Annotated in this window: 52 protein-coding genes, 1 tRNA gene, 1 pseudogene and 2 riboswitches (2 of these 56 cut by a window edge); of the genes and pseudogenes, 21 read left to right on the forward strand and 33 right to left on the reverse strand. The window is 63.6% G+C overall.

The window, feature by feature from the left end; translation table 11 throughout:
* The 5 genes from DXH78_RS02255 to DXH78_RS02275 all read left to right on the forward strand — a co-directional run.
* Nucleotides 1-1,842, forward strand: the 3' portion of a protein-coding gene (locus tag DXH78_RS02255) for a M23 family metallopeptidase (protein ID WP_245416705.1). 141 nt of this gene lie to the left of the window's left edge; the window shows 1,842 of its 1,983 coding nt (coding positions 142-1,983); the start codon falls outside the window, past its left edge; its stop codon occupies nucleotides 1,840-1,842.
* A 150-nt stretch (nucleotides 1,843-1,992) separates the two neighbouring features.
* Nucleotides 1,993-2,892 carry a helix-turn-helix domain-containing protein gene (locus DXH78_RS02260; protein WP_115515535.1) on the forward strand — a complete coding sequence of 300 codons (900 nt, stop codon included), beginning with the start codon at nucleotides 1,993-1,995 and terminating at the stop codon, nucleotides 2,890-2,892.
* 161 nt (nucleotides 2,893-3,053) lie between these two features.
* A complete protein-coding gene (locus DXH78_RS02265) occupies nucleotides 3,054-3,536 on the forward strand; it encodes a nuclear transport factor 2 family protein (RefSeq protein ID WP_115515536.1) in 483 nt (160 codons plus the stop codon).
* Between the two features lie 32 nt (nucleotides 3,537-3,568).
* A complete protein-coding gene (locus DXH78_RS02270; RefSeq protein ID WP_115515537.1) occupies nucleotides 3,569-4,288 on the forward strand; it encodes an NIPSNAP family protein in 720 nt (239 codons plus the stop codon).
* Nucleotides 4,289-4,350: 62 nt separating this feature from the next.
* Nucleotides 4,351-5,217, forward strand: coding sequence for an NmrA family NAD(P)-binding protein (locus DXH78_RS02275; RefSeq protein WP_115515538.1), 867 nt, complete (start codon nucleotides 4,351-4,353; stop codon nucleotides 5,215-5,217).
* Between the two features lie 79 nt (nucleotides 5,218-5,296).
* Here DXH78_RS02275 and clpB read toward each other — a convergent pair whose 3' ends face one another.
* Complete coding sequence (clpB, locus tag DXH78_RS02280; protein WP_115515539.1) at nucleotides 5,297-7,891, reverse strand: ATP-dependent chaperone ClpB; 2,595 nt, start codon at nucleotides 7,889-7,891, stop codon at nucleotides 5,297-5,299.
* Between the two features lie 168 nt (nucleotides 7,892-8,059).
* On the opposite strand from clpB, the gene DXH78_RS02285 reads away from it, so the two are divergent.
* Nucleotides 8,060-8,851: an MOSC domain-containing protein gene (locus DXH78_RS02285; protein WP_115515540.1), complete on the forward strand. Its 792-nt coding sequence runs from the start codon at nucleotides 8,060-8,062 to the stop codon at nucleotides 8,849-8,851.
* Between the two features lie 375 nt (nucleotides 8,852-9,226).
* On the opposite strand, the pseudogene DXH78_RS20040 reads toward DXH78_RS02285, so the two are convergent.
* The 3 genes and pseudogenes from DXH78_RS20040 to metX all read right to left on the reverse strand — a co-directional run.
* Nucleotides 9,227-9,793 (reverse strand): annotated as a pseudogene (locus DXH78_RS20040) (TIGR02594 family protein); the annotation flags it as partial.
* Between the two features lie 170 nt (nucleotides 9,794-9,963).
* Entirely contained in the window at nucleotides 9,964-10,611 is a 648-nt protein-coding gene (metW, locus tag DXH78_RS02295; protein WP_115515542.1) for a methionine biosynthesis protein MetW, read from the reverse strand.
* A gap of 23 nt (nucleotides 10,612-10,634) precedes the next feature.
* A complete protein-coding gene (metX, locus tag DXH78_RS02300) occupies nucleotides 10,635-11,840 on the reverse strand; it encodes a homoserine O-acetyltransferase MetX (RefSeq protein ID WP_115515543.1) in 1,206 nt (401 codons plus the stop codon).
* A gap of 84 nt (nucleotides 11,841-11,924) precedes the next feature.
* Nucleotides 11,925-12,004: riboswitch (SAM riboswitch) on the reverse strand.
* A gap of 130 nt (nucleotides 12,005-12,134) precedes the next feature.
* Between metX and DXH78_RS02305 the strand changes: the two genes are divergently transcribed.
* From DXH78_RS02305 to DXH78_RS02315, 3 genes are read left to right on the forward strand one after another with little or no spacing between them, the layout of a single operon-like run.
* Complete coding sequence (locus DXH78_RS02305) at nucleotides 12,135-12,980, forward strand: chorismate mutase (protein WP_115515544.1); 846 nt, start codon at nucleotides 12,135-12,137, stop codon at nucleotides 12,978-12,980.
* A 43-nt stretch (nucleotides 12,981-13,023) separates the two neighbouring features.
* On the forward strand, nucleotides 13,024-14,127 hold the full coding sequence (gene hisC, locus DXH78_RS02310) for a histidinol-phosphate transaminase (protein WP_115515545.1): 1,104 nt from the start codon (nucleotides 13,024-13,026) through the stop codon (nucleotides 14,125-14,127).
* Nucleotides 14,124-15,092: a prephenate/arogenate dehydrogenase family protein gene (locus DXH78_RS02315; RefSeq protein ID WP_115515546.1), complete on the forward strand. Its 969-nt coding sequence runs from the start codon at nucleotides 14,124-14,126 to the stop codon at nucleotides 15,090-15,092. The genes hisC and DXH78_RS02315 overlap by 4 nt, the downstream gene beginning before the upstream one ends.
* Here DXH78_RS02315 and DXH78_RS02320 read toward each other — a convergent pair whose 3' ends face one another.
* Together DXH78_RS02320 and DXH78_RS02325 are read right to left on the reverse strand one after the other, a co-directional pair.
* Complete coding sequence (locus DXH78_RS02320) at nucleotides 15,093-15,704, reverse strand: LysE family translocator (protein WP_115515547.1); 612 nt, start codon at nucleotides 15,702-15,704, stop codon at nucleotides 15,093-15,095.
* A gap of 69 nt (nucleotides 15,705-15,773) precedes the next feature.
* A complete protein-coding gene (locus tag DXH78_RS02325) occupies nucleotides 15,774-16,901 on the reverse strand; it encodes a DUF2125 domain-containing protein (protein WP_115515548.1) in 1,128 nt (375 codons plus the stop codon).
* Between the two features lie 226 nt (nucleotides 16,902-17,127).
* Between DXH78_RS02325 and DXH78_RS02330 the strand changes: the two genes are divergently transcribed.
* Nucleotides 17,128-17,676 (forward strand): gamma-glutamylcyclotransferase, encoded by a 549-nt coding sequence (locus DXH78_RS02330; protein WP_115515549.1) that lies wholly within the window; start codon nucleotides 17,128-17,130, stop codon nucleotides 17,674-17,676.
* Nucleotides 17,677-17,679: 3 nt separating this feature from the next.
* On the opposite strand, the gene DXH78_RS02335 is transcribed toward DXH78_RS02330, so the two are convergent.
* From DXH78_RS02335 to ftsE, 4 genes are all read right to left on the reverse strand, one after another.
* On the reverse strand, nucleotides 17,680-18,414 hold the full coding sequence (locus DXH78_RS02335; protein ID WP_245416706.1) for a lysophospholipid acyltransferase family protein: 735 nt from the start codon (nucleotides 18,412-18,414) through the stop codon (nucleotides 17,680-17,682).
* 12 nt (nucleotides 18,415-18,426) lie between these two features.
* Nucleotides 18,427-19,038, reverse strand: a complete 612-nt coding sequence (locus DXH78_RS02340) for a YdcF family protein (RefSeq protein WP_115515550.1) — start codon at nucleotides 19,036-19,038, stop codon at nucleotides 18,427-18,429.
* A 93-nt stretch (nucleotides 19,039-19,131) separates the two neighbouring features.
* Nucleotides 19,132-20,097: a cell division protein FtsX gene (locus DXH78_RS02345; RefSeq protein WP_115515551.1), complete on the reverse strand. Its 966-nt coding sequence runs from the start codon at nucleotides 20,095-20,097 to the stop codon at nucleotides 19,132-19,134.
* A gap of 5 nt (nucleotides 20,098-20,102) precedes the next feature.
* Nucleotides 20,103-20,762 (reverse strand): cell division ATP-binding protein FtsE, encoded by a 660-nt coding sequence (ftsE, locus tag DXH78_RS02350; RefSeq protein ID WP_115515552.1) that lies wholly within the window; start codon nucleotides 20,760-20,762, stop codon nucleotides 20,103-20,105.
* A gap of 222 nt (nucleotides 20,763-20,984) precedes the next feature.
* Between ftsE and DXH78_RS02355 the strand changes: the two genes are divergently transcribed.
* Nucleotides 20,985-21,959 (forward strand): MJ0042-type zinc finger domain-containing protein, encoded by a 975-nt coding sequence (locus tag DXH78_RS02355; protein WP_115515553.1) that lies wholly within the window; start codon nucleotides 20,985-20,987, stop codon nucleotides 21,957-21,959.
* Between the two features lie 168 nt (nucleotides 21,960-22,127).
* On the opposite strand, the gene DXH78_RS02360 is transcribed toward DXH78_RS02355, so the two are convergent.
* From DXH78_RS02360 to argH, 4 genes are all read right to left on the reverse strand, one after another.
* Nucleotides 22,128-24,722, reverse strand: a complete 2,595-nt coding sequence (locus DXH78_RS02360; RefSeq protein WP_347337751.1) for a TIGR02302 family protein — start codon at nucleotides 24,720-24,722, stop codon at nucleotides 22,128-22,130.
* Nucleotides 24,723-24,861: 139 nt separating this feature from the next.
* Nucleotides 24,862-26,127, reverse strand: a complete 1,266-nt coding sequence (lysA, locus tag DXH78_RS02365; RefSeq protein WP_115515554.1) for a diaminopimelate decarboxylase — start codon at nucleotides 26,125-26,127, stop codon at nucleotides 24,862-24,864.
* A 22-nt stretch (nucleotides 26,128-26,149) separates the two neighbouring features.
* Nucleotides 26,150-26,422 carry an LPS translocon maturation chaperone LptM gene (gene lptM / locus DXH78_RS02370; protein WP_168192684.1) on the reverse strand — a complete coding sequence of 91 codons (273 nt, stop codon included), beginning with the start codon at nucleotides 26,420-26,422 and terminating at the stop codon, nucleotides 26,150-26,152.
* A 71-nt stretch (nucleotides 26,423-26,493) separates the two neighbouring features.
* On the reverse strand, nucleotides 26,494-27,885 hold the full coding sequence (gene argH / locus DXH78_RS02375) for an argininosuccinate lyase (RefSeq protein WP_115515556.1): 1,392 nt from the start codon (nucleotides 27,883-27,885) through the stop codon (nucleotides 26,494-26,496).
* Nucleotides 27,886-27,946: 61 nt separating this feature from the next.
* Between argH and tlpA the strand changes: the two genes are divergently transcribed.
* Nucleotides 27,947-28,627 (forward strand): thiol:disulfide interchange protein TlpA, encoded by a 681-nt coding sequence (gene tlpA / locus DXH78_RS02380; protein ID WP_115515557.1) that lies wholly within the window; start codon nucleotides 27,947-27,949, stop codon nucleotides 28,625-28,627.
* A gap of 40 nt (nucleotides 28,628-28,667) precedes the next feature.
* Here tlpA and DXH78_RS02385 read toward each other — a convergent pair whose 3' ends face one another.
* The 5 genes from DXH78_RS02385 to DXH78_RS02405 form a co-directional block, all read right to left on the reverse strand.
* Nucleotides 28,668-29,549 (reverse strand): 3-hydroxybutyryl-CoA dehydrogenase, encoded by an 882-nt coding sequence (locus tag DXH78_RS02385; protein ID WP_115515558.1) that lies wholly within the window; start codon nucleotides 29,547-29,549, stop codon nucleotides 28,668-28,670.
* 148 nt (nucleotides 29,550-29,697) lie between these two features.
* Nucleotides 29,698-30,642: an electron transfer flavoprotein subunit alpha/FixB family protein gene (locus DXH78_RS02390; protein ID WP_115515559.1), complete on the reverse strand. Its 945-nt coding sequence runs from the start codon at nucleotides 30,640-30,642 to the stop codon at nucleotides 29,698-29,700.
* Between the two features lie 2 nt (nucleotides 30,643-30,644).
* Complete coding sequence (locus DXH78_RS02395; protein ID WP_115515560.1) at nucleotides 30,645-31,406, reverse strand: electron transfer flavoprotein subunit beta/FixA family protein; 762 nt, start codon at nucleotides 31,404-31,406, stop codon at nucleotides 30,645-30,647.
* Between the two features lie 96 nt (nucleotides 31,407-31,502).
* The gene (locus tag DXH78_RS02400; protein WP_115515561.1) at nucleotides 31,503-32,075 is read right to left on the reverse strand and encodes a cob(I)yrinic acid a,c-diamide adenosyltransferase; all 573 of its coding nucleotides are present in this window, start codon (nucleotides 32,073-32,075) and stop codon (nucleotides 31,503-31,505) included.
* Between the two features lie 19 nt (nucleotides 32,076-32,094).
* The gene (locus tag DXH78_RS02405; protein ID WP_115515562.1) at nucleotides 32,095-32,289 is read right to left on the reverse strand and encodes a twin transmembrane helix small protein; all 195 of its coding nucleotides are present in this window, start codon (nucleotides 32,287-32,289) and stop codon (nucleotides 32,095-32,097) included.
* Between the two features lie 167 nt (nucleotides 32,290-32,456).
* Between DXH78_RS02405 and DXH78_RS02410 the strand changes: the two genes are divergently transcribed.
* Nucleotides 32,457-34,487 carry a glycosyltransferase family 2 protein gene (locus DXH78_RS02410; RefSeq protein WP_210209495.1) on the forward strand — a complete coding sequence of 677 codons (2,031 nt, stop codon included), beginning with the start codon at nucleotides 32,457-32,459 and terminating at the stop codon, nucleotides 34,485-34,487.
* Here the strand turns inward: DXH78_RS02410 and DXH78_RS02415 are convergent.
* Nucleotides 34,438-35,040, reverse strand: coding sequence for an SCO family protein (locus DXH78_RS02415; RefSeq protein WP_115515564.1), 603 nt, complete (start codon nucleotides 35,038-35,040; stop codon nucleotides 34,438-34,440). The genes DXH78_RS02410 and DXH78_RS02415 overlap by 50 nt on opposite strands.
* A 39-nt stretch (nucleotides 35,041-35,079) precedes the next feature.
* Complete coding sequence (locus DXH78_RS19580) at nucleotides 35,080-35,475, reverse strand: hypothetical protein (protein ID WP_147292560.1); 396 nt, start codon at nucleotides 35,473-35,475, stop codon at nucleotides 35,080-35,082.
* A gap of 33 nt (nucleotides 35,476-35,508) precedes the next feature.
* On the opposite strand from DXH78_RS19580, the gene DXH78_RS02420 reads away from it, so the two are divergent.
* The 3 genes from DXH78_RS02420 (at nucleotide 35,509) to DXH78_RS02430 (ending at nucleotide 37,952) form a co-directional block, all read left to right on the forward strand.
* The gene (locus tag DXH78_RS02420; protein ID WP_115517681.1) at nucleotides 35,509-36,387 is read left to right on the forward strand and encodes a polysaccharide deacetylase family protein; all 879 of its coding nucleotides are present in this window, start codon (nucleotides 35,509-35,511) and stop codon (nucleotides 36,385-36,387) included.
* A gap of 220 nt (nucleotides 36,388-36,607) precedes the next feature.
* Nucleotides 36,608-36,895 carry a hypothetical protein gene (locus DXH78_RS02425; RefSeq protein WP_115515565.1) on the forward strand — a complete coding sequence of 96 codons (288 nt, stop codon included), beginning with the start codon at nucleotides 36,608-36,610 and terminating at the stop codon, nucleotides 36,893-36,895.
* A 112-nt stretch (nucleotides 36,896-37,007) separates the two neighbouring features.
* Complete coding sequence (locus DXH78_RS02430; RefSeq protein ID WP_115515566.1) at nucleotides 37,008-37,952, forward strand: 1-phosphofructokinase family hexose kinase; 945 nt, start codon at nucleotides 37,008-37,010, stop codon at nucleotides 37,950-37,952.
* 9 nt (nucleotides 37,953-37,961) lie between these two features.
* Here the strand turns inward: DXH78_RS02430 and DXH78_RS02435 are convergent, their stop codons facing one another.
* Genes DXH78_RS02435 through DXH78_RS02450 form a run of 4 tightly spaced genes read right to left on the reverse strand, consistent with a single transcriptional unit; the run spans nucleotide 37,962 to nucleotide 45,824 of the window.
* Complete coding sequence (locus DXH78_RS02435) at nucleotides 37,962-40,172, reverse strand: CHASE2 domain-containing protein (RefSeq protein WP_115515567.1); 2,211 nt, start codon at nucleotides 40,170-40,172, stop codon at nucleotides 37,962-37,964.
* 1 nt (nucleotide 40,173) lies between these two features.
* Nucleotides 40,174-41,490, reverse strand: a complete 1,317-nt coding sequence (locus DXH78_RS02440) for an HlyD family type I secretion periplasmic adaptor subunit (protein WP_115515568.1) — start codon at nucleotides 41,488-41,490, stop codon at nucleotides 40,174-40,176.
* Nucleotides 41,487-43,244, reverse strand: a complete 1,758-nt coding sequence (locus DXH78_RS02445) for a type I secretion system permease/ATPase (protein ID WP_115515569.1) — start codon at nucleotides 43,242-43,244, stop codon at nucleotides 41,487-41,489. Before DXH78_RS02445 ends, DXH78_RS02440 begins: the two co-directional genes overlap by 4 nt.
* Nucleotides 43,245-43,253: 9 nt before the next feature.
* Complete coding sequence (locus DXH78_RS02450) at nucleotides 43,254-45,824, reverse strand: FecR domain-containing protein (protein WP_115515570.1); 2,571 nt, start codon at nucleotides 45,822-45,824, stop codon at nucleotides 43,254-43,256.
* Nucleotides 45,825-46,282: 458 nt separating this feature from the next.
* Here DXH78_RS02450 and DXH78_RS02455 point away from each other — a divergent pair, with 458 nt between their 5' ends.
* Together DXH78_RS02455 and DXH78_RS02460 are read left to right on the forward strand one after the other, a co-directional pair.
* Nucleotides 46,283-47,101 carry an MBL fold metallo-hydrolase gene (locus tag DXH78_RS02455; RefSeq protein WP_115515571.1) on the forward strand — a complete coding sequence of 273 codons (819 nt, stop codon included), beginning with the start codon at nucleotides 46,283-46,285 and terminating at the stop codon, nucleotides 47,099-47,101.
* Nucleotides 47,102-47,367: 266 nt separating this feature from the next.
* Entirely contained in the window at nucleotides 47,368-48,153 is a 786-nt protein-coding gene (locus DXH78_RS02460; protein WP_245416707.1) for a transglutaminase-like cysteine peptidase, read from the forward strand.
* 6 nt (nucleotides 48,154-48,159) lie between these two features.
* Here the strand turns inward: DXH78_RS02460 and DXH78_RS19755 are convergent, their stop codons facing one another.
* Nucleotides 48,160-48,426: a hypothetical protein gene (locus tag DXH78_RS19755; RefSeq protein WP_115515573.1), complete on the reverse strand. Its 267-nt coding sequence runs from the start codon at nucleotides 48,424-48,426 to the stop codon at nucleotides 48,160-48,162.
* 91 nt (nucleotides 48,427-48,517) lie between these two features.
* A complete protein-coding gene (locus DXH78_RS02470; protein ID WP_115517682.1) occupies nucleotides 48,518-48,829 on the reverse strand; it encodes a septal ring lytic transglycosylase RlpA family protein in 312 nt (103 codons plus the stop codon).
* Here DXH78_RS02470 and DXH78_RS02475 point away from each other — a divergent pair.
* On the forward strand, nucleotides 48,807-49,703 hold the full coding sequence (locus DXH78_RS02475; protein WP_115515574.1) for a PrpF domain-containing protein: 897 nt from the start codon (nucleotides 48,807-48,809) through the stop codon (nucleotides 49,701-49,703). The genes DXH78_RS02470 and DXH78_RS02475 overlap by 23 nt on opposite strands.
* Nucleotides 49,704-49,826: 123 nt before the next feature.
* Here the strand turns inward: DXH78_RS02475 and DXH78_RS02480 are convergent.
* Nucleotides 49,827-49,900, reverse strand: a tRNA-Gly gene (locus DXH78_RS02480).
* A 49-nt stretch (nucleotides 49,901-49,949) separates the two neighbouring features.
* Nucleotides 49,950-51,065: a 2'-deoxycytidine 5'-triphosphate deaminase gene (locus DXH78_RS02485; protein WP_115515575.1), complete on the reverse strand. Its 1,116-nt coding sequence runs from the start codon at nucleotides 51,063-51,065 to the stop codon at nucleotides 49,950-49,952.
* A gap of 76 nt (nucleotides 51,066-51,141) precedes the next feature.
* Nucleotides 51,142-51,220, forward strand: a riboswitch (SAM riboswitch).
* Between the two features lie 107 nt (nucleotides 51,221-51,327).
* Here DXH78_RS02485 and DXH78_RS02490 point away from each other — a divergent pair.
* On the forward strand, nucleotides 51,328-52,521 hold the full coding sequence (locus tag DXH78_RS02490) for an O-succinylhomoserine sulfhydrylase (protein WP_115515576.1): 1,194 nt from the start codon (nucleotides 51,328-51,330) through the stop codon (nucleotides 52,519-52,521).
* Nucleotides 52,522-52,537: 16 nt separating this feature from the next.
* Here DXH78_RS02490 and DXH78_RS02495 read toward each other — a convergent pair whose 3' ends face one another.
* From DXH78_RS02495 to DXH78_RS02505, 3 genes are read right to left on the reverse strand one after another with little or no spacing between them, the layout of a single operon-like run.
* Nucleotides 52,538-53,353 carry an SGNH/GDSL hydrolase family protein gene (locus DXH78_RS02495; protein WP_115515577.1) on the reverse strand — a complete coding sequence of 272 codons (816 nt, stop codon included), beginning with the start codon at nucleotides 53,351-53,353 and terminating at the stop codon, nucleotides 52,538-52,540.
* A 27-nt stretch (nucleotides 53,354-53,380) separates the two neighbouring features.
* A complete protein-coding gene (locus tag DXH78_RS02500) occupies nucleotides 53,381-54,166 on the reverse strand; it encodes a GDSL-type esterase/lipase family protein (protein ID WP_115515578.1) in 786 nt (261 codons plus the stop codon).
* Nucleotides 54,166-55,317, reverse strand: coding sequence for an OpgC domain-containing protein (locus DXH78_RS02505; RefSeq protein ID WP_245416708.1), 1,152 nt, complete (start codon nucleotides 55,315-55,317; stop codon nucleotides 54,166-54,168). Before DXH78_RS02505 ends, DXH78_RS02500 begins: the two co-directional genes overlap by 1 nt.
* Nucleotides 55,318-55,410: 93 nt before the next feature.
* On the opposite strand from DXH78_RS02505, the gene apaG reads away from it, so the two are divergent.
* Nucleotides 55,411-55,806, forward strand: a complete 396-nt coding sequence (gene apaG, locus DXH78_RS02510) for a Co2+/Mg2+ efflux protein ApaG (RefSeq protein WP_115515580.1) — start codon at nucleotides 55,411-55,413, stop codon at nucleotides 55,804-55,806.
* Here apaG and DXH78_RS02515 read toward each other — a convergent pair.
* Nucleotides 55,803-56,290, reverse strand: partial view of a hypothetical protein gene (locus tag DXH78_RS02515; RefSeq protein ID WP_147292561.1) — the 3' portion only. 220 nt of this gene lie beyond the right edge of the window; only the last 488 of its 708 coding nucleotides appear in the window; the start codon falls outside the window, past its right edge; its stop codon occupies nucleotides 55,803-55,805. The genes apaG and DXH78_RS02515 overlap by 4 nt on opposite strands.

Genomic DNA, 56,290 nt, shown 5'->3' on the forward strand with positions numbered 1-56,290 from the left:
GGCACGATTCTGACCGCATTGTGCGGCGCTGCCCTTATGGGCGGCGCCGTTTTCACATCTCTCGACGGCGAGACCAATTTCGCGACCCTGCCCGAGCGCGTCGAAGTCGCACTGCGCGGCGCGCTGACCCCTTCCACCGAACGCCTGGGCGCCCGCAAGGGCGACCGCCTACAGAGCGCCGAAGAGCCGTCCTTCGCCAAGCAGGTGATCCGCGTTTCGACCACAAGCCGTGTCGGCAACCACGAAGTCGTGCGCGTGCGCCCCTTCGTTCGTGTCGCCGGCAATCTGGCACTGTCCGTGAGCAGTCTGTCCGCCGACATTCCGCCGTTCAATCCGCAAGCCATGCTCGCCGAGAATTCTCCGAGTGGCACGTCGATCCCCGAAGATGCACCGGCCGCCGAGCCTGACGCCGAAGTCTCCTTCGTCATGCGCGATCTCGAGCCGATGATGCCGCGCCTGAAGATCGCGCTGCAGACCCCGACCGACGACGTGATGACGCGCGTCAAGGAAGCGGCGGAGTGGAGCGAAAAATCGGCCAGCCATCTCGCCGGCGCCAACAATATCACCGGCATCAAGCTCGCTTATGCGGGGCCTGCAGCGCCCGATCCCTATGCCGGCTTCGAAGCCCGTATCGTCCCGGAAAACATCACGCTGCTGCCAAAAACCGCCAACCAGACCACCGGCGGCAATGCCTTCAACGAAAAGATTGTCATTGCCAAGAAAGGCGACACCGTCAGCTCGATCCTCAAGGAACTCGGCGCCGCCGCCGCCGATATCGGCGCTGTCACCTCGACCCTTGGCGCCAAAGGCCGTGATCCGCTGAAGGACGGCCAAAAGCTGCGGGTGCTAATGTCGCCGGCGCCGGGCGCGCCGGCACAGCGTCCGGTCCGCGTCATCGTCGCCAACGAAAACACTGTTGAAGCGGTGGCCGCTTTGTCGGATGCCGGAAAATACGTTGCCGTCGACGTCCGCAACGTCGATAGCGAAGTGGCGCAAAATACCGATCAGAACGACGAGGAAAACGACGACGGCTCCGGTGTGCGGCTCTATCAGAGCGTCTACGAGACGGCGCTGCGCAACCAGATCCCGCGACCGCTCATCGACGAACTCATCAAGATCTATTCCTACGACGTCGACTTCCAACGCAAGGTGCAGCCGGGCGACTCGTTCGAAGTGCTCTATGCCGGCGAAGAAGAAACGCCAGGCGCAGATAACCGCAACGATGTGTTGTTCGCCGCGTTGACTGTGGGCGGCGAGGTCAAGAAATTCTATCGCTTCCAGTCGCCGGACGACGGCCTCGTCGATTATTATGACGAGAGCGGCAAGAGCGCGAAGAAGTTTCTGGTGCGCAAGCCCTTGGTTGCCGGCATCATGCGCTCGGGCTTCGGTATCCGCCGCCACCCGATCCTCGGCTACACAAAGATGCACACCGGCGTGGATTGGGCGGCACCGACCGGCACTCCAATCTACGCTGCGGGTAACGGTGTGGTTGAGAAAGAAGGCTGGGAATCCGGCTACGGCAAATTCATCCTGGTCAAGCACAACAACGGTTACGAGACGGCCTACGGCCACATGAGCGCCTTTGCGCGCGGCATGGAGGTCGGCAAGCGCGTACGTCAGGGGCAGGTGATCGGCTTCGTCGGTTCAACCGGCCTATCGACCGGCTCGCATGTTCACTACGAAATCCGCGTCAACGGCCGCTTCGTCGATCCAATGCGCATCAAACTGCCGCGCGGCCGCGAACTCACCGGCTCGATGATGGCCACATTCGAGCAGGAACGCGATCGGCTCGACGGCATTATGGCGCGCAAGCCAGCGCGCATGGCGTCGAGCGCGAAGTAAGCACCTCCCGCCGGCTCGCGACCCTAACAGCCAACGGTCCCCGCGACAGATGTGACCGGGGTGGTTGACAGGGTCTGCGCGTTATCAGCACAATAATTCCGCAACCGGGCGCCAAGGCTCGGGCATATGTCTTAATTCGTGGCCCAACGCATGCCGCGCTCGCGCTTCTCCTACCTGGAAACTCACCGGGTTGTGCATCAGCCGGGGAGCGTGGTGCATTGCTCGAGCGAAAATGTCGATTGGACATCGCTTTTCGCCTGCATCTGCTCGGAATCGCCGTTTGAAGGTTCTTTCGCCGCCGTGAAAGACCATCTCATCGTGATCCCTTTGGGCAAGCCTGTTCGCATCGCGCGCGACATCAATGGCGAGCGCCAAGAACAAATATTGTTGCCAGGCAGCGCGACGATCACGCCGGGCGGCGCCGATTTCAAAATGCGAACGTCGTCTGATGGTGGCGCCTATGACACGCTCCACATCTACATTCGCGACGAGACGATACGCGAAATCTCTGGCGAGATGTTCGGATCGCAAACCACGGTCGATCTGCCGCCACGCGTCGGCATCATGGACGACATTCTGCGGTCCATCGCGTACGAAATCAGAAAGATGCTGATGGCGCCCTCGCCCGCCGACCGGATTTACGCGGAAACATTGTCGCGGACGATTGCTGCTCATCTCGTTCGGCCCCTCATGTCCGGACGCTCTCTTAAATCCAACGAAACACACAAGCTGACGCCGCAACAATGCAAGCGCGCGGTCGATTACATCGAAGAACGTCTCGGCCAGAACCTGACTTTGGCCGCCATCGCCAAAGCCGCCGGCGTGAGCACCGGGCGTCTAAACAACGAGTTCAAGCGCAGCATGGCGGTCGCGCCTTATCAATATGTGATGAATGCGCGGGTCAGACGCGCCAATGCGCTGCTTACATCCTCGGACCTACCGCTGGCGGAAATCGCCCTGCATTGCGGGTTCAGCAACCAGCAACACATGACCCGCATGGTGCGGCGCGCAATGGGACGCACGCCAGGCGCCATCAGGCGCGACCGCTGATCCGGCGAGGACGACACCGCCCGCGCCGATCCTGCAAAAAAACAAGGCCGATCCTGCAATCGTGCCATGCCAGGTCCGCCGTACAATTCCCACCGTAAAACCGACGGGATTTAGCGTCACCCCGCCGGAGCCAACAGGCGCTCATAGGTGGGAAAACGCCGATGACTACGCTCGCCGACAAAGCAAAGCTAACCGTGGATGCCCTGATCGCAGGGCGTCGTGCGGTGCAGACCCATGCGGAAAAGGTTCAGCACGCCCTCGATCTCGTCGAGATGCACTTGCAGGAGGAGAACCCCGAGCGCATCGACGAATGTATCCGCCTTTACACTGCAGATGCCGTGTGGGAGGCGCCGGCGCGCAAGGTCGCTTATCAAGGTCGCGAACTGATCAAGAAAATGTATCTGCGCGTATTCAACGGCGTCGTCGACTTTGAATTCAAGCCTGTTGAACGCTGGGCAACGCCGGAGCGCGTATTCGACGACTCCTATGTCAATTTCAAGATTACCGGGGACGCCTTCGACAACTGCCCCTATCCGATTGGCACGCGGGTGCAGATGCGGCTCATTCATGCCTTCCACATTCGCGACGGACTGATCTCGCGTGAGATCGGTTACGAATTGTGGCGCCGCGCCGAAGACCAATAACAACCTGCACAGAACGCCGCACGGGAAAAGCGATGTTGTTTGAACGACGGGCCTATACGCTGCGCCCCGGATGCGAAGACGCCTATTGGGCGCTGCACCGCAAGTACAACAGGCCGGAATCGCTGCGCGTCCTGCTCGACCGCAACATCGGGTTCTTCGCGACGGCCGCCGGTGACAGCGACCGCATCGTGCACCTCTACCGCTGGGACAGTTACGACGACGCCAAGCAACGACTTGCGGCACTCATCACGCCGGAACGCGCCGATTATTTCGTCGCAGCGCGCAAGTTGCTGTTGCGTCAAGAAAATTCCTATCTCGACCACGCCCCGATCGCCGAACTGAGCCCGCTGTGGAACGACAAGCTCGACTGGCTGCCCGGAGAACCCGTTCTGGCCGGCGCCGGAAAGGCCGATGACCTCGCCATTTCCGAAAGCGTTCTCGATTTTCTCCCCGGCGGAGTGGCTGCCTACTGGGAGAGCTTTCGCAAGCTCAACACCGCGACGACTGACATCTTCCGCAGCCGCCTGATCGGCTGTTTCGTCGTCACGGTCGGCAGCCTGCACCGCATCTTCACCTATCATTGGCACACAAGCTGGCCGGACGCCGAAGCGCTGCGCCGCCAGCTCGCAGGACTGCCGGATTGGGATGCCCTCATGGAAGACAACCGACCGCGTATCGTCGGTGGCCAGGTCACGAATCTCAGGCCAAGCCCATTGCCTTGGATGCGCGCCTTGTTTGAGAGTTCTAATTAATCGTTGGCTAGCCCGCGCACAACAACAAGCGGGAACCGCCTTGAATAGCCTGGGAGGACACCATGATCGCCGTTGTTGGCGCGACCGGCAATACCGGCCGCGCTGTCGTCAAGGAACTGACCCAGCTCGGACAAGCACCGGTCTGCATCGTGCGCGACTTGAAAAAAGCCCATGAGGTTCTGGGTCCGGACGCCAACATCGCCGTTGCCGAGCTGACGGACCGGCTGGCACTGGCGCAAGCCTTCAAAGGCGTGACGACCGTCTTCGTGGTGACCGGGCATAACCCTGACATGGTCACGCAGCAGAACAATGTGCTCGACGTAGCGCTCGAGGCCGGCGTGCAATACCTGGTACGGGTGTCCGGCAGCCGCTTCTTTGTGCGGCCGGATTCACCGTCCGTAATTGGGCGCGGTCACTACGCCATCGAGGAACGGCTGCGCGCCAGCGGTATGAAATGGGTCATTTTGCGGCCCGGCTTCTTCATGCAGAACACTTTCGCGCAAGCTCCCCTGATCAGGAACGACAGCAAGATGGTTCTGCCATTTCCCGCCGATCTGCCCTTTTCTTTCATCGACGTTCGCGACACCGGTGCCGTTGGCGCGCGGGTCCTGCTCGATCCCGCGCCTCACATCGGTAAGATCTACGAATTCACCGGCGCTAAAACCAATTTCGCCGAATTCACGGATGTCTTCTCGGACGTGCTGGGTCGCAAGATTACTTATGTCGCCGTGCCGTTCGAACAGGCTGAACAGGTGATGAAGGCACGCGGCATGCCCGAATGGCTGATCGACCACCAGCGCACGGCGCGGCAGATCGCGATGGACGGCGGGCTCTCCAGCGAAGCGACCGAGACGATCAGCGGCATTGTCGGTCGAGCTCCGATCACGACGCGGCAATTCGTGGAAGATCACGAGGCGGTGTTCGCCTGACATAGACGCAGGTCGTTTCCCGCCGCGCCGCATGGTCGGGCATAGCCCGGCCATGCAAGGCTGATGCTTTACGGCGCCCTTAAGCCGCCTTGGCGAGCCGGCCGTTGAAGCTCAGTCCCAGCGGGCCGCCCGAGACGTTGACCGTCTCGCCATCCTTCACGATGCCGGACAGGATCATCTCGGCGAGCGGATCCTGCACTGACTTCTGGATCACGCGCTTCAAGGGGCGCGCACCGTAAGCCGGATCCCAGCCTTTGTTCGCCAGCCATTCGCGGGCCGACGACTCCAGCGTGATGATGATCTTGCGGTCGTCGAGCAGCTTCTGCAGCCGCTTCATCTGGATGTCGACGATCGACGTCATTTCCGACTTCTGCAGACGGTGGAACAGGATGATCTCGTCGACGCGGTTCAGGAACTCCGGCCGGAACATTGCGCGCACCACGCCCATCACCTGATCGCGCACCTTGTCGGTGTCCTCGCCTTCCGGCTGGTTGACCAGATAGTCGGCGCCGAGATTCGACGTCATCACGATCAACGTGTTGCGGAAGTCGACGGTGTGGCCCTGGCCATCAGTCAGACGGCCATCGTCGAGCACCTGCAACAGAACGTTGAACACATCCGGATGCGCCTTCTCGATCTCGTCGAACAGCACGACCTGATAGGGCCGACGCCGCACCGCTTCGGTGAGCGCGCCGCCTTCGTCGTAGCCGACATAACCCGGAGGCGCGCCGATGAGGCGCGACACCGCATGCTTCTCCATGTACTCCGACATGTCGATGCGCAGCAGCGCGTTCTCGTCGTCGAACAGATATTCGGCGAGCGCTTTGGTCAATTCGGTCTTGCCGACGCCGGTGGGCCCGAGGAACATGAACGAGCCGATGGGCCGGTTCGGGTCTTGCAGACCGGCGCGCGCACGACGCACCGCGGTCGACACGGCTGCCACGGCCTCCTTCTGACCGATGACGCGCTTGCCGATCGCTTCTTCCATGCGCAGCAGCTTGTCTTTCTCGCCTTCGAGCATCTTGTCGACCGGCACGCCGGTCCAGCGCGACACGACGCCGGCGACGTGATCGGCGGTGACGGTTTCTTCGACCATGGCGCCTTGATTGCCGCGCGCCTCGACGTCCTTCAGCTTCTTCTCGAGCTCCGGAATGCGGCCATAGGCAAGCTCACCCGCCTTCTGGTACTCACCCTTGCGCTGGGCAATGGCGAGTTCGTTGCGGGCGTCGTCGAGTTGCTTCTTGAATTCGGTCGCCGAGCCGAGCTTTTCCTTTTCCGCCTTCCAGCGACTGGTGAGATCGGCCGACTGCTTCTCCAGCGCGACCAGCTCGGCTTCGATGTTCTTCAAGCGATCCTTCGAGCCCGGGTCGGTTTCCTTCTTCAGTGCTTCCTGCTCGATCTTGCGCCGCACGATTTCGCGGTCGATCGAGTCGAGCTCCTCGGGCTTGGAATCGACCTGCATCTTCAGGCGGGCACCGGCCTCGTCGACAAGGTCAATGGCCTTGTCGGGCAGGAAACGATCGGTGATGTAGCGGTTCGAAAGCGTCGCGGCCGCGACAATCGCCGAATCGGCGATACGCACGCCGTGGTGCTGCTCGTACTTGTCCTTGAGGCCGCGCAGGATCGAAATCGTGTCCTCGACCGTCGGCTCCGACACGAACACCGGCTGGAAGCGCCGCGCCAAGGCGGCGTCCTTCTCGACGTGCTTCTTGTATTCGTCGAGCGTGGTCGCGCCGATGCAGTGCAGTTCGCCACGCGCCAGCGCCGGCTTCAAGAGGTTGGAGGCGTCCATCGCGCCATCCGCCTTGCCGGCGCCGATCAGCGTATGCATCTCGTCGATGAACAGAATGATGCCGCCCTCGGCCGAGGTAACCTCGTTGAGCACAGCCTTGAGACGCTCCTCGAATTCGCCGCGATACTTCGCGCCGGCAATGAGCGCGCCCATATCCAGCGACAGCAGCTTCTTGTCGTGCAAGCTCTCGGGCACATCGCCATTGACGATGCGCTGGGCCAGGCCCTCGACAATGGCCGTCTTGCCGACACCGGGCTCACCGATCAGCACCGGGTTGTTCTTGGTTCGGCGCGACAGAACCTGAATCGTGCGACGGATTTCCTCGTCGCGGCCGATGACCGGATCGATCTTGCCTTCCCGTGCCGCCTGCGTGAGATCGCGCGCGTACTTCTTCAAGGCGTCATAGGCGTTTTCAGCCGAAGCCGAGTCAGCGGTGCGGCCTTTGCGCAAGGCTTCGATTGCGGCATTGAGATTCTGCGGCGTAACACCGGCGCGCGACAATGCCTTGCCGGCTTCGCTGTCCTTCTCGACGGCCAGGGCCAGCAGAAGGCGCTCGACGGTCACGAAACTATCGCCGGCTTTCTCGCCTGCTTTTTCGGCGGCGTCGAAGACACGCGCCAGAGCGGGATCGAGATAGACCTGCCCCGCCCCACCGCCGGAAACCTTCGGGCGTTTGGCCAGCGCGGCCTCGGTCTGCTGCAACGCCTGACGGGAATTGCCGCCGGAACGGTCGATCAGGCCCGCCGCCAACCCCTCCGGGTCGTCGAGCAGGACTTTCAGAAGATGTTCGGGGGCGAACTGCTGGTGGCCCTCACGCAGGGCCAGCGACTGGGCGGATTGCACAAACCCGCGGGCGCGGTCGGTGTATTTCTCGAAGTTCATGGTCTCAACTCCCTCGGCCCTTCATAGGCACCGGTCGAATTCAGGCCCCAGATTGGCGGCCCGTTGGTCCTTATGTGGTGGCCAATTTGCCCGTGTGAAGAGCCGGGCGGGTTGATATAGGTCAGGCCTGAACCCCTTCTGCAGCACCAGATCGTCGAGCCGATTTCCATGTCCGATCAGGCCATTATTCAATCGATATACCGTTATCCTGTGAAGGGCCTGTCGCCCGACAGGCTGCCGCAGGTCCGGCTCGCGGCCGGGGCGCCCCTGCCGGCCGACCGGCTATACGCCGTCGAGAACGGCCCGACCGGCTTTGACCCGGCGCAGCCGGCCTATTTCCCCAAGACGCGCTTCCTGATGCTGATGCGGAACGAGCGCCTCGCGGGCCTCAAGACCGCCTACGACGAAGCCAGCCATACGCTGACCGTCGTCCATGAGGGCCGCGAGGCCGTCCGCGCCGATCTCCGGACCGGCGAAGGCCGGCTGATGGTTGAGGCTTTTTTTCGCAAGTTCATGCCGGCCGAGCTGAACGGTCCGCCCAAGGTCCTGTCCGGCGAAGGTGCGCCGGACGGCCCGCACAGTTTTTCCGACGTGGCGAAAAAGGTGGTGTCGATCATCAACCTCGCTTCGGTGGCGGCGATCGAAACCGCGATCGGGCAGCCGGTCGATCCACTGCGCTTCCGCGGCAATCTCTACGTCACCGGCTGGCCGGCCTGGCGCGAATTCGACCTGCTCAATCATGAGATCGAGGTCGGCAGCCCGGTACGGCTCAAGGTGATCAAGCGCATCGTCCGCTGTGCCGCCACCAATGTCGATCCCACGACCGGCGCCCGCGACCTCAACATCCCGAAGACCCTGATGCAGACGTTCAATCACATGGACTGCGGCATCTATGCCGAAGTCATCGAGGGTGGCGACATTGCCGAAGGCGATGCGCTGAAGGTCAACGCGCTGCTCTAGAATCAAGACTCAGCGCGCGACCGTGAGCCCGTTCGACGCGACACGGCCTGGCGCGCGCTGTTCGACGCGCAGTTCGCGCTGCTGAACCGGCGCGGTAGGCGGCTGCACCACCGGCATGCGCGAAATCTGCGGCGACGGGGCGGCCCGCTCCTTCAGCCCGAGAAATTCAGCAAGCGCTGGATCGAGCGGCACATCGCGGCGCGCCTGCGACGGCGGCAGCGGACGCGGCTCGGGACCGGTCCCGCGCGGGCGGCCCTTGGCGTTGTATTCAGACTCGATGACGGCGAGCAGTTCGGCAATCGGTGAATCAAGTTCGCTGTCGTTGCCACGCTGCGGCGCGCTGCGCTCGGCATATTGCGTCGAGCCCTGACGCTCCGACGGCATCACATAAGCAATGACGCGCGAGCGCGGATAAATCGCTTCGCCGACCTTGCGGCCGTGATTGCCGGAAATAATGATCGGATTGCCGCTCGGGTCGATGCCCGAAACAACACCGACATGGCCGCCGTTCTTGCCACGCGTGAGCACGGCGATAGCGCCGATGCGCGGCTCGTTGATGCGGCGGCCGTATTGCGCGAAGGAGCGCGCGGCGTCCGAATTGGTGCCGCTGTAGCCGACTTTGGCCAGCACCATGTTCATGAAGGTGGCGCACCACAGCCGGTCGCGCGCGGTCGGGTTTGTGCCCATGTATTTGCGCGCTTCGCGCACCAGCGCCGGCCAGCCAGAGAGCGGCGCCTTCGGCGGCTCGGCAATAGCCGTGCTGCGCAAACGATTGGCGTTGTTCTCACGCTGGGCGCGGTGGGTCAGCGACTTGTTCTTGGCTTGCGTCGCCTGCGGCGCGGTCTTCGGCCGGGCCTGCGGTGTCGGCTGGCTCAAGGCCGGTTCGCAAAAGCCGATCAGCGCGATGCTGCTGAACGCAACCATCATCCGCCAGGTACGCATGAACGAGTCCCCGATTCAAAAATATTCTTGGCGCGATGTGACACGCGCTGCCGTACCCGGAGATAGCACGGACAATTTTCGGCAAATGATCGGATTGAATTAACGGTGAAACGACATGGTGAACATGCGCCGCTTAACCATGCGCATTCACCACATCGCCTTTATTTCCATCAGCTCTTGCGGCTCAACAGAAATACGCCCTGCTCGCCAAACATGTTCCAGAACCACCACGGCGCATTGAGACGCAGCGGCGACCCCCACGCATTCAGCGCCACCGCCTTGTCGATCGAAACGCCGACCGTCTGACAGAGCTGCACGAAATCCTTGATCGTACAGTGATGAATGTTCGGCGTGTCATACCAGCTGTAGGGCAGAATATCCGTGCGCGGCATGTGTCCGGCGAACAGGAGCTGCATGCGCACTGTCCAGTGGCCGAAATTCGGAAACGAGACGATGGCATGCCGGCCGATCCGCAGCATGTGTTCAAGCACAACGCGCGGCTGGCGTGTCGCCTGAAGAGTCTGCGACAGGACGACGTAGTCGAAGGCATCGTCCGGATAATCGGCGAGATCGGTATCGGCATCGCCTTGGATCACGGCGAGCCCCTTGGCAACGCATTCATTGACGCCCTCGCGCGACAGTTCGATGCCGCGACCGTCGACATTGCGCGTCTCGGCAAGAATCTGCAGCAACTCGCCGTCACCGCAGCCAACGTCGAGCACCTTGGCGCCGTGCCCGACCATCTCGCTGACCAGCATGAGATCGACGCGCGCGCCGCTGCCGTTGCGAACCTGCGGATTTAATTTTCTGTCGCTCATTGCATTTACCGATCTTGCGGGAGTTACTTTTTCGCCGAAAGCCACGGAAGCCCGCGCGCCTTACCTGCGCCATCGAGGAAGCCGCGCACGATGGCGAACAGTTCCGGCTCATCGAGCAGGAAGGCGTCATGGCCTTTGTCGGTCACGATCTCGGCGAAAGACACACGCGCCTTTGCCGCATTCAATGCATGCACAATGGCGCGCGATTCCGGCGTCGGGAACAGCCAGTCGCTGGTAAACGACACCACGCAAAACCGCGTCGGCGTATCGCGGAATGCATTGGCGAGCACGCCGCCGTTGTCCGCCGCAAGATCGAAGTAGTCCATCGCTCGCGTGAGATAGAGATAGGAATTGGCGTCGAAGCGTTCGACGAAGGAAATACCCTGATGGCGCAGATAACTTTCGACCTGGAAGTCGGCATCGAACGAGAATGTCGCCTTCTCGCGATTTTGAAAGTTGCGGCCGAATTTACGGTGCAGTGCCGCGTCCGACAGGTAGGTGATGTGCGCGCCCATACGCGCGACTGCCAGTCCGCGGCGCGGATTGGCGCCTTCGAGATGATAGCGCCCGCCCTTCCATTCGGGATCCGCCATGATCGCCTGGCGGCCGACCTCATGGAACGCGATGTTCTGCGCCGAGTGGCGCGTCGCGGTGGCAATCGGCAGCGCGGCGAAAACGCGCTCCGGATAGCTCGCCGCCCATTGCAGCACCTGCATGCCGCCCATCGAGCCGCCGACCACGGCAAACAAGGTCTCGATGCCGAGATGGTCGAGCAGCATCGCCTGCGCGCGCACCATGTCGCGGATGGTGATGACGGGGAAATCGAGCCCCCACGGCTTGCCGGTCGCCGGATTGGTCGAGGCCGGCCCGGTGGTGCCCATGCAGCCACCGAGCACATTGGTGCAGATGATGAAGTAGCGCTCGGGATCGATCGGCTTGCCGGGACCGATGAGACTGTCCCACCATCCGCCTTTTCCGGTGACCGGATGCACATTATTGACGTGCTGGTCGCCGGTCAGCGCGTGGCAGATCAGCACCGCGTTGGTTCGCTCGGTATTCAAGGTGCCGTATGTTGTGTAGGCAATCTGGAATGGCGACAATTCAACGCCCGCATCGAGCTTAAGCGGCTTGTCGGCGCCGAAGCGGGCGACGTTGGAATCACGCGGATTGTCGGCATCGCGCACGATCTGGTCGCGCACCAGTTCGCTCTGGGTCGGTTTAACGTTCATCTCGAACACGGCCACCCGTGAGGGCGGCCTCCCGGACACATCAGGCCATAAAAAACCCGGCCTGAACGAAGGTTCGGCCGGGACCCTTGATGTTCCCCGGCCTGTTTAGCGAGTTGTTTAACGTGGCTGCAAGCCGGCCGGCTCAAATGACCACGAAGTGCCTTTTTCTTATTCCCCACCCCCGGCCGCGTCAAGCCGGGACCGCCGCCCCAAGGCCGGGTGGGCGCCGCCTTCGTCCCAACAAGGTTATGTTTTCTTTGCCTTTAAGGCCCGTCTTTCCTATCAATGCCGCCCATGAGCACGCCGCCCAAACCCATCGACCTGACCGAACTCCGCAAGGAGATCGACCGCATCGACGAGTCCATGCACCAGCTCCTGATGGAGCGGGGCGACATCATCGATCGTCTGATCGAGGTCAAGAAAAGCCAGGAATCCGGCTCCGCCTTCCGCCCAATGCGCGAAGCGCAGATGATGCGCCGGCTCGCCGAGCGCCATAAAGGCATTCTGCCGCTCGATACCGTCGAGAGCATCTGGCGCGTCATCATCGCGACCTTCACCTATGTGCAGCAGAACTTCTCCGCCCATGCCGACTTCTCGGCCGGCGACGCGCAAATGCGCGATTCTGCGCGATTTCATTTCGGCTTCACGGTGCCGCTGGTGCCGCATATGGGCGCGGCCGGCGTCGTCGCGGCGGTGTCGGAATCGCGCGGCGATCTCGGCCTCGTGCCGGTCATCTCCTCGGTCAGCGCCGGAGCATGGTGGACTGCGCTCGAATTCGACGCCGCACCGAAGATCATTGCCCGCCTGCCCTTCGTCGAGCGCCACGACCATCCGGCAGCGCTGCCGGTGTTCGTGATCTCCCGCGTCGCCGACGACGCCCGCGCCACCGAGGTCGAGGTCTGGAGCGTGCGCGTCTCGGGCTGGAGCGCCAAGGCGGCGCAGACCCTGACCACGCTGGCGGAGTTTCTGGCCGTGCCGGACCGCGCCTTCGACGGCGCGGCGCTTCTCGTCACCCTCCCGCAAGGCCAGAACATCCACGACATCGCCCAGCTGCTCGCCAAGGCCGGCGCCACCGTCCGCTCCATGGCTCTCGTCGGCAGCCACGCAACCCGCTATACGGTTGCCGCCGACAAGGCCTGACGTCCGCCGCAGCGACGCCTCACCTCCAACTACGGCCAGAACCATGACTGCAAACCGTCCCGTCCCGCGTCCCGGCGTGCTCGACATCGCGCCCTACGTTCCCGGCAAAAGCAGCGCCCCCGGCGTCGACAAGATCTACAAGCTGTCGTCGAACGAGAGCCCGCTGGGGCCGTCACCGAAAGCCGCCGCCGCCTATCAGGCCGCGGGCGCCAAGCTCGAGGATTATCCGGACGGCGCTGTCACCGAACTGCGCAACGCTATCGGCCGGGTTTATGGACTCGACCCGGCGCGTCTTGTCTGCGGCGCCGGCTCCGACGACCTGCTCAACATGTTGGCGCAAGCTTACCTGACCGACGGCGATGAAGTCGTGTACTCGCAGCACGGCTTCCTGATGTATCCGATCTATTCGCTCAGCCGCGGCGCCAAGCCGATCGCCGTGCCGGAGAAGAACTACACGGCCGACATCGACGCGCTTATCGCGGCGGTGACGCCGAAGACGCGCATCGTCTTCATCGCCAACCCGAACAACCCGACCGGCACTTACGTTCCGTTCGACGAGATCAAGCGCCTGCACAAGGCGCTGCCGCCGAACGTCATCCTCGTGCTCGACGCTGCCTATGCCGAATACGTTCAGCGCAACGACTACGAGGCGGGCATCGAGTTGGTCGCGACGTCGGAGAACGTCGTCATGTGCCGCACCTTCTCCAAGATCCACGGCCTTGCCGCGATCCGTCTCGGCTGGCTCTACGGTCCGGAAAATATCGTCGATGTGCTTAACCGCGTGCGCAGCCCGTTCAACGTCAACGCGCCGGCGATCAAGGCCGGTGTCGCGGCCATCGAAGACGCCGCGCACCTGGAAAAGGCTGTCGCCCACAACAACCAGTGGCTTGCCTGGGTGAGCGACGAATTGACCAAGCTCGGCCTCACCGTGACGCCGAGTGTCGGCAACTTCGTGCTGATGCACTTCCCCGAGACCAAGGGCAAGACGGCGCCGGAAGCCGATGAGTTCCTGACGAAGCGCGGGATCATCCTGCGCCGCGTCGCCGGCTACGGCCTGCCGAATTGCCTGCGCATGACGATCGGCACCGAGGAAGCCAACAGGCTCGTCATTGCCGCGCTCAAGGACTTCCTGGGGAAAGCGGCGTGAGCAAACCTGCTCCTCTCTACAATCGGCTGGCGCTCATCGGCGTCGGCCTGATCGGCTCGTCGATCGCGCGTGCGGCGAAGGCGCAGGGCGCGGTCGGCTCGATCGTCGCCACCGCGCGCTCCGAGGCGACGCGCAAACGCGTTGCCGAACTCGGCCTGGCTGACCAAGTGGTCGAGACCGCCGCGGCCGCGGTCGAAGGCGCCGATCTGGTCATCGTCTGCACGCCCGTCGGCGTCTGCGGCGCTGTGGCGAAAGAAATTGCCCCACATCTGGCGCCAGGCGCCACCGTGTCCGATGTCGGCTCGGTAAAGGGTTCGATCGTGCGCGATATGGGTCCGCATATTCCCCAAGGCGTGCATTTCGTGCCCGCGCATCCGGTGGCCGGCACCGAATATTCCGGCCCCGACGCCGGCTTTGCTGAACTGTTCGTCAACCGCTGGTGCATTCTCACACCGCCGCCGGGACAGAACCAGGCTGCGGTCGACAAGCTCGCGGCATTCTGGAAGCTCATCGGCGCCAATGTCGAAACCATGGCGCCGGATCACCACGATCTGGTGCTGGCGGTCACCAGCCATCTACCGCACTTGATCGCCTATACAATTGTCGGCACGGCCGATGAGCTTGAGACGGTGACGCGCTCGGAAGTGCTGAAATTCTCCGCCGGCGGCTTCCGCGACTTCACCCGCATCGCCGCGTCCGACCCGACCATGTGGCGCGACATCTTCGTCACCAACAAGGACGCGGTGCTGGAGATGCTCGGCCGCTTCAATGAAGACATCGCCTTGCTGACCAAGGCGATCCGCAATGGCGACGGCGACACTTTGTTCGAGCACTTCACGCGGACGCGCGCGATCCGCAAGGGCATCGTGCAGATCGGCCAGGATTCGCCGGCACCCGACTTCGGCCGCGGCCATCAGACCCTGCCGCCCGAGCCACTGCCGAAACCTTACGCATCGGACGAGTAATTACCGTTCTGCGAGCGCCAGCCGCGCGCCGAGCAGCACGAAGGCGGCGGCGAAGGTTCGACGCATCCAGGTCATGACGCCCGGCCTCGTGACGACGCGATCGCGGATCGCGCCGGCGAACAGGCCGTAGACGACAAAGACTGCGAAGGTCATCAACATGAATACGGCGCTCAATTCGAGCATCAGCGCCACCGGATTCGGTTCGTCGGCGGCGACAAAAAGCGGCAGGAACGCGAGAAAAAAGATCGACAGCTTCGGATTGAGGATGTTGATCAAAAAGCCCTTGATGGCGATACCGATCGGCGGACGCTGGTCGCCTTCCTTCGAAACGCTCAGCACGCCATGTTCTCGTAGCGCGCTCCACGCCATGTAGAGCAAATAGGCGCAGCCGGCATATTTGAAGATCTGGAAGGCGAGCGCGCTGGTGTGCAACAGCGCAGCAAGCCCGAGAATGGCGGCTGCGATATGCGGCACGATGCCAAGCGTGCAGCCGAAGGCGGCAGCGATGCTGGCGCGCGAGCCCCGCGACAGCCCGATCGCCAGCGTGTACAGCACGCCGGTGCCAGGCGAGACGACAACGATGAAGGATGTGATGAGGAATTCGAGCGTCATCGCAACACCTTTCCAGCCGGAATGATACCGCACGGCGTAACCGCGGCGCCACCCGATTTCTGACAGTGCCTAGAACAGCGGCGGCATCTCGCCGACCGGGATAGGCCCGAGATAAACGCGGCCTTCGTCGACACGCAGCGGCAGCGCCACCGCCGGCCGGCCCTCGAGCGTGGTCTGCTGGCCGAGCATGTTGATGCCGGCGGACAAATTGGCGCCGACCTGCTGCTTGGCGGCCTGGCCGAGCCCCGGCGAAAAGCGGTCGAGCGCGTTGGCGAGTTTGTCCATCGACGGCGAGGCCTGCACCAGGTTCTGCGCGTCGATGGATTTCAGGAACGGCTCGAGCCCGGCCACGGTCAGGCGCAACTGGCCTTGCAGCCGCCCGTTCGCATTGATCGTCAGCGTGCCGGAGCCGACGGCCAGTGTCTCGCCCTGCACCACACGCGCCTCGGTCACCTCGACCTTGCCGCCATTGGCGGCAATCTCCTGGAAGCGCTCGGGCCACGGCTTCGGCGCAAAGTCGTTGAGGCCACGCAGCACCATGTCGGCCACGGCGTCGACGGGCTGCGCCGACAAGGCGCGTATGCCGGGCGCAAAGGCGCCTGTGGTGCGCAAGGCGACCTCGACCACCGGCTTTTGCGTGATCATGCCTTCGATGAGGCGGCCGTGCAGCTCGAGATGCTCGGCGCGCAGCAGAGGCCGCGCATTGCCGTTATCGACGGCGTCGACCGCCGGCCGCTCGAATGACAACGATAGGCGCTCCGGCCGCGTTGGCGTGCCACGCAGACTCGATTGAAAGAGCTTCCAGTTGACGGTCAGCTCCGCCGGACCGCCGGGCGCGGATACCGAGAGCGGCCCATGGTATTCGCCGATCAGCAAGGTCGGGTCATAAACCTGGGAGACCAAAGTCACGGCTTTGGTCTTCATCTCGAAGGGGATGCGGCTGCTCTTGATCTGCGCGACCGCGTCGCTGCACCTGAATTCGAAACGGAACGGAAAACCGCCGAGGTCCTCGGTGCCGCAGGTGAAGGTACGGCCGGACTTGGCCTCGCGCGCGCGCCAGCCCGCGAGCATATCCTGCGCCTTGCCCGCCGCCACATACCAGAAGGCCGACCAGCCGCCGATCAGCGGGGCGACCAGAACGATCAGTACGATATAGCGCCGCGACGACGAACGGCGGGATGGCGATTCGAGGGACATGGCGTGATCGAAAAACCTGTCAAATGCGGCGGTTTAACGCCTCGCTTCGGAAGGCGACGCAGCGCCGCCGTTGTGCGCAGGATCATACGCGAAGGCAAGGGGCGAACGCGCCGCACCGCCTAAAGTTTCCTGCAGAGCCCCAGTGCGGCCCGCCCCATTGCGCCTGGGCCGGTAGACTGCTACGCGCCCGGCCCGGTCTGGACCATTTCCGGCACACTTGGCAGCAATGACGGCGCCTTCCGACGACAGCGGCGATCTTTGGGTCTTCGCCTATGGCTCCCTGATGTGGCGCCCCGGTTTCGAAGCCGTGGAACGGCGCAAGGCGCGCCTCGTCGGCGCCCACCGCGCACTTTGCGTCTACTCCTTCGTTCATCGCGGCACGCCGGAAAAGCCGGGTCTGGTTCTCGGGCTCGATCGTGGTGGCAACTGCCGCGGCATCGCCTATCGGGTTGCCGCCGACAAGCGCGAGCAGACGATCGCTTATTTGCGCGAGCGCGAGCAGGTGACGATGGTCTATCTCGAAGCCTGGCGGCAGGTCTGGCTCGATGACGACCCGCGCGAGAGCGTGCGCGCGCTCTGCTACATCGTCGATCGCGGTCACGAGCAATATGCCGGACAACTCTCCGCCGCCGAGCAGTTGCATTACTGCCGGCAGGGCCATGGCCGCTCGGGCGCCAACCGCGACTACGTGATCGCCACCGTCGAAGAGTTGGAGGCCATGGGCGTGCGTGACCGCGGGCTGCATCTCCTGGCGCAGCAGCTCAAAGGCAACTGAGGGTTATTCGCTCCGCCCTAATTCGCGGCGACCTTCCTCGATCAGCCGGGCGGTGGCCGTTTCAATCTCCTCCTGCAGCCGGGCGAAGAATTCGTTCTGAGGCAGCCCGGCCGGAATGACGTCGAGAAACTCGACGACAACCGTTCCCGGGTAGCGCAGCAGGCTGCGGCGCGGCCAGAACAGGCCGGAGTTCAAGGCAACCGGCTGGCATGGCACGCCGGCGCCTGCATAGAGATGCGCAACGCCGAATTTATAACGCGGCTCCGCGCCGGCCGCGCGCCGCGTGCCTTCCGGGAAAATGATGAGCTGGCGATTCTGCATGAGCTCGTAGTGCGCCCGCGCGGTCATGGCCCGCAGCGCCGCCGCGCCGCCGCCGCGATCGACCGGGACCATGCGGCCCTTGATGGTGAACCAGCCGAACAGCGGAATCCATTGCAGCTCGCGCTTGAGAATGAACACCGGATTGGGAAACAGCGTCACCAGCGTGAAGGTCTCCCAGGCCGACTGATGCTTGGAAGCGACAAGCAGCGGCCCCTGCGGGATCTTGTCGCGTCCACGGATCTCGATCTTCACGCCGGCGATCACGCGCAGCAGCCAGAGATTGATCCGGCCCCAGATGCGGGCGATTTCGACGATGCCCCAATAGGGCATCAGAAATGTCGGCAGCGCGAGCACGAGCCAGATCGCGGTATTCAGATAGAAAGCGATGTTGAAGAGGACGGAGCGGATGAGAAGCACAGGCCGTGGTCCTTACGAATTGATATCGGGGTCGACGCCCATGCGCACGAGCGCGAACAGGTATTTCAGGTACTCGGCAACAAGGAAGCGTGTGGTGCCCAAGCTTTCCCACCATGGCTCGGTACGCACCTTTTCGGAAATGACCGGATAGGCGATCAGCGTCACGTCGGGCAGCTGATGCGCGATCTCGGCCATGGCGCGCGGCATGTGCCAGTTCGACGTCACGATGATCAGCGATGTGAAATTATGTTCGCGTGTCCAGCGTTTCGTCTCCAGCGCATTGCCGAAAGTGTTAAGCGCCGAGCGGTCGAGGTCGATACAGCAGTCGAAATATTTCGAGTAGAGCGGGGTCAGCCGCGCGATCTCGGTCGCGGAGGTGGCGCGATGCACGCCGGTGATGAGCAGGCGCTTGCCGCGTTCGGAGGCCAGAAGCTCGATGGCATCCGGGATACGCGCAGCAGCACCGGTCAGGACGACGATGCCGTCCGCCTTGCGGCCCAGATTCACCTCGCCGTCCGCGATCTGGGCGGCAAACCAGAAGAAGCCACCGGTCAGCGCCAGCGCGCCGACGATCGCGACGGTCATGGTCAGAAAACCGATCCAGCGGACGAAACCAGCGAACATTGCTTACCGAAATCCGTTCAAACCGGGGACGGCATAGCACTATTGGCCTGCCGTGATCTACGCGCAAAACCGGCCTAGAAAACCCCTTGAAATCTAGTCGATCGCGTCGAGCGTGCTGTTGACGGTGCGCCGGGAGGTCAGCGCGGTCACGACGGCGCTGAGTACGATCTGGGCGAGCACGGCAATATAGCCAAAGAATCCCAGTGAAAACGAACCGAAGAGCGCCGCGCTCTGGTCACCGCCGGCGGTGCCGGTGGTGAAGCGGCCGATCAATGCGGCGAGCGCAAAGAGCAGCACCGCGACGCCACCGCCGATCATACCGCCCTGCAGACCCATGACGAGGAAGTGGCGCTGGAAGTGACCGGCAATGAAGTTGTTCTTGGCACCGACCAGATGCAACACTTCAATGACGTTCCTGTTCGTCGCCATGGCGCCGCGCGTGGCGAAGGTGACGGACAGTACCGTCGCAGCCAGCATCAGGATCAGGATGACGACGCCGCCGGCGACGACCGAACTGGCCATGGCGCGCATGCGGTCGATCCAGCCACGGTGGTCGTCGAGCGTCGCGCCGGCCGCCTGATCGATCAGCAGGCGATTGAGCCGTGCCATATCAACGGTCTCGCCGGATGCGAGACGCACCACGATCAGCCGCGGCACAGGCAGATCGCCGAGGCTCAGGCCGCTGCCCAGCCAGGGCTCGAGCAGTTTCGATGACTCTTCCTTCGAGAACACGCGCACGTCGGCGATGCCGGGGAAGGCCTTGGCGATCGCCGCGGCCTTGGCCACCGTCGCATCGGTATCGCGGCCGGGCGCCGGCACGACCTGGATGGTCACCTCGCGCGCTACATCGGACTGCCATTCGCTGGCGGCCTGTCCGACCAAGATCACCGCGCCGGTGGTCAGCGAGGCCAGGAAAGTCATGATGGCGACGACGGCGATCAGCGCACGCCCGGCGATCGAATTGCGCGGCACCACCGGTGTCTCGAAACGCGGCCGCGCCGGTACCGCGAAACGCTGCGGCGTTGCCGTGTCGGCATCGATGTCGTCGGCAACGGCCATGGCGATCAGTCGTAAATGTGCAGCCGGCCGTCGTGCAGCACGAGCCGGCGGGCGTCGTATTGATCCATCAGCGCGATGTCGTGCGTCGCGATGACGACCGACGTGCCCGATTTGTTGAGTTCGATGAACAGCCGCAACAGGCGCTGGGCCAGCGGCGGATCGACATTGCCGGTCGGCTCGTCGGCGAGCAGCAGTTGCGGGCGGGCGATCACGGCGCGGGCGATGGCGGCGCGCTGCTTTTCGCCGCCGGACAGGACCGGCGGCAGCGCCCACATGCGATCGCCCAGATCGACCCAGTTCAACAGCTCGATCACCTCGTCGCGATAGCTCTCTTCGGGACGGCCCATCACGCGCAGCGGCAGGGCCACATTCTCGTAAGTGGTCATGTGATCGAGCAGCCGGAAATCCTGGAACACGATGCCGATGCGCCGGCGCAAGGTCGCCACCGCATCCTTGGACAATGTCGCGACATCATGGCCGAACTGCGTGATCAGGCCGCGTGTGGGCCTGAGCGACAGGAACAACAGCTTCAGGAGGGAGGTCTTGCCGGCCCCCGAGGGCCCGGTGAGGAACTGGAAGGAATGCGGCTCGATGCGGAAGGTGAGGTCGCGCAGAACCTCGGGCCCGAGCCCATAGCGCAATCCCACATTTTCGAATCGGACCAAGCCGGCCTCCGCTGCTGCCGTTTCTTCTGCTGCCGCGAGCCCGGCCCTGAGCCCCCAAAGGGCCGGTCACATCCCGTTAGACCCTGCTTTTTACAGGAGAATCAACGAGCCACCATAGGCCGCACCGGCGGTTTTGGCCCTTTAAGCCGGTATCTCATGGTTTCCGGTCCATTAACGGTCGGCTGTTAGGGTCGGAACCGCAATAAAACGCTGCAGAACCGTATGTTGATCGTCTGTCCGACCTGCGCAACGTCTTACATGATCGACCCGGCCTCGGTAGGCCCGACCGGGCGCGCGGTTCGCTGCGCGCGTTGCAAGGCGACCTGGTTCGCCACCCCGGGCAAACCGGCCGGTCCACCGAGTGTATCGGCCTTCGTCGACGGCGTGATCGCCGAGGCCGAGGCCGAAGCCCAGGGTGCCCCAAGCCCGCCGCCACCGGTTTTCGACGCACCGCCATCCGCTCCTCCGAGTCTGCCGCGCGCTGAATCGCCTTTCGCGCCGGAGCCACAGGGGTTCGACACGGAAGCGCGGCCGGAGAATGACACGCACCAGGAGCAGGCCTTCGATCATGGTACCGCCCTGCCCGACACCATCAATGTGTCCGACTCGCCGCCGCTCGCGCCGCATCACGATGAGGCCTATGGCGACGGCGGCAACGCCTTCTTCAGCGGCCCGGCGCCGCACGACGCCGAAGACGGCGCCAGCTTTACGGCGCGCCGCGCGCGGCTGAAGGCCAAACTCAAGAAGGACGGCCGCAAGTCGCGCTGGATCGCCGTCATCGTCGCGCTCATTGCCTTCAACATCGCCCTGATCGGCGGACGCAGCTACATCGTGCGCCATCTGCCGCAGACCGCGTCGCTGTTCGCCGCGATCGGCTTGCCGGTCAATCTGCGCAATCTCGAATTCGAGGACATCGCGATTTCGAAGGAGACGCAGGACGGCGTCTCGATCCTGATCATCGAAGGCCGCATCGTGAACACGTCGCGCAAGGCCGCCGATGTGCCGCGGCTGCGCTTTGCCGCGCGCACCGCGGCCGGTCAGGAAGTCTATACCTGGACCATGCAGCCGCCGCGCACGATCCTCGGTCCCGGCGACTCGATGCCGTTCACCAGCCGGCTGGCGGCACCGCCGGCGAATGCGGCCGATGTCCTGGTGCGCTTCTTCACGACGCAGGATGTCAACGGCGGGCTGAAGTAGATCCGTCATCGTCGTCAAGAATAAAATCCGCCATCGTCCTGAAGAGCATCGCGCTAGCGACGCTCCTCAGGATGAGGCCGGTTGGGTGCGGCGGCGCATGAAGTCGACGGCGGTGGCTAAGGTGACGCGTTTGTGGCCGGGATGAAGCCGGATGAGGCGCGTACGTTCTCAGAAATCCTTGAGCAGCCGCTCGATGTAGTCGAGTTCGAGCTGCGGGCGGAAGCCTTCGCCGAAGCGCTTGCGCAACTCTTCGAGAATGCGGCGCGCGCGCTGCGCATCGATCTCGCCCGGCACCTTCACCGTGGTGTCGTCGCCGTAGTCGCGGCCGCGCAGAGGCCGGCCGAGCGGATCGGTGTTTTGTTCGGCGCGCTGCCGGCCGCGGCCGGGCTGGCCGTTCGGGCCGGGCCCGGCCTGGCCTTGTCCCTGCTGCATCTGCTGCGCAAGACCTTGCGCGCCCTTGCGCATGGCCTCTAACGCGCGGCCCTGGCTGTCGACGGCACCATCGGCATTGCCGTCGCCGAGACTGCCTTCGGCCTCGCCCATCGCCTCGCCGGCATCGCCGAGCTGACCCATCCCGTCCTGATCGCCCTGCTCCTGCCCCTCGCCCTGCTGGCCTTCGCCCTTCTGGCCTTGGCCTTTCTCGCCCTGCTGCTGGCCCATGCCGCGCTGACGCAATTGCTCGAGCAGCTTGTTGAGCCGATCCTTGAGCGCCTGCTGGTCCTGCTTCAGGTCGCCCATCTGCTGGTTGCCCTGCTGGCCGCGTTGCCCGCGCTGCTGGCGGCGCTGGTCCTGACCTTCCTTGAAGGTCTTGTCGCGCAACTGCTGCTGCTTGCGGATCATGTCGCTCAGTTCGTCGAGCGCCGAATTCATGTCCTGATCGCCCTGGTCCTGATCGGCACCGGGGCGGGCCATCTGCAGATTTTCCATCATCTGCTGGAGCTGATCGAGCAACTGCTTGGCGGCATCGCGGTTGCCCTGACGCGCCATCTGCTCCATGCGATCCAGCATGCTCTTGAGATCGCGCTGGCTCAGCATTTGCGTGTTGCGGTCGAGCGGACGTTGCTGCGCCTGCGGGTTCTTGCGCATCTCCTCGGCGAGCGCCTGCAGGAACTTGTCCATCGCGGCGCGCAGATTATCCATCAGCTTCTTGAGTTCTTCGTCGCTGGCGCCGCGTTCGAGCGCCTCGCGCAGCGCATCCTGCGCCTGACGCAAAGCCTGCTCGGCCTGGCTGACATTGCCGTCCTCGATCTGCAGCGCCATCTGCCACAGCCGGGCGACGACATCGCGCAGCGAGTCGTCGGTCTTGGCGTTGCGCAGGTCGAAGAAGATCGAGCGCAGACCGAGATAGACGCCGGCCTCCGGCGTGAAGCGCTCCGGCGCAATGGCCAGCGCATCGAGCGCGGTCAGCACCAGCGGCTTTTCGTTGGCGTCGAGCGCGAGAATGCGGCGCTGTTCGACGAGCGCGCGCGCCAGCGGCTTGACGAAAATGCGCTGCGGCAGCGTGAGCTCGCGCGGCTGGCTTTCGCCGACATTGCCGCCTTCGTCGCGCACGGTCAGCGTCACCGTCACCGTGCTGCCGGCCCACGGATTCTCGGTGAGGTCCTGCGTGGTCTGCGCCGCGCCCGAGCGCGTGCGCGCCTGCGGCAGTGTCAGCGGGAATTGCGGCGCATCAAAGAGCGGACGGCGCTTGCTGTCGGCGACCGATTTTCCGGCGGTCGCCGACTTGTCTTGCTTCAGCGCGAAGATCGCCTTGCCTTCGACGATGCCGTAATCGTCTTCCATCTTGTAGTCGAGCCGCAGCGCGCCCCGCGCCTGCCGCTCCGGATCCTTGATCAGTTCCACCGTCGGCGCGCGATCGGGAATCGCGGCAAAGCTCCACACCGGATCGGTCGAGGCCGCACCGCGCAAGGTCACCTTGCCGTCCGTCTTGATGACGAACCGGCGCTCTTCGGTGCCGGCCGGCAGCGCCGTCTTCGGATCGAGCGGCACATCTTCGATGCCGCCGGCGCGTTCGATGTCGAACGACACCTTGCCGGTCGAGCGCACCACAAGCTGGCTGCCGGCGGGCACCGAAATCGGCGCACCGGAAAGGTCGACGGTCGTTGTTTCACCCGGCCGCACGCCGGGCAGCATCACCGGCGGACGGCCGGTGTAATTCGGCGGCGTGACCCAGGCGTCGATGCGGAAATTGGCCGGCGCGACCACGCCCTTCCAGTCAAAGGCGGCGGTGACGCGCTTCCAGCGCTCGCTGCCCGCGGAGATGAAGGTCGCGGCGACAAGCAAGACAACGAGGGCGCGCAGCGCCATCGGATCGCGCAGCGAGAGCTTGGGCTGCGGCCAGCCGGCCTTGAGCTTGTTCGCCGCCAGCAGCGCGCGTTCGATATGCGCCTGCCACAAAGCCTGCGCGACGGGATCGTTGCGGTTGGCGGAAATCTCGTCGGCGATGCTGGTGGCCGGGCGATGCATGGCACCGCTGCCCGCGTCGAGACGCCGCAGGCCTTCGCGATCGCTCGGCACGCGCAGACGCAGGATCGGGATCGCGGCGACGACGAAGACCGCGACGAAGACGACAAGACCGATGACGCGGCCGAGCGGCGGCAATGCCAGCCACAGTCCCGCCCAGGACATCGCGAGGAACAGGCCAAGCGCGGTCGCCAGCGCCGCCAGCGCCGGCCACAGCCGCTCCCACAACAGGCTACCGCGCGCGCGTTGGACCGCGCGCGCCAGCATCAACCGCGCAGTGCGCGGCTTGTCGCTGTTCAAAGGGTCCTCTGCGTCCAAAGGCACTCCGCGTCGCTACCGGGGCCAGAGAATCTCGCCATCGACGAGGCTAACACGTTCCCGGAGCCTACCAGCAAGCAAGCCCCGAGCCACGTAACAAGAATGTCAGGTCTTTATTGGCCTACAGCCAGCCCGGTATGCGATCGAGCGCGATTATTTGGTCAACTTCAAGGCGGGGCCGGATTACGGCCGAATCCGCGCCTTTGACCAGCACTTCCGGCACCAAAGCCCGCGTATTGTAAGTTCCCGCCTGAACGGCGCCGTAGGCGCCGGCCGTCATGACGGCCAGAAGATCGCCGCTTTTGGGCTCCGCCATCTCGCGGTCGAGACCGAGGAAATCGCCGCTCTCGCAAACCGGGCCAACAATGTCGGCGCGAATGCGGGGGCCGGCGGCCGCCGGCACCGTGACCGGGCGGATGGCGTGGTAGGCCTCGTACAAGGTCGGCCGGATCAGGTCGTTCATCGCCGCATCGACAATGACGAAATGCTTGGCCTCGCCGTGCTTCACGAACAGCACGCGGGTGACGAGGATGCCGGCATTGCCGACCAGAAGGCGGCCCGGTTCGAAGATCAGGCGGCAGCCGAGATCCTTGACCGCGCGCTTGACCACATCGGCATAGGCGTCGGGCAGCGGCGGCGGTTCGTTGCTCTCGCGATAGGGAATGCCAAGGCCGCCACCGAAATCGACATGCGAAATGGTGTGGCCGTCGGCGCGCAAGTCGCGCACGAACTCGGCCATCAGCGCGAACGCATTGGCGAAGGGATCGAGGTCGATGATCTGGCTGCCAATATGCATATCGACGCCGGACACCTCGATGCCCTTCAGCTTCGCGGCGTGCGTATAGACCTCGCGCGCGCGGCTGATCGGAATGCCGAACTTGTTCTCGGATTTTCCGGTCGCGATCTTGTGGTGCGTCTTGGCATCGACGTCGGGATTGACGCGCACCGAGACGTGCGCGATGCGTCCCTTGGACGCGGCGATCTGCGACAACAGATCGAGCTCGGGCTCCGACTCGATGTTGATGCAGAAGATGCCTTCGTCGATCGCCAGCGCCAGTTCCTGCGCGGTCTTGCCGACGCCGGAGAACATGATCTTGTCCGCGGGAATGCCGGCGGCGCGGGCGCGCTTGAGCTCGCCGCCGGAGACGACGTCGGCGCCGGCGCCCAGCCTGGCCAAAGTCTTGATGACGGCCTGGTTGGAATTGGCCTTCATTGCGTAGCAGATCAGCGCATCGGTATCGGCGAAGGCCGCGGCGAAGACCTTGTAGTGGCGCTCCAGCGTTGCCGTCGAATAGCAATAGAACGGCGTGCCAACCTCGGCCGCCAGCGTCACGAGGTTGACGTCCTCGGCGTGGAGGACGCCGTCGCGATAGTCGAAATGATTCATCGGGCTAACGGGCGCGCGGCGGCTAGTTCAACAGGACGTCGAGCGGAATACTTCTTTTCGGCCCTTTCGGCGTCTCCAGCATGTTGCTGCTGCCGCCCTGGGCCGTGCCGCCCATCGGCTGCACGGCGATGGGGTTGAGGGACTGTTTCGGCTGCTCGGCCGGCGCGCCTTCCAGCGCGGCGCCGGGCGGCGGATCGAGCGGGCCCTTGCGGCCGCAGGAGGCAAGCCCCAGCGACGCGACCAGCGCGCCGACGAGGGCGAGGCGGAAAAAGGATCGCTCGGTGGAAAGGCTCAAAGGCAGGACTCCTCGATACGGCGCGACCATAGCAAATCGGCAGACCATGGCCAATCTTGGCCGGTTCTCATTCAGGCGCGCTCTTTGGCGAGTTTCTTCAACCACTTCTTGGCCTGCGCCTTGACGTTCTTCGGCGCGGTGCCGCCATAGCTGACGCGGCTTTTCACCGAGCGATCCACCGACAGCACGCTGAACACGTCGCCGGTGATCTTCGGCTCGACCGCCTGCATCTCTTCGAGTGTGAGGCGGTGCAGCGGCACGCCCTTGGCCGAGGCAGCGGCAACGATACGGCCGGTGATGTGATGCGCCTCACGGAACGGAATGTTGAAAGTCCGCACCAGCCAGTCGGCAAGATCGGTGGCGGTGGCGTAACCCTCGCCCGCGGCCTTCTTCATCTTTGCCATGTCGGGGACAAGGTCGCCCACCATGCCGGCCATTGCCGCGATGGCGAGGCTGAGGGCCGAGAGCGCATCCATCACACCTTCCTTGTCCTCCTGCATGTCCTTGGCATAAGCGAGCGGCAGACCCTTCATGACGATCAGCAGGCCGTTGAGCGCGCCGATGATGCGGCCGGTCTTGGCGCGTACCAGTTCGGCGGCGTCCGGATTGCGCTTCTGCGGCATGATCGACGAGCCGGTCGTGAATTTGTCCGACAGCTTGACGAGGCCGGTGAGCGGCGACGTCCAGATGATGATCTCTTCGGCAAAGCGCGACAGATGCATCGCCGTGATCGAAGCGGCCGCCAGCGTCTCCAGCGCGAAATCGCGATCCGACACGGCATCGAGCGAATTGGCGGTCGGCCGGTCGAAGTCGAGCGCCGCCGCGGTCATGTCGCGGTCGAGATCGAACGAGGTGCCGGCGAGCGCGCCGGAACCGAGCGGCGATTCATTGAGGCGCTTGCGCGCATCGGCAAAGCGGCCGCGATCGCGCCCCGCCATTTCGACGTAAGCCAGCAAATGGTGGCCGAATGTCACCGGCTGCGCGGTCTGCAAATGCGTGAAGCCCGGCATCACGGTCGCGGCGTGTTCGAGCGCCCTCTCGGCGAGCGCGATCTGATACAGGCTCAGCGCCGCGTCAAGCGTGTCGATGGTGTCGCGCACCCACAGCTTGAAATCGGTCGCGACCTGGTCGTTGCGCGAGCGCGCGGTGTGCAGCCGCCCTGCCGGCGCGCCGATCATGTCGGTCAGCCGGCTCTCGACGTTCATGTGAATGTCTTCGAGCGCGCGCTTGAACGCAAATTTTCCGCCCTCGATTTCTGACAGGATCGTGTCTAGACCGTGAGCGATCTTTTTCGCATCGTCCGCCGCAATGATGCCTTGCTTGGCCAGCATGTCGGCATGGGCCTTGGAGGCGGCAATGTCCTGGCGGTAGAGATGCCGGTCGAAGTCGATGGAGGCGTTGATTTCCTCCATGATGGCATCGGGACCGGAGGCAAACCGCCCGCCCCACATTTTGTTGCTCATCGTGTCGCTCTAAACTCTGCTCTGTGACGTCATAACCCACCTGCCGAATGCAAAGCCGATCATGACCGAAGCTGCCCGAACCTTCGCCAAGAAACGCCTCGCCATGGTCGTGGCGGGAGGCATAGCCGGCTTGGCCATTGGGCTGGGCGGGGTATACGGGATCAGCACCCTCGTAGGCAATAAAGAGGCGTCCGGCGCCAACGCCGCCTGCCGGCCCGCGGTCGATCTCGCCCGGCTGATCGCACCCTTTGCGCGCGGCGAGGTCGCCGCCGTCAACATGGCCAAGACGCCGCTCAAGGTGCCGGGCTTCGCGTTTCAGGACGCGTCCGGCGCCCGCAAGACCATCGACGATTTCCGCGGCAAGACCGTGCTGCTGAACCTGTGGGCCACCTGGTGCGTGCCCTGCCGCGAGGAAATGCCGACGCTCGAAGCGCTGGAGCAGAAAAAAGGCGGCGCCGATTTCCAGGTGGTCGCGGTCAATATCGACACCCGCGACCCCGAGAAACCGAAAGCCTGGCTCAAGGACGTCGGCATTCACGGGCTGGCTTATTACGCCGATCCAGAAGCCCGGGCGTTTCAGGAGTTGAAAGCCGCCGGCCGCGCCTTCGGCATGCCGACGACGATGCTGATCGACAGCAATGGCTGCGAACTGGGCACCCTGGCCGGCCCCGCCGCCTGGGCGAGCGACGACGCCATCAAGCTGATCGAGGCGGCGATGGCCGGGGCAAAACGCGGCGGCTGACGGCCGGTGTCCCCGCCGCGACTGCGACGTTGCGCCGCCGTTAGCGCGTCGGCACCGGCTTGTCGCCGCGGTAATCGTAGAAGCCGCGTTGCGTCTTGCGACCCAGCCAGCCGGCTTCGACATATTTCACGAGCAGCGGGCACGGCCGATACTTGGAATCGGCGAGCCCCTCATGCAGCACCTGCATGACCGACAGGCAGGTGTCGAGGCCGATGAAGTCAGCGAGCTCGAGCGGCCCCATCGGATGGTGCGCACCGAGGCGCATCGCCGTGTCGATCGCCTCGACGTTACCGACGCCTTCGTACAGCGTGTAGATCGCTTCGTTGATCATCGGCAGCAGAATGCGGTTGACTATGAAGGCCGGGAAATCTTCCGACACCGCGATGGTCTTGTGGAGCTTGGTGACAAAAACCTTGCTGGCGTCGAAAGTGGCATCGTCTGTGGCGATGCCGCGGATCAGCTCGACGAGCTCCATCAGCGGCACCGGATTCATGAAATGGATCCCGATAAAGCGCTCCGGCCGGTCGGTCGACGAGGCCAGACGCGTGATCGAGATCGACGAGGTGTTGGAGGCAACAATGGCCTCCGGCTTCAGGACCGGGCACAAATCGGCGAAGATCTTGCGCTTGGCTTCTTCCTTCTCGACCGCCGACTCGATGACGAGGTCGCAGGCACCGAGATCCTCGATCTTCTCGGCCGGGCCGATGCGCGCCAGAGCCGCCTTGCGCTCGTCTTCCGAGATGGTCTTCTTCGAGACCTGACGGGCCATGTTGCCGTTGATCGTGGCCATGCCAGCCTTGATCCGATCGGGAGAAATGTCGTTGAGCTTCACGTCGAAGCCGGCGAGCGCGCACACATGGGCGATACCGTTGCCCATCTGTCCGGCGCCAATGATCCCGACGGTCTTAATAGTAGCGGTCATTGCTGATCCGATTTGTTGTGTCCCTGACGGGGCGGCCCCATCGCCCCGTATTTACGCCGAACCGAGGCGTTGCGCCACCGGGACAAGGCGCCACGCGCCCGGTCCCGGTGTTGAACACGCATTCCGAAAACGTCAGCGGCCGGCCGTATCAACGTCCGGCCTTGCCCAACTCCTCGGCCAATTCCGGCAGCGCCGTGTACAGATCGGCCACCAGGCCATAATCGGCGACCTGGAAGATCGGGGCCTCTTCGTCCTTGTTGATGGCGACGATGACCTTGGAATCCTTCATGCCCGCCAGATGCTGGATCGCGCCGGAGATACCGACGGCGATGTAGAGTTCCGGCGCCACAACCTTGCCGGTCTGGCCCACCTGCCAGTCATTCGGGGCATAGCCGGCATCGACAGCGGCGCGCGAAGCGCCCATCGCCGCCCCGAGCTTGTCGGCCACCGGCTCGATGTATTTGGTGAAGTTCTCGCGGTTCTGCATCGCCCGGCCACCGGAGATGATGATCTTGGCCGAAGTCAGTTCGGGGCGATCCGACTTCGACAGCTCCTCGCCGACGAAGGACGACACGCCCGGGTCGGCCGCGGCGTTGACGGTTTCGACCGAAGCCGAACCGCCTTCACCCGCCGCCTGGAAGGTCGAGGTGCGCACCGTGATGACCTTCTTGGCATCGGTGGACTTTACCGTCTGGATGGCGTTGCCGGCATAGATCGGACGCTCGAAGGTATCGGGCGACACGACCTTGATGATCTCGGAAACCTGCATGACATCGATGAGCGCGGCGACCCGCGGCATCACGTTCTTGCCGCAGGTGGTCGCCGGGGCGACGAAGGCGTCGTAGCTGCCCGCGAGCGACACGATCAGCGCCGCCAACGGCTCGGCGAGCTGATGCTCGTAGGCCGCGCCATCGGCAAGCAGCACCTTGGCAACGCCGTCGAGCTTGGCGGCGGCATCGGCCGCGGCCTTGGCGTCCTTACCGGCGACAAGGACATGGACGTCGCCGCCCAGTTGCTTTGCAGCGGTGAGCGCCTTGTGGGTGGCATCCTTGAGCGACTTGTTGTCGTGCTCGGCGAGAAGAAGCGTGGCCATGATCAGATTACTCCCGCTTCGTTCTTGAGCTTGGAGACGAGTTCGGCAACCGAGGCGACCTTGACACCGGCCTTGCGGCCCGACGGCTCGGTGGTCTTGATGACTTCGAGGCGCGGCTTGATATCGACGCCGTAGTCGGCGGCGGTCTTGTCCTCGATCGGCTTCTTCTTCGCCTTCATGATGTTCGGCAGCGATGCATACCGCGGCTCGTTGAGGCGAAGATCGGTGGTGACGATGGCCGGACCTTTGAGCTTCACGGTCTGCAGGCCGCCGTCGACCTCACGCGTGACGCTGACGCTGTCGCCGTCGCCGTCGCCGTCGATGGCGAGCTTGGAGGCAAATGTGCCCTGGGCCCAGCCAAGCAGCGCAGCGAGCATCTGGCCGGTCTGATTGGAGTCGTCGTCGATCGCCTGCTTGCCCATGATGACAAGGCCGGGCTGTTCGGCTTCGACGATACCCTTGAGGATCTTGGCGACCGCGAGCGGTTCGACCACGCCATCGGCTTTCACCAGGATGCCGCGATCCGCGCCCATGGCAAGACCGGTGCGGATGGTCTCGGAGGCCTGCTGCGGTCCGATCGACACCACGACGATTTCGGTGGCCTTGCCGGCTTCCTTCAGCCGGATCGCCTCTTCGACGGCGATCTCATCGAAGGGATTCATCGACATCTTGATGTTGGCAAGCTCGACGCCGGAGCCGTCAGCCTTGACGCGAATTTTGACGTTGTAGTCGACAACCCGCTTAACGGGCACGAGAATTTTCATAATGTCTTTCCCGGTCGGGGCTATCAGATAGAATGCGGCCGGAAGCTAATGGCGGCCGTATCGGCATGTCAACGCCTGTGCTGCAGCACAGCAGTATCAACGGTTCTGCCCGGGCGCCCAGAGCACGTCGCTGGCGCCCTTATCGTTGGCGTAACGGCCGGCAACGAACAGATAATCCGACAACCGGTTGACGTATTTGAGCGACGGTTCCGAAACGCCGTCCTGATCATTGTCGCGAAGCTTCACCATGACGCGTTCGGCGCGCCGGCAGACGGTGCGCGCGAGATGCAGGTAAGCGGAAGCCGGGCTGCCGCCAGGCAGAATGAAGGATTTGAGCGGCGCAAGATCGGCGTTGAGCCGGTCGATTTCGCGCTCGACCCAATCGACCTGCGCGTCGGTGACCGTCAGGCGCGCGCCGCCGGGGCCTTTCTCCGCCAAACACAGGTCGGCTTCGACATCGAACAGATCGTTCTGGATGCGCCCCAGCGCGGCATCGAAAGCCTTGTCCGCGGCGGTGTGGAGCCGCACCAGGCCGATGACGGCATTGACCTCGTCCAGGGTGCCATAAGCCTCGACACGCAAATCGTATTTCTTGCGCCTGTCGCCGGAGCCGAGCGCCGTGGTGCCGTCGTCGCCAGTGCGGGTGTAGATGCGGTTCAGGACGACCATTCAGACCCTCGCTCAAGCCTCAGCCGCGCATCACCCAGATCGTCAACATAATGACGACAATGGCGACGAATTGCAGCAGGACTCGCAGCCGCATCAGCTTCTGGGAGCGGTTCGGCGAGCCGCCGCGCATCATGTTGACGAGGCCGAGCACGAGCACAATCCCGACGGCAACGATCGCGGCCGGGACCGCAAAATGGGAGAGAAAATCCGACATGGCCGGCCTCTTATCACCCTCCCCCGGTCCGGGCCAGAGCAGGCCAGACCTGCACACCATACAGCCATGACTCGCCACAAGGTTGCATTTTTTCATGGTTTGATTGTAGCGTGTAGCCGGGTTCTCGGGGCGGGGGAAGCATGGCGCCTATGGTGGAGGAACGACCGGTGCGCCGCTCCATGCCGCCGAGCGCCTTGTGCGCGAGCGGCCCGCGAACCGGCCGCGCGCGCATCGATACCGCCGCCTATCCCGAACTCGATTGCATCTCCGGGCTGCTCCCGGCCGCCACGCTCGATTGGGCCATTCGCCGGGCCGAGCGGGTGGACGTCGGCGCCGACCGCGCACTCATCGCCGCCCGTTTGATCAGCGAGGAAACCTATCTGCGCGCGCTGGGTTCCCAACTCGGGATTGCATTCGAGCCGCTCACTGGGGTCCGTCGCGCCGACTGCCCGCTTGACGACGCGGCCCTGCTCGCCAAGGCGAGCACCGGCATGTTGCCGCTGTCGCGTCGCGACGACCAGCCGGTTGCCGTCGTCGTCGCGCCCCGCGGCCACGCCTCGCGCGGCCTGATCCACCTGATCCGCAGCAACCCGGCAGCCGCCGCCCGCTTTCGCCTCACCACAAACGAGGCCTTCAGCCGCTTTGTGCTGTCCATCGGCGGTGCGGCCCTGACCGACGCGGCAACGAACGATCTCGCTTTACGCTGGCCGGCGATGACAGCCCAATTATGCGGACGCGCGCGCGGAATGGCATTGCCGGCCGGTATCGTCATTCTGACGATCATGGCGGCGATATTTGCGCCTGCAACACTGCTGATCGCCGCCGAATTCTTGCTGTCGGCCGCCTTTATCGCCTGGCTCGTCTTACGTCTCACCGGCGCCTTGATCCGTCATCCCGGCCCACGGCCCACGGATCCGATCCCCGACACCGCACTGCCAGTGTACTCGGTGATCGCCGCGCTTTACCGCGAAGCCACCTCGGTGCCGGGCCTGCTCGCCGCGATCGGCCGCTTCGACTATCCGCCGGAAAAACTCGACGTCATCATTGCAATCGAAGCCGACGACAAGGAAACCCGCGCAGCGCTCCTCGCTACCGCCACGAAGTTTCCTATCACGGTCGTCGCGGTACCGCCCCGCGGACCGCGCACCAAACCCAAGGCGCTCAATGTGGCGCTGCCTTTTGCGCGAGGCGCCTACACGGTCGTCTATGACGCTGAAGACCGGCCGGATCCCGATCAGTTGCGCAATGCGCTGCAGGCCTTTGTCAGCGGCCCTGCTGATCTGGCCTGCGTGCAGGCGCGGCTTTGCATCGACAACTCCGAGGACAGTTGGCTCTCGGCCTATTACACGGCGGAATATGCCGGACAGTTTGACGTATTCATGCCGGGACTGGCGGCGCTCGGCCTGCCGCTGCCGCTCGGCGGTTCGTCCAATCATTTTCACACCGAGACTTTGCGCAAGATCGGCGCCTGGGATCCCTTCAACGTCACGGAAGACGCCGATCTCGGCATGCGCCTCGCGCGCTTCGGCTACCGCACCGGAATGATCGCATCCACGACCTATGAAGAGGCCCCGAACCGCTGCCTCCCCTGGCTGCGCCAGCGCACACGCTGGTTCAAAGGCTGGATGCAGACATGGGTCGTCCACATGAGCCAGCCGGGACGGCTGTGGCGGCAAATGGGACCCACGGGATTCACCGCCTTCCAACTCATGCTCGGCGGCAGCGTGCTGGCCGCACTGGTCCATCCGCTTTTTCTGGCGGCGATGATCGGCACCACGTTCCGGATCGGCAGCGCCCTGAGCGGCGAGCAGATCGCCATTATCGTCGTCGGTGCGCTTTACGGCGCCATGGCGATTCTGGGCTATGCGGGTTCGGCCGTCATCGGGTGGCTGGGGCTGGCGCGCCGCGGCCTGCTGTCATCGGCTTGGGTGCTGATGCTCACGCCGCTGCACTGGATCATTCTGTCGATCGCGGCATGGCGCGCGTTTTATCAACTGTTCGCGGCGCCGTTTGCCTGGGAGAAAACCGATCACGGGCTGGCGCGGTCCTCACGCCGCGCCACGCGCATGGTGCAAGCCCTCACGGAACTCGACCGCAGCCTCAGCAGCGCCAAACGCCGCGGCGAACTGCCAGCCGTCGACGAACGGACTATAAAAACTTCCGCAGATCGGCCGCCGCCTCTTCGGGCGAGCGCTTGAGATTGAACGGTGCGACGAAGCGGCCCTGCTTGTCCATCAGATAGACGATGGCGGTGTGGTCCATGGTGTAGTCGTCGCCTTTGGTCGGAATTTTCTTGGCGTAAACCCGGTAGGCTTTCTCCGCCGCCTCGATCGCTGGCCGATCGCCAGTCGCCGCCGTCATGCGCGGATCGAAGCTCGACAGATAGTCCTTCATCGTCGCCGGCGTATCGCGCTCGGGATCGACCGAGATGAACAACGAATTGACGCGATCGGCATCCTTGCCGAGCACCCTGAACACCTCCGACACCTCGAACAAGGTCGTGGGGCAGACGTCGGGACAATGCGTGAAGCCGAAGAACACCAGAAGCGGTTTGCCCTTGAAGTCTTCGTCCGTAATCGGCTGGCCGTTCTGGTTGATCAGCTTGAAGGGGCCGCCGACCGTCGAACCGGTCGCGACGACATTGTTGCCGAAATTGCCGGTGGCGTACCAAAGCGCCCCCAGAAACACGACGAGACCGGTGAGGAATGCCGCCAGAACGAGCAGCAAGTGAGTGGATCGGGACGTCGACATAGACAGGAATTTTCCATCAGAGGGTGCATTCGGCTGCAATCAGAAACAAGCCGCCAGCCCAGAACGCACCATTTCAAAGAAGACGGCACTACCGAAATAGGCCCATAGGCCAATGGTCAGGGCGAAGATTCCGCCGACAAGCAGCGAGAGCAGCATGGCAGGCCAGGGCATTGACGAGGTTTGCGTCGAAACCGGTACGTCGGTCCCCTGCATGTCGTCCCCTATCGAAACACCGCCGCTCCCAAAAGCCGAGCGGCACTGGAAAGAGCCATTCGCGATACTACTTTCACATAGGGCGGATCGCCGCGCCCCGCAATGACCGGTGGGGATACCACCGCCGTTAACCATGTTCCATTCGCAAGGCAGGAAACCCGGGCTGTTTCGGGACTTTCGTTGACTCAAAAGGTTAAAGCCGTAATGAATGCCCTTCGGCATCAGTTAAGAACTTCTCTCCCTATGGAGCTGTCTATGCGTACCGCTTTGGCCCTTTTTGTCGCCGTCTCGATGTCCACTGTGGGCTCGGCGGCCTGGGCCCAGAACGCGCCCGCCGCGGCGCCGGCAAAATGCGAGAACCCGAACGCGCTGGGCGTTACCCGTGTCGTCGAAATCGACACCACCGGCGGCCCGGGTTTCGGTTTCGAGCACTTCAAGGCTTATGATTTCCTGCGCGACAAGGAAGTCGTGCTCACCTTCGACGACGGCCCGTGGCCGGGCCACACACCGGCGGTGCTGAAGGCGCTGGCCGATCAGTGCACCAAGGCGCTGTTCTTCGCTATCGGCAAGCATGCCGGCTGGCATCCGGAAATTCTCAAGCGCGTCGCTGCCGAAGGTCACACCGTCGGTACGCACACCTGGTCGCACAAGGACCTGTCGCGCATGACACAGGACGAAGCGGTCGCCGAATATGAGAAGGGCCTCGCGGCCGTCAGCATCGCGCTGGGCAACAAGCCGGTGCAGCCGTTCTTTCGTTTCCCGGCGCTGCGTCATCCGCCGGAAATGATGAAGTATCTCGCCGACCGCAACGTCGGCATCTTCTCGACCGACCTCGACTCGTTCGACTTCAAAACCCGCAAGCCCGAGCATGTCATCGCCAACGTGATGAAGAAGCTCGAAAAGAACGGCAAGGGCATCATCCTGATGCACGACTTCCAGCCGGCAACCGCCGCGGCGACGCCCGAGCTGCTCAAGCGTCTCAAGGACGGCGGCTACAAGGTTGTGCAAATCACCGGCAAGACGCCGATCGAGCCGAAGAAGGAATTTGTCGATATGGTGATGAAGGAAATCGGCGGCGGCCTGGAAGAGGCCCGCCCGATGTCGAGCGTCATCAAGACCATCAAGGAAAATTGATCGCCGTCTGTTCGAAAGACCGGCATCCATCGACACGCGGCCGCGCTTCGCGAGAAGCGCGGCCGGTTCATTTTGGGGCCGATCTAAGGCCGCTACAGCCGACCTTGGATAGCCGGGCGGATCTCGCTTGCCTTGCGGCGCCGATTGAGCGCAGACTTGGCTCAGGCCAGCGGATCGAATCATTTCCGCGAGGCCTTCTCCGATTAAAAAGGAATACCCGATGGACGAAGACGTCCGGAAGCCGCTCCGGGCCGCGAAAGACGTGACGCGGCCAGCCACCATCAATCTGCCGAAGAAAGATAAAGCGCCCGAGCCGGAAATGGCGCGCGTCGGCCAGATGCGCCCGACATTGGCGCGATACCGTCTCCAGGTCGACCGTCAGACCAAGGCGACCTTCGCTTCACTCGATGAAGCGCGCATCGCCGGACAGGCGATCAAGAAGTCCTTTCCGGTCGTGCAGGTCTCGATCTACGACGCCGAGCAAAGCAAGCAGGCCAGCCTCGACTGACCGTTCGGCCGGCACGCGGCGCTGTGGCGCGGAACGCATGTCCGCCGGCAGGCGTTGAAGGCGGTGGACCGAAGCTCCGCGGTTCGTCCTCCTGCCAGCATAAGGCCTCGTCATGCCTGACATCGTGACGATCACGATCAATCCTGCCGTCGACATTTTCGTCGATGTCGAGCGCGTCGAACCAATCAGGAAGATGCGCTGCTCGGCGCCCAAACGCGATCCGGGCGGCGGCGGCATTAATGTCGCGCGCGTCGCCTATCGTCTGGGCGGCGACGTCACCGCGATCTATCCGGCCGGCGGCGCTATCGGCAAATTGCTGCAGAAGCTGCTCGACCGCGAAGGGATCGTCAGCATCGCGACGCCGTCCCATGTCGAGACGCGCGAAAACTTCACGGCGTTCGAGACGACCAGCGGCGATCAGTTTCGCTTTGTGCTACCCGGCTCGACGTTGCACCGCGCCGAATGGGAGGCCTGCCTCGACAAGCTGACGACGCTACAGGGCAAGCCGTCTTTCGTCGTCGCCAGCGGCAGCATTCCGCCCGGCGTGCCGGAGGATTTCTTCTCCCGCGTCATCCGCGAGGCCCGCAAACTCGGCGCCCGCACCGTGGTGGATACCTCCGGCGACGCGCTGAAAGAAGCGATTGCCGAAGGCGTCGATATCATCAAGCCGAACCTCAATGAGCTCAGCGAGTTCACCGGCGAAAAGCTCGACAGCGACGCGGCCTGTGTCGCCGCGTGTCGCAAGCTGATCGACGCCGATCGTGTGACGATGGTGGCGCTCACCCTGGGCGGCGACGGCGCGCTGCTGGTGACGAAGGACCGCGCGCTGAAAGCGCAACCGATGAAGATCGACGTCGTCAGCGCAGTCGGCGCCGGCGACAGCTTTCTCGGCGGGCTGGTCTGGGCGCTGGCTCAAGGGCAATCCGAGCACGACGCATTTCGCGTCGCGGTCGCCGCCGGCTCGGCCGCGGTGATGAACCCCGGCACCGAACTGTGCCGCGAGGTTGAGGTCAAGCAGTTGTTGCCGAAGGTCAAGATTGCGGAAATCTCGCTCTGAGCCGCCGCGCTACTTGCTTTCGAGTGCGAACACGCCGTTCCAGTCCGCCGGCGGCGCTTCCTTCTGAAAGCCGGCAATGCGCAAGGTGTAGATATCGACCAACCGGTCGAGACCGAAAGGCTGCACGGCCTGCCGGCAGCGCAAGATCATCTGCTCCGCGGCATCGAAATCCTGGCCGCGATAGGCTTTCAGCATATCGCCGAATACCTGCCGCAGCTGCAGATAAGTCTCACTCTGCGCAACATCGGCGGCGCCCAGCACGGAATAGACCGTTTCCGGCTCGGTCTTGCCCTTCACCGTGATGACGTCGAGCTCCAGGATCGCAAACCGATCGCCAATCGCCTTGGCGGTGTTGCTGCCGATGATAATGCCGACGCCGTAATTCTTGGACTGGCCTTCCAGGCGCGAGGCGAGATTCACGGAATCGCCGAGCACCGAATAATTGAAGCGCAGATCCGAACCCATATTGCCGACAACGCAGCGGCCGGTATTGATGCCGATGCCGATCTTAATCGGAATGAAACGCTGACCGCCCGCTTCGGCCTCCTTCTCGCGCTGCGCGTTGAGAATGTCGACTCGGCGCAGCATTTCCAGCGCCGCGGCGCAGGCGTGCGCCTCGTGATCGTTGTCCGTGAGTGGCGCATTCCAGAACGCCATGACGGCATCGCCGATATACTTGTCGATGGTGCCGTGGTTCTCGATGATCGCGTTGGTGAGCGGCGTCAGGAAGTTGTTCATCAGGGTGGTGAGGCCCTGTGGATCGTCCTTGTACAGTTCGGAAATGGTGGTGAAGCCGCGCACGTCCGAGAACATGATCGACATGTTACGGTCTTCGCCGCCGAGCGTCAGCGTCTCGTGCGATTGGGCGAGCTGGGCCACCAGTTCCGGCGACAAATACTGCCCGAACGCAGTGCGGATGCGGTGACGCTGCAGTTGCTCGCGGAAGTAATTTGTGAAGATCAGCGTCAGATAGATCAGGAATGTCGCCAGCAGCGGAAAGGTCGCGTCGATCAGTATGCGCTGTTGCGTGAACAGAACCCACGAGCCGGCCAGGATCGCCGCTGAGACCAGCGCGCCGAGGCCGAGCATCATGGCCGCGCCGAGCACGGGGCCGAGCGCGATGATGGTCAAGCCGAACAGCGTGGCGACGACGAGTTCCGCGCCGATCGCGTAGCTCGGGCGCGTCAACACCGATTTCGACAGGATGCTCTCCAGCACCTGGGCATGGACCTCGACGCCGGACATCGCCGGGTCGATCGGCGTCGCCTTGATGTCGCGCAGGCCCACAGCCGAAGTACCGACGAGCACCAGCTTGCGCGCAATGCGTTCCGGCGGCACGCGGCCTTCGAGCACATCCCGGGCCGAGACGTAACGGCCGGCATCATAGGGTGCGAAATGAACCCAGAGCTGGCCCTGCCCGTCGGTCGGCATGTCGAGCGCCGGAATGGCGACGCTGCGCACGCCGGCCGGACCGCTGTTGACGCGGAAGGCGCTGGCACGCGTCACCACGCGCAACATGTCCAGCGTCAGGGACGGCATCAGCGTGTCCTGCGCGTTCATCAGCATCGGCACGCGGCGCACGATGCCGTCGGCTTCGGGCTGCATGGTCAGCATGCCGCGGCCGGCCGCCGCCTGCTCCAGCACCGGCAGATTGCCGATGAGGCCGGGGTAATTGAGCAGGAAGCGGCGCGGATCAGGGCCAATCATCGCGAAGCCGACCGATGGCGGCTTGGCGGCGCCATCCGGCAGATGATGCCCGGATTCGCCGAGTACAACGCGCGAGGCCCGCATCGCTTCGGCGAACACCGCGTCATTATCCGGCAGCTTGCGCAACTCATCGCGGGTGGCGGCATCGAGATTGCGGAAGCTGTCGGCGGCAACGGCCGGCGACATTCGATCCGGCTCGGCGAAGATGATGTCGTAGGCGACCACCGCGGCACCGAGACGCGTGAGCTTGTTATTGAGATCGGCCAGCAAGGTGCGCGGCCATGGCCATTGCCCCAGCGCCTTCAAACTCGCCTCGTCGATGTCGACGATGACCGCCGGGCGCAACGTGGCCTCGCGCGGCTTGATGCGTTGATAGAGATCGAAGGTGCGGCTGCGCAAGGCTTCGAGCGGCGCCGGATCGGCGATGCGCAGCGTAACGAGCGCCGCCATCAGGACGAGGCTGACCGCCCGGCCAACGCCGAACCAGCGCCCGATTCGCCCAAGGATCTTCATGCTATTTCTCGCGGAAGGCGCGCATGAACTGATCGTAGAGCGGCTTCATCAGATAGGAGATGACGGTGCGCTCGCCGGTCTGCACGAAGGCCTCCACCGGCATGCCGGGCAGCAACTTCAACTCGCCGAGCTTCTTCAGTTCCTCCGGCGGCAGGCCGACGCGAATGGTGTAAAAGCTCAGCCCTGTGCGCGGGTCGGTCGAGGTGTCCGCCGACACCCGCGTCACTTCACCATCGATTTCCGGTGTGGTGCGGGTGTTGAAAGCCGAGAAGCGCAACACCGCGTGCTGGCCGACCTTAACCTGCGCGATGTCCTGCGGCTGCACCTTGGCTTCGACCTGCAACCGGTCATTATCCGGCACGATATACATGATCGGATCGGACGCGGAGATGACGCCGCCGATCGTATGCACCGCCGACTGGAACACGAAGCCGGTCTGCGGCGCGCGGATATCGACGCGGCGCAACTGGTCCTCGGCGGTGATCTTGCGCTCGACGAATTCGCCGATCTTGCCGTCGGTCTCGCGCAGTTCCTTGGCGACCTCGCTCGACAGGTTCTGGTCGATCTGAATGATCTGCAAACGGATCTCGGCGATCTTGCCGCGTGACTGCGCCGCGACCGCCAGCAGTTGCGCGCGCTCGCCGCCGAGCCGCGCCATCTCGCGCTCGAGCTGCGTGAGGCGCGAGAGCTGCACCAGATTCTTGTTATAAAGCTCGCGCACGCCGATGAGTTCGCGGCCGATCAGCTCGATCTCCTGGGCCTTGGCCGCTTGCTGCGCCTCGATGCCGCCGATCTCCTGTTCGAGTTGGGCGACGCGCTGGCCAAGCTGCGCCTTCTGGCCGGTGCGCTCGGTGCGGCGTAGCTCAAACAGCTTCTGCTCACTGGCCAGGGTCGCGGCAATATCAGCATCCTTGGCGCGCGCCACCAGATCCGGCGCAAAGGCGATGGCCTCGGCGCCATCGCGCTCGGCCTCGAGCCGCGCCTTGCGCGCCAGTTGCTGATCCAGCCCCTTGGCGACGATGGCGAGGTTGGCGCGCATCACGGTCTCGTCGAGCCGCACCAGCACATCGCCCGCCTTGACGCGGTCGCCATCGCGCACGCGCAATTCGCCGACAATGCCGCCGGTGGGATGCTGCACCTTCTGCACGTTCTGATCGACCACGACCGAGCCCTGCGCGATCAGCGCACCCGACAGCTTCACGGTCGCCGCCCAGCCGCCAACGCCGCCGCCGAGCAGGATGACGATCATCAGGCCGACGATCAGATGACGCCGGATCGAAGCGCGCGCTGCCGATGGCATCGGGGCTGTGCCGGTCATGCGCTGGCTCCGCCTTCCGAGCGTGCCGTGATCGGCGTCGCGGCGGCAACACCAGGCGGCCGCTGCAGCACCTTGGCCAGTACTTCGTCCTTCGGGCCGAGCGCCTGGACGCGGCCCTGGTTGAGCATGAGAATCTGATCGACGCCGGCGATCGCACTCGGCCGATGGGCGATGACGATGACGATGCCCTTGCGCTCGCGAATGCCAAGAATCGCACGCGTCAGCGCGGTGTCACCGTCGGCATCCAGATGCGAGTTCGGCTCGTCGAGCACAACGAGAAACGGATTGCGATAAACGGCGCGGGCGAGCGCGACGCGCTGCGCCTGTCCCGCCGAAAGCGCGTCGCCATGTTCGCCGACGGGCGTCTCATAGCCCTGCGGCAGCGCCACGATCATCTCGTGCACGCCAACGGCCTTGGCGGCGGCAATCACTGCATTGCCGTCCGGCTTATCCTCGAAGCGCGCGATGTTCTCGGCCACCGTGCCGGTCATCAGTTCGACGTCCTGCGGCAGGTAGCCGATATGGGGCCCTAGTTGCTCGGACGACCACTGATCGAGCGCGGCGCCGTCGAGGCGCACCTTACCGCGCGCCGATGGCCAGACACCGACGAGGACACGCGCCAGCGACGACTTGCCGGAGCCGCTCGGACCGATGATGCCGAGCCCCTGCCCGGCGTCGAGCTTGAAAGCGATCTCCTGCACCAGCACCTTGTTCGTGCCCGGCGCGGTTGCGGCAACGCCTTCGACGGCAAGCCGGTGCGACGGCGCCGGCAGCGCCATCGGCTGCTGTTGGGCCGGCATGGCCTCGAGCAGATTGTTCAGCCGCTTCCAGCTCTGCCGGGCGGCGACAAAGCCCTTCCAATTGGCGATGGCGAGATCGACCGGCGCGAGCGCGCGGGCGCTCAGGATCGAGCTGGCAATGATGATCCCGGCACTCGCCTGCTGATTGATGACAAGCCAGGCGCCGACCGCCAGCACGCCGGACTGCAAGAGCATGCGCAGCACCTTGGACGCGGAGCCGAGACCGCCGCCGATGTCGCTGGTCTGTTGCTGGCTGGCGAGATAGCGGCGGTTGGCGTTCGCCCAGCGCGCCGCCATACGCGGCAGCATGCCCATCGCGATCAGCACCTCGGCATTGCGCCGGCTCGCTTCGGCGATGTTGCTGCGGGCTGCCGCGGCCTCAATCACCGCTTTTGACGGCGCCTGCGTCATCACCTCGGTGGCCACGGTCAGCGCGATGAGAACGATTGCGCCGCCAAGCGCCGTGAGACCGATCAGCGGATGGAAGATGAAGCAGATAGCGAGGTAGAGCGGGATCCACGGCAGGTCGAAGAGCGCCACCGGCCCAAGACCCGAAAGATAGGAGCGCACGGCGTCGAGATCGCGCAGCGGCTGGTTGCCGTCGCCGCGCGTGCCGATCCGCAAAGGCAGGCGCACCAAAGTGTCATAGACGCGGCCGCTCAGGGATTCATCGAGCGCGGCGCCGACACGGGCCAGAATGCGTGCGCGGATCGCGTCGAGCACGCCGAGCGCGGCGAACAACACCACCACGAGCACGAGCAGGCCGACGAGCGTCGGCACACTGCGACTCGGCAGCACGCGGTCATAGACCTCGAGCATGAACAGGGCGCCGGTGAGCATGAGGATGTTGCTCATGCCGGAGATCAGCCCGGTGCCGATGAACGCGCCGCGGCAGGCCGCGAGCGCAGCCGAGAGTTCGGAGCGGAGCTTGGGTGACCGGTGTCCGGCTTGCATCAGCCGATATTATACTAATGGGTGGAAGATGAAATCGGCGGCCGTGAGGTGCGTCGGGTCGACATGCAGCAAGGTTAGCGTGTCGCCATTACCGAAATCGATCTTCGTCGCATGGTCGCCGCCGGTGCCTATATCGTAAAACGTCGCCGCGGCCTTCAAATCGTTGAAACTGGCGAATGAGAAATCAATGAGGTCGATCACATCGCCTTGCGCGGCATGGCCGGAAAAATCGGCGACCGAAGCCGCACCATAGCCCGGCTTGAAGGCAAAGCTGTCGGCGCCAGCAAGCCCGAACATCAGATCGCCACCGCCCAATCCGTCGATCGTATTACTGCCGGCCGTGCCGACCAGAGCGTTGGCGCCGGTGGTCGCGACATTGGCCGTCGTAATGTAGCTGACGTGAAGGCTTGCGCCAGCCGCCAAAGCTCCTCCATCATAAACCAGCGTGATGCCACGATCCCCACTGGCGCCGTCTGGATCGGAAGGGTTGGCATAGACGCTGCTGTCGTACGGATCGGAATGGACGAGGCCACTCGGCGCGGAAGCGCGCCAGCCGCTCCCATCCGCTACCAGCACGACCGACGCGCCGGAAATCGTGCCAAGAGCCGATACCGCGGCGACTGAGGCGCCGTTCACCGGATTTTGCAGCACATCATTGAAGGTCGAATAGTTGCCGTGCGTGTCAACGTCTTGGTCGGGATCGAGATTGCGCAAGAAACGCAGATTGCTCAGCGTCGAACCGCTACCATTGTAGAGGACGATATCGGTCGTGAAGTAATTGGCGTTCGCACCGAGCCCGATCGTCTGCGTCAGCGTCACACCATGACCGGCGGACAGAATGCTCGAGAAATAGCTCACGCCGCCTTCGGAATATGACGCGGTCCCGACCGGCGTCATATGTTCGTCGTTCATCAGCGGTGCCTGGTTCACGACATAAGATTGGCCATCGAAGCTGTAGCCAAGGGCGATGCGATCCTCCGGCGTCCCCGGCGTCGTGACATTGCCGCCACCGGCAAACTGGAATCCGTTCGTCGCACCGTCCTGCGAAACATCAATAGTGACGCCCTGGCTCGATGTCAGGGCCACACTGTTCGGCGAACAGACGGGTTGGATGCCTATGTGTACGGCCGTGACATCGGTAAGGCCGCCAGGATCGGTCACCGACACGACGAGATCGCGGCTGCTGGAGCTGGAATGATCGACCAGACCTGCCGCGATGATGTTGCCGTGGCTATCGACCGAGAACACGCCATCGTCGTTTCCGGACACGATCTTGTAAACGAGCGAGTCGCCATCGACGTCACTGGCAACGACGGTGCCGACGACGGTTCCCGGCGCCACATGCGAGCGGACGGAGAAATTGTAGGAATCGGCGGCAAATACCGGCGCGTCATTGATTGGCAGATTGATGATAACCGGCACGGTGATCGGCGGCGGCGGCGTGTCGTGATTGCTCTTGATGGTCTCGACGACGGCGTGCGTCACCGGTGCGACGCCACCATTGCCGCCGCCCTTGTCGTCGAGAAACAAGGTGATCTTGATCTTGTCGTCAGTCGGGATCTGCGTGTGCGGCCCGTTTTGCGGCGACTGCGGATTGGGGCCAGGTTGCTGCTGCTGAAAGAACTGCTGCAGGAGCTGGTCGCCGATCGACTTGATGTTGACGATTTGCTGCAGCGCCTGGAGTTCAACGGCGAGCTGCGCCGGCGACTTCTGAATTTCTTCGGCAATGATCTGCAACGGCCCGACCGGCCGCACCACGATCATCGGACCGTCCTGCACGACGTTGGCGATGATCTGGCCCTGCTGGTTGATGATCACCGCGCCGGTCGCGCTCTGCGACACGTAGAACTGTACGGTGCCGTCGCTCGCGGTGGTGACGCCGCCGACGGTGCCGCGGATGCCCATGGTGGCGACCGGCGTACCGATGCGCATATCGCCGGTATGGGCGACTTCGCCGGAAATAAAGGTGAGCGAACCCTGCACCAGGTCCAGCAGCTGCGAATTGCCGGTGCCGTTCGGCGAATAGACGAACTCGCTGACAACGATACGGGTATTGGCGGTCAGATTCAGCGTCGAGCCGTCGTTGAAGGTGACGGCCATCGTGCCGCCGGCGGTTTGCAGCACGTCGGCGCGCAGCACGACATCGCCGGGTCGCACCGTGACGGGAGCGCCGTTGCGCATAATGGTCGAGTCGGCGCTCGCGGTGACGACACGGCCAACCGCATCACTCGCCGCCGGGGCCGGGGCCGTAGCCTGGGCATACTGGTGCGACGCGCCGGATTTGGTCAGCGCATCGACCAGGTCTGGCGACAGGCGCGCGCCGTCGCCCGACAGGAGCGCGACACGTTCGGCCGTGCCGAAATAATCGCGGACGATGGCGCGGTCGCCGTTATGACCGTTGAGGTGAAGATCGTTGCCGCTGCGGATGAAGTCCGAATTGAACAGCAGATGCGCGTCGGGAATTGTGGCGGCGGCGCCTTGCGCACTTTGCTCCACGGTGACGAGCGCCGACGCCTTCGGCTCGCCCTGATCGGCGAACGCGAAGCCTTGCGCCTCGAACACATCCGTCTCGCGTAACATGCCCCTGACCGCCTCACCGGTCGCGATAAGATCGGATTACCGCCCGGCGCGCGGCCTGCCTGATATCGGCGGGTCGGCGGCGGGCGGGTCTTAAGAAAGCGTTTATAGTATACACTCCGCGAAATCGCCGGGAAAATCCCGAAAATCGCGGAAATATCATTAATCGGGGGCCAAACGGCCTCGTTTCGGCAATTGCCGAAAAAATGGGCCCCGCTGCGCCCGAAATTGCAACCTGCCGATCTATTTTCCGGCGACGCCGACGAAGGCACCGCCCCGTCTTCTCGACCAAGAACCCTATTCCGACAACCGGCCTGTCCGCCGTGATCCGGATCACACCGGTGGCGACGGTCCTGCGGCACATTGGCGGCGCGATGACCGCGACCCCCGCAGCCTTCCCGGCGATCCGCTAGGATGCAGGGCAAATGATTCCAAGAAACGACCGAAGGGCGGCGGACTTCATGCGCGTGCGATTCTGGGGAGTGAGGGGCAGCATCGCCTGTCCAGGTGCAGACACGATCCGCTATGGCGGCAATACGCCCTGCATCGAGGTCCGCTGCGGTGACCATGTGCTGATCTTCGACGCCGGCACAGGCTTGCGCCAGCTCGGCAACGCGCTGGTCAAAGACAGCGCCCGCCGCGAGGCCGATATCTTCCTCACCCACTGCCATCTCGACCACGTCACCGGCCTGCCGTTCTTCGCGCCGTTCTTCATTGACGGTTACAAAGTCGGCATCTGGGCCGGCAATCTGCTGCCCGATGGCAGCGTCGAACAGGTAATGCGCAAGATCATGAGCTCGCCGCTGTTTCCGGTCGAGGTCGAGATCTTCCGGGCCGGCATCACCTATCACGATTTCGTCTCCGGCGACGTGCTCAAACCCCATCCCGGCATCACCCTGCACACCGCGCCGCTCGACCATCCCGACGGCGCCAGCGGCTACCGCCTCGAATACAATGGAAAGGTCTTTGCGCTGATCAGCGACACGTCGGGCTTTCCAGGCCAGCGCGATCGCGAACTGGTGGCGCTGGCGCGTAACGCCGACCTCATCGTCTACGATGCGACCTTCACCGAGGAAGAAATAAAGACCCGCGAGACCTGGGGACACTCGACCTGGAATCGCGGCGTCAAGCTCGCCGACGAGGCCGGCGCCAAGACACTATGCCTGTTTCATCATGACCCATCGCACGACGACGACGTCATGGACGCGCTGGCTGCCGACGCGGCCGACGCCCGCCCTGGCACGCTGACCGCGCGCGAAGGGCAAATCATCGATCTGTAGTCGTTGCGCATGACAGCGGCCAAGCTCGCCGCTTTATTTCCCTTTTCTTAATGATGAACATTCCGTTGCGCATCGACGCAGCGCTCGACGATTCAAATTTTAGATAATCCTGCACCGACGCATTGACGCTACGCGGCAAAGTATGCGCCGGGGAACCCGGCATTTAACGGGCCTGCAGCGGCGCTTGTTCTATCGATCCCCTTCACGAGAGGAGCCGCACCAGCCAATGAAGGCAGGCGCATCGCTCCGACAGGGGGGGCGTTCCGATGGTTATCCGGTCGCAGTGGCGGGCTTGGCTTTTCCTGGCCGCCGCAATGGGCGTAATCGTGTTCAGTGCGTGCCATCACAAGGCGCGCGCCGAGGCCGTTCACGGACATACGTCTACGCAAATTGCGCTGGCGCCGTTTGACGCCCCGGCCAATCTGCCGCCACCGGTCGCCGCGCCTTTCAACCTGACTCATCCCGCGCTTGCGGAAACGTCCGCGCAGGCTGTGGCGGCGAAATGGAAGAACCTGCAATCCGTCATCGCCATCGAGACGCGCATCATGGCACTCTGCCGGCAGATGCCCGACGCCTGCCCGCCGTCAACGGCGAATTTTCTGTCGATCGTCGATGGGGCGCGAGCTGAAAACGGGCGCGCCCGCGCCGGCCTGATCAATCGCGCCGTCAATCTCGCCATTCGCTTTTCGCGCGATTCCACCCAGTTCGGTACGACGGACGTCTGGCAATCGCCGCTGATGACCTTCGCCTTCGGCAGCGGCGATTGCGAAGACTACGCCATCGCCAAATATGTCGCCCTGCGCGAGGCCGGCATGAGCACCGACGACCTCAACCTCGTCATCGTCCGGGATAATCGCACCGGCGGAGATCACGCCGTCACCGCCGCGCGCATCGATGGCGAATGGCTTATTCTCGATAACCGCATGATGCTGCTGCTCACCGACGCGCAGACATCGGATTTCAAGCCACTGATTGCGCTGGGCGATGAAGCGCCGAAGCCGGTGCCGGTGCGCGACGCCGGACTGATGGGGGCGCAGGCTACGTTCGGCTGATTTACGTCAGCGCCGCCAGGGATCCCGGAGCGACTCAAATCGCGGGCCGGCTGGCATGGCCATTCGATAGGGCCGCCGCGGGTCCGGCACATAGCGACAATCGCAGTCGGACTTCCATTGACGCGTAACGACGCCGGGCTCGGAATCGTAAACCACGATCATGTCCGAACCGCAGTTGCAGTCGCCGGACCAGGTATCCCCAAGGTCGGCGGCTTGGGCGACGCAGACGGAACCCACGACGGCAATCAGGGTGATGGCGAGACGACTGGACATGCCGCAAGCCTAACCGCGAGCGGCAAACGAGAGGTTAAGCGGACGGCTGCCGGGACAATCGGCAGGGAACTGGTGCCATTTGTGGCAACGGTCATTTGCCGCCCCCGGCGTTGGGGGGCGTCCAAACAATCCTCAAGCACACCTTGGCCAGACCGGTAAAATGCAGTTCGCGGGCCGCAATTTGGGAGACATCGATGATTCTTCCGGCCACAAAAGGTCCTCGATCGGTGATGCGCACCACGACCGTGTGACCATTTTCTTCATTTTGAACATGAACGACCGCGCCGAACGGCAAGGTGCGATGTGCCGCAGTAAAATTCTCTGAGCTGGTATCCTCTCCGCTGGCGGTTTCCTCGCTCACGGATGAATAAATCGACGCAATGCCGCACTCGAGAGTCGACATCGATTATTTTTTCGCTCAAGTTTCTGTTTTGGACAAAACGGTGGACTTTAAGCCGACTTGCGGCAACATCCTTTCGGGCGTCGGACCGGCAGCGATTGAAATGGGCTTGGTCAAGGCAACTGATGCCGAGACCCTCGTTCGGATAAAACTGGTGAATACCGGCGCGCTGGTCGATGCAATTATTCAGACGCCTGATGGCAAAGTCCGCTACGACGGCGATGCTTCTATTGATGGCGTCCCAGGCAAAGGCGCGCCGATCTATTTGAACTTCAAAGATATCGTCGGCTCGTCCACGGGCGCTTTCATGCCAACGGGAAAGCCACGGAATTGTATAGATGGCATTGAAGTCAGTTGCCTGGACGTCGCGATCCCCGTTGTGATCGCACGGGCCGATGCCTTCGGACTGAGCGGTCACGAAACGCCCGAGGAACTCGATGCCAATCGACCGTTCTTTGCCAGAATGGAAGCAATTCGGGTGGAGGCAGGCCGGCTCATGGGTATGGGGGACGTGTCGGGCTCCGTCACGCCTAAGTTTGGTTTGCTCGCGCCAGCGCGCAAGGGCGGCGTAGTGGCGTCCCGCTATTTCATGCCGAAGAATTGCCATCCGTCGATGGCGGTGACGGGAGCGCAATGCCTGGCGGCCTGTATTCTTACTCCTCATACGGTCGCTGACGGATTGTGCGTGAAGCCGGGCGGCAGCCCGGCTCTGATCTCGATCGAACATCCCTCAGGCATGATCGAAGTAACGATTGATTTCGTCGGGAGCGAGAATGGCTTCGAAATTCGCTCCGCCGGTCTGATGCGGACGGCCAGGCTTCTGGCCCGCGGCGAGGTCTTCATTCGTTCCGACGTCTGGCAAGGGTCGGCGAGCTGAAGGCCGAGCATTTCCCGAAAAACCGCGGCCTGCGCCGCGAAGGACTCAGCGTGAAGTCCTCCTTTATCGCGAAGCGCTGAGGCGTGGTCGACGGAGTGGCGTCTGGGATATGCGGCTAAGCCTTGGAGCGGGCGAAGGGAATCGAACCCTCGTATGCAGCTTGGGAAGCTGCCGTTCTACCATTGAACTACGCCCGCGTCGGCGGCGACCTTAGCGAAGGACGGGGTCTCGCGGCAAGGGCCGCCATCAAACCTTGAAATGCTTGCTCAGCTTCAGGCTCTGCGCCTGGTAGTTCGAGCCGATTCCCTGCCCGTACAAGGTCTTCGGCATGCCGAGCATTTTCTCGTACACCAGCCGGCCGACGATCTGGCCGTGCTCCAGAATGAACGGCACCTCGCGCGAGCGCACTTCCAGGACCGCGCGCGAGCCTTTGCCGCCGGCGCCGGCATAGCCGAAGCCGGGATCGAAGAAGCCGGCGTAGTGCACGCGGAATTCGCCAACCAGCGGATCGAACGGCACCATCTCGGCCGCATAGCCGGGCGGCACCTGCACCGCTTCCTTGGACGCAAGAATATAGAACTCGTCGGGATCGAGGATCAGCCGCTGGTCAGGCCGCGCATTGATCGGCTCCCAGAAGTCGGCGACGTCGTAGCCGTTGCGGCGTTCGACATCGATGACCGCAGTGTGCCGCTTGGCGCGATAGCCGACAATCCCCGGCCGGCCCGCGCCGGCAATGGTACCGGACAGGTCGACACTCACCGCGATGCCGTCGGACAGATCGGCGCCCTCACAGTCGACGAGACGTTCCTCGTCGTGCAGGGCGCGCAGCGCCGTGGCGTCGAGCTGCGCACGGCCGTGGCGAAAGCGGATCTGCGACAGCCGGGTGCCTTCACGCACCAGCACCGGAAAAGTCCGTGGTGAAATTTCGGCGTAAAGCGGGCCGGTGTAGCCGGCCTCGATGCGATCGAAGCCGCGCATCTCGTCAGCGATGACGCGGGTAAACACGTCGAGGCGGCCGGTCGAGCTTTTGGGATTGGCGGCCGCGGCAATGTCGGCCGGCAGCGCCAGGCTCTCGAGCAGTGGCACGATATAGACGCAGCCGGTCTCCAGCACCGCCCCCTCTTTGAGAGAGAATTGATGCAGCGTCAGTTCCTCGATACGGCGCGACACCTTGGCGGTGCCCGGCAGGAACGAGGCGCGCACGCGATAGGCCACCGCGCCGAGGCGCAAATCGAGGCTCGCCGGCTGGATCTGGTCGGACGCGAACTCCTTCTCGCGCCGGATCGCACCGTCGGCGGCGAGTTGCTCGATCATGGTATCGGGCAGGATGCCCTTGGCATCTTTGGCGAAAGTCAGCGGCACGGCCCCAACCTCTCTGGTGGGGCCGATCTAACCCAACCGGCCGCTTGACGGGAAGCCGCGGGGCCCGCTAAAAAGCCCCTTATCCCGTGGTCATTTGAGCCGGCCGGCTTGCAGCCACGTAAAATAAATCGCTAAAAGGCCGTGGACATGCTGCCCCCGGGTTTCACCAACCCTCAGGACATATGGGCCCGGCCGAGGTAACCCCTCCGGCCGGTTTTTTTGTTGGCCGAACGCCTGTCGCGTCCGGTCGGAGGAGCCCACGATGTCGGCGTCGAACGACCCAAAGAATTACCGCCCCGAAACCCGGCTGGTCCACGCCGGCACGCTCCGCTCGCAATTCAACGAGATGTCGGAGGCGATCTATCTGACGCAGGGCTATCGGTACGAAAGCGCGGAAGACTGCGAAGCCCGCTTTTCCGGCAAGATTCCCGGCTATGTCTATTCGCGCTACTCGAACCCGACCATGGACATGTTCGAGAAGCGCATGGCTGCGCTTGAGGGCGCCGAGGCCGCGCGCGCCACCGTCAGCGGCATGGCCGCGGTCACCAATGCGCTGATGGGCCTCGTCCGCGCCGGCGATCACATCGTCGCCGCCAAGGCGCTGTTCGGCTCGTGTCGCTGGGTGATCGAGGACTGGCTGTCGCGCTTCGGCGTCACGTTTACGTTGGTCGACGGCGTCGATCTTGATGCCTGGCGCAAGGCGGTGCGCAAGGAGACCAAAGTTCTGTTCATGGAGACGCCGACCAATCCGACGCTCGAGGTCTACGACATCGCTGCGATTGCGGAGATCGCGCATGGTGTTGGCGCCAAACTCGTCGTCGACAACGTGTTCGCTACGCCGCTGTACCAGAGCCCGTTGCAGTTAGGCGCCGATGTCGTGGTTTATTCCGCGACCAAACACATCGACGGTCAGGGCCGCGTGCTCGGCGGCGTCATCCTCGCCAGCGAGAAGATTATCGGCGACCACTATCACAATCTGCTACGCCAGACCGGCCCGACCTTGCCGCCGTTCAACGCCTGGGTGCTGCTCAAGGGCCTTGAGACTCTCGCCGTCCGCGTCGAGCGGCAGACTGCCACTGCGGCCGCGATCGCCGACCGGCTCGCCGGCCACGACAAGCTGACGCGGATGATCTATCCCGGCCGCGCCGACCATCCGCAGGCGGACATCGTCAAGAAGCAGATGAAAGCCGGCTCGACACTGATCGCCTTCGAGATCAAGGGCGGCAAGGAGGGCGCGTTCCGCTTCCTCAACGCCCTCAAGCTGATCCTGATCACCAACAATCTCGGCGACGCCAAAAGCCTGATCACGCATCCCACGACGACAACGCATCAGCGCCTGACCCCGGAGCAGCGTGCTGAATTGGGTATCGGCGACGGGCTGGTGCGCCTGTCTTGCGGGCTCGAACACCCGGACGATATCGCCGAGGATCTGCTGGCGGCGCTGGAAAAGGTTTAGTGACGCGAGGCGCCGGTCAGGGACCGTAGAGGACTGGCGCCGCTGCCTTTCGCGTCACGGCTTTCGCCGCCACGATCGGGCGCTGCACCGTGTCGGCAATGGCGGCGCCGAGGTTGTGCGCCATGCACGAATAGCCCCAGTCGTTCATGTGCAAGCCGTCGGCAATGACGAAGGCATCGAACGGAAGACCCTCGACCTCGCTCCAGTGCTTCATCACGTCGAAGCGGCGGAACAGGCCGACATTCTCTTCCTTGGAAATCTCGGCGATGAAATCGACCATCTGCGGCGCCAGCGGCTTGGCGATGACCTTCGGCGCATACTGCGGATCGATCAGGATCGCGTCGGCGCCGACCCCGCGGATCTTGTGAAGCCCCATGCGGATCGACGCGCCGCGATCGCTCATCTGATGATCGCGGATCAATGAATTGGTGCCGAGCTGCCAGAGCACGAGGTCGGGCTTGTGAGCGATCACCGCCGCATCGAAGCGGCGCAGCATGTCCGCCACCTCCTCGCCGTTGACGCCTTGGTTGATGACGTTGAAGCGTGCCTTCGGGAACTGCTGCTGCAGTTCGACAGCCAAGCGGCTCGGATAGCTCATGGCGGGCGTGCTGGCACCGGCACCGGCGGTGGATGACGAACCGATGGCGACGATGGTCACGGTCTTGCCAGCATCAATACGGCGCGCAACCTGAGCCAGCGATCCGCCGAGGCGAATGAGATCCTGCTGGGTCCGGCACGGTGGCGCGGCCGCCTCTGCGTGAGTCGAAAGAACAGACAGAAAGAGCGCCGCGGCGAGCAATACCATCGCCCGGCCGGCGAATTGGAGGTTCATCACAGTGCGGGTCCCAGAGGCAGGAGTCTAATTGCCTTTCTCAATGACAGCCGGGTCCGGCTTTGCGGCCTCAACGATGAGATCGGCCAGCAGTCGTCCCAGGCAGTCATGCACAAGACGAGCCATATCAAGTTTTTTGGTCGCCGAATAGAGGTCGAAGGTGCCCTGGTCGTACCAGGCCTTCATCAGATTGAACCGGTCGAAAACCGGGACTTCCTTCTGAACCGCAACCCAGCGCATGTTTTCGACATAGGTTCCGAGGGCGATGACCAGTTCAGTGCGCGGACTGTATTGCGGATTGATGAAGATGACGTCTGCCTTGGCGGCCCGCACCAGCCGCACGCCCTTGTCGAGGGCTTGGCTGAACTGGTCCGGATCGACCGCCTGAATCGCGTCGACCGTCGCTGTCTGCCACAGCACAAGGTCCGGCTTGGAGGCCGCCAGCGCCGGCGACAAGGTTCTGACCATATCGGCCGCGGTGCGTTTCTGGGCCACGTCGACGGCGACCGCCACCGCCACGTCAGGCAGCCGCCGCGACAATGCCGCTTGCAGCCGCGCCGGATAGGCGTTTTGCGCGGCGCCGCCAAGTTGGGACGACCCGGTGCCGAGCACGAGAATAGACAACTTTTTGTTGCCGATCGCCTTCTTCACATAGTTCAGCGGGAAGGCCGCTTCCGACGGCACGCCATCAACCCGGCACTCGACCGGGGGGCCGGCCAGAGCCGGTACAGAGCCACCAATTGCCGCGAGCCACAGCCCGGCGAGCCATGCCAAGGCAGATGCGACCTTCACGGTGGTTTGCCGCGCTTTCATCACTCGCCCCCCGCGAAACCCGGCTTTGTCACCGGAGGTCGCGGCCCCTGCCTCTCAATGCGTTTATACCACGAAATCAACCAGGCGGCGCCTGCCATGATGAGAATGCCGGACAGGCTGACCAGGAACTGGACTGGAATCCTATTGGAAATTTCGGTGAAAATGAAATGCCCTGCGAAGGACAGAAACACGCCGAGACAGAAGATGCCGAGCGAATGCTGGCCGCACAGAATCGCCGGGCGCATGAAAGGCGATTTGAGCGCGGGCCAGTCGCGCGGCACCAGCCGCACCGTGACGATGGCCAATGCTAGGAAATGCAGGATGCGCAAGACATCGAGGTTGGTCTTGTCGATCGGATAGATCGTATCGCCGATGATCTGCGGCACGTAAGAGCCGAGCGACGGGATGTGCCACGTCATCGCAATGCCGAAGGCGAACAACAAATACGCGATGGATAGCGCCAGCGTGATCGGCGAATAAATCGCCCGCGACAACCGCGTCGCGCCGCCAAGCGCGCACCAGGCGCCGAAGATAAACAGGAATTGCCAGGCGAACGGATTGAACACCCACACACCCTGCGGCCAGGCCGGCAGGTTCCATTCGAACAGCCATGACACCGAATAGAGCGCGCCGGACGCCAGCAAAGCCAGATTGGCCGACCGCATCAGCAACCACAGGAACGGCGCGAAGCATAGAAGCAGGACAATGTAGAGCGGCAGCACATCCATATTCACCGGCTTGAACTTCAATAGCAGCGCCTGGATGATGGTGACATCCGGATTTTGGAGAAAGTTCAGCACGCCCATTTCTTCGGTGAAGAGCGGGTTCTCGAAGGACTGTGAGATGTAGGAAATCTCAGCCAGATAAATGGCAAACAGGAAGACATGCGCAATATAGATCTGCCAGGCACGTTTGAGTACGCGCGCGGCAGAGACGACGAAGCCGCTTTGTTCCATCGCACGGCCGTAAACGAAGGCGACCGTGTAGCCGGATATGAAGACGAAGATTTCGGTCGCGTCGGAGAAACCGTAATTGCGGATCGTAACCCAGCTCACCGCGTTGGAGGGGATGTGATCGAGAAAGATGAGCCAAAGGGCCAGCCCGCGAAACAGGTCGAGCCGCAGGTCTCGTTCGCTCAAGGTCGGGACCATTGACCGCTTTTCTTTCGTCCATAGCTTCGGCCATAATCTTCGCGAGTCGCGCGACCTGGCCATACAATCGTCGTATCGAATTAAGGCATATAGATGTACCGCGCTGTAACCCGCAAGATCGAGGTCACCGTGACACCCCGCTTTCTTGCCGATCGCTCGTCACCGGCCAGCGGCTATTTTTTCTGGTCCTATACCATCGATATCGTCAACCGTAGCGAGGATACCGTCCAGCTGAAAACCCGCCACTGGAAGATCACCGACGCGCTGGGCCGGATGCAGGAAGTCAAAGGCCCTGGCGTGGTGGGCGAAGAGCCGGTGCTGAAACCGGGCGATTCTTATGAATATACCAGCGGCGTACCGCTGCCGACGCCATCCGGCTTCATGGAGGGCTCTTACGGCATGATCACCGAGGATGGCCGACGCTTCAATATCAACATCCCGCCGTTTTCGCTCGACACGCCGCAGAGCGGCAAACGCGTTCTCAATTAGTCCGGCAAACACCCGCCGAAACGGCCCAGCGCGGCCCGCGGCACCACAGCCAGCACCGCGCCTCCCGAGGCAAACTGCTGCAAACGCTCGACCTCGGGTTCGGGCAGCGACACACAGCCTGAGGTGCCGGGCGCGCCGGGCTTGCGCACATGGATGAAGATGCAGGAGCCGGCCTTGGCCGTGCGGTTGGTCGGGTAGTCGATGACGAGACCGCGTCTGTATTCCGGCACGCGCCACATGTTCTCGCCGCCAACCTTCCAGCCGACCTGCGCACGCGAGGTGATGGTATTGTAGGCGGGCGATGACGGATCATCGACGCAGGTCATGCCTTCCTCGATGCGCAGATAGCCCTTGAGCCGGGACGGGCCGAAACCGAAGCTGCGACCGATCGGATAAATGCCGGCGGGTACGCGCTTGTCGCCGTCAATCTTCACCGGCTCACCAGCCAAGGCATAAGAACGGAAGGCATGTGACCACGCCGTGC

The organism is Undibacter mobilis (genome assembly GCF_003367195.1).
Taxonomy (GTDB): Bacteria; Pseudomonadota; Alphaproteobacteria; order Rhizobiales; family Xanthobacteraceae; genus Pseudolabrys; species Pseudolabrys mobilis.

Excerpts from the sequence above, each read along its gene's own strand:
- DXH78_RS02450 (WP_115515570.1), bottom strand. The coding sequence starts at position 45,824 with ATGTTACGCGAGACGGATGTGTTCGAGGCGCAAGGCTTCGCGTTCGCC.
- clpB (WP_115515539.1), bottom strand. The coding sequence starts at position 7,891 with ATGAACTTCGAGAAATACACCGACCGCGCCCGCGGGTTTGTGCAATCC.
- DXH78_RS02340 (WP_115515550.1), bottom strand. The coding sequence starts at position 19,038 with ATGTTCGCTGGTTTCGTCCGCTGGATCGGTTTTCTGACCATGACCGTC.
- hisC (WP_115515545.1), top strand. The coding sequence starts at position 13,024 with ATGACTGCAAACCGTCCCGTCCCGCGTCCCGGCGTGCTCGACATCGCG.
- DXH78_RS02505 (WP_245416708.1), bottom strand. The coding sequence starts at position 55,317 with ATGGTCCCGACCTTGAGCGAACGAGACCTGCGGCTCGACCTGTTTCGC.
- DXH78_RS19580 (WP_147292560.1), bottom strand. The coding sequence starts at position 35,475 with ATGCCGAAGGGCATTCATTACGGCTTTAACCTTTTGAGTCAACGAAAG.
- DXH78_RS02445 (WP_115515569.1), bottom strand. The coding sequence starts at position 43,244 with ATGCAAGCCGGACACCGGTCACCCAAGCTCCGCTCCGAACTCTCGGCT.
- tlpA (WP_115515557.1), top strand. The coding sequence starts at position 27,947 with ATGACCGAAGCTGCCCGAACCTTCGCCAAGAAACGCCTCGCCATGGTC.
- DXH78_RS02435 (WP_115515567.1), bottom strand. The coding sequence starts at position 40,172 with ATGAAGATCCTTGGGCGAATCGGGCGCTGGTTCGGCGTTGGCCGGGCG.
- DXH78_RS02330 (WP_115515549.1), top strand. The coding sequence starts at position 17,128 with ATGACGGCGCCTTCCGACGACAGCGGCGATCTTTGGGTCTTCGCCTAT.
- DXH78_RS02270 (WP_115515537.1), top strand. The coding sequence starts at position 3,569 with ATGTTGTTTGAACGACGGGCCTATACGCTGCGCCCCGGATGCGAAGAC.
- DXH78_RS02490 (WP_115515576.1), top strand. The coding sequence starts at position 51,328 with ATGTCGGCGTCGAACGACCCAAAGAATTACCGCCCCGAAACCCGGCTG.
- DXH78_RS02390 (WP_115515559.1), bottom strand. The coding sequence starts at position 30,642 with ATGGCCACGCTTCTTCTCGCCGAGCACGACAACAAGTCGCTCAAGGAT.
- DXH78_RS02260 (WP_115515535.1), top strand. The coding sequence starts at position 1,993 with ATGCCGCGCTCGCGCTTCTCCTACCTGGAAACTCACCGGGTTGTGCAT.
- DXH78_RS02265 (WP_115515536.1), top strand. The coding sequence starts at position 3,054 with ATGACTACGCTCGCCGACAAAGCAAAGCTAACCGTGGATGCCCTGATC.
- DXH78_RS02385 (WP_115515558.1), bottom strand. The coding sequence starts at position 29,549 with ATGACCGCTACTATTAAGACCGTCGGGATCATTGGCGCCGGACAGATG.
- DXH78_RS02405 (WP_115515562.1), bottom strand. The coding sequence starts at position 32,289 with ATGTCGGATTTTCTCTCCCATTTTGCGGTCCCGGCCGCGATCGTTGCC.
- DXH78_RS02320 (WP_115515547.1), bottom strand. The coding sequence starts at position 15,704 with ATGACGCTCGAATTCCTCATCACATCCTTCATCGTTGTCGTCTCGCCT.
- DXH78_RS02425 (WP_115515565.1), top strand. The coding sequence starts at position 36,608 with ATGGACGAAGACGTCCGGAAGCCGCTCCGGGCCGCGAAAGACGTGACG.
- DXH78_RS02400 (WP_115515561.1), bottom strand. The coding sequence starts at position 32,075 with ATGGTCGTCCTGAACCGCATCTACACCCGCACTGGCGACGACGGCACC.
- DXH78_RS02470 (WP_115517682.1), bottom strand. The coding sequence starts at position 48,829 with ATGTCGACTCTCGAGTGCGGCATTGCGTCGATTTATTCATCCGTGAGC.
- lysA (WP_115515554.1), bottom strand. The coding sequence starts at position 26,127 with ATGAATCATTTCGACTATCGCGACGGCGTCCTCCACGCCGAGGACGTC.
- apaG (WP_115515580.1), top strand. The coding sequence starts at position 55,411 with ATGTACCGCGCTGTAACCCGCAAGATCGAGGTCACCGTGACACCCCGC.
- DXH78_RS02285 (WP_115515540.1), top strand. The coding sequence starts at position 8,060 with ATGTCCGATCAGGCCATTATTCAATCGATATACCGTTATCCTGTGAAG.
- argH (WP_115515556.1), bottom strand. The coding sequence starts at position 27,885 with ATGAGCAACAAAATGTGGGGCGGGCGGTTTGCCTCCGGTCCCGATGCC.
- DXH78_RS02440 (WP_115515568.1), bottom strand. The coding sequence starts at position 41,490 with ATGACCGGCACAGCCCCGATGCCATCGGCAGCGCGCGCTTCGATCCGG.
- DXH78_RS02475 (WP_115515574.1), top strand. The coding sequence starts at position 48,807 with ATGCCGCACTCGAGAGTCGACATCGATTATTTTTTCGCTCAAGTTTCT.
- DXH78_RS02275 (WP_115515538.1), top strand. The coding sequence starts at position 4,351 with ATGATCGCCGTTGTTGGCGCGACCGGCAATACCGGCCGCGCTGTCGTC.
- DXH78_RS02355 (WP_115515553.1), top strand. The coding sequence starts at position 20,985 with ATGTTGATCGTCTGTCCGACCTGCGCAACGTCTTACATGATCGACCCG.
- metW (WP_115515542.1), bottom strand. The coding sequence starts at position 10,611 with ATGAGCGACAGAAAATTAAATCCGCAGGTTCGCAACGGCAGCGGCGCG.
- metX (WP_115515543.1), bottom strand. The coding sequence starts at position 11,840 with ATGAACGTTAAACCGACCCAGAGCGAACTGGTGCGCGACCAGATCGTG.
- DXH78_RS02345 (WP_115515551.1), bottom strand. The coding sequence starts at position 20,097 with ATGGCCGTTGCCGACGACATCGATGCCGACACGGCAACGCCGCAGCGT.
- DXH78_RS02495 (WP_115515577.1), bottom strand. The coding sequence starts at position 53,353 with ATGAACCTCCAATTCGCCGGCCGGGCGATGGTATTGCTCGCCGCGGCG.
- DXH78_RS02395 (WP_115515560.1), bottom strand. The coding sequence starts at position 31,406 with ATGAAAATTCTCGTGCCCGTTAAGCGGGTTGTCGACTACAACGTCAAA.
- DXH78_RS02500 (WP_115515578.1), bottom strand. The coding sequence starts at position 54,166 with ATGAAAGCGCGGCAAACCACCGTGAAGGTCGCATCTGCCTTGGCATGG.
- DXH78_RS02430 (WP_115515566.1), top strand. The coding sequence starts at position 37,008 with ATGCCTGACATCGTGACGATCACGATCAATCCTGCCGTCGACATTTTC.
- DXH78_RS02415 (WP_115515564.1), bottom strand. The coding sequence starts at position 35,040 with ATGTCGACGTCCCGATCCACTCACTTGCTGCTCGTTCTGGCGGCATTC.
- DXH78_RS02455 (WP_115515571.1), top strand. The coding sequence starts at position 46,283 with ATGCGCGTGCGATTCTGGGGAGTGAGGGGCAGCATCGCCTGTCCAGGT.
- DXH78_RS02325 (WP_115515548.1), bottom strand. The coding sequence starts at position 16,901 with ATGTCCCTCGAATCGCCATCCCGCCGTTCGTCGTCGCGGCGCTATATC.
- DXH78_RS02460 (WP_245416707.1), top strand. The coding sequence starts at position 47,368 with ATGGTTATCCGGTCGCAGTGGCGGGCTTGGCTTTTCCTGGCCGCCGCA.
- DXH78_RS19755 (WP_115515573.1), bottom strand. The coding sequence starts at position 48,426 with ATGTCCAGTCGTCTCGCCATCACCCTGATTGCCGTCGTGGGTTCCGTC.
- DXH78_RS02420 (WP_115517681.1), top strand. The coding sequence starts at position 35,509 with ATGCGTACCGCTTTGGCCCTTTTTGTCGCCGTCTCGATGTCCACTGTG.
- DXH78_RS02305 (WP_115515544.1), top strand. The coding sequence starts at position 12,135 with ATGAGCACGCCGCCCAAACCCATCGACCTGACCGAACTCCGCAAGGAG.